The organism is Eisenbergiella tayi, assembly GCF_001881565.1.
GTDB lineage: Bacteria > Bacillota > Clostridia > Lachnospirales > Lachnospiraceae > Eisenbergiella > Eisenbergiella tayi.
The window spans coordinates 1,428,248-1,485,918 of record NZ_MPDJ01000001.1 but is presented as its reverse complement, the minus strand read 5'-3'; the positions used below and the strand labels follow the sequence as shown (position 1 = coordinate 1,485,918).

Genomic DNA, 57,671 nt, shown 5'->3' with positions numbered 1-57,671 from the left:
CTTGTGAGATATCTGCAAAGATGCAGAGAGCTTGCGCCGGGACTGGCAGGCTTTGCGGCCGGTCTTCAGGATCTTTCCCATCTTCAGGACGAAATTGAACGCTGCATCCGTGGGGGAAGGGTGGATGATTATGCCAGCAAAACCCTGCGAAGCATACGGCAGAGAAAAAACCAGGCGGAAGAGCAGATAAGGGCAAAACTGGATTCCATGCTGCGCAGCTCGAAAAGTTACTTTTCCGAAAGCTTTGTTTCCAACAGAAACGGCCATTATACCCTTCCTGTTAAAAAGGAATATAAAAATAAATTCCCTGGTACGGTAGTGGATGCTTCCTCCACCGGGACTACTTTCTTTATTGAACCGGCAGCAGTTTCCAAACTCCGTGAGGAAATAAATCATCTGGAAACAGAAGAAGAAAATGAAGTTAAGATTATTCTGTATACCCTGTCCGCGCTGGTGGAGGATAACCGGGAGGCCATTACAATAAACCTGGAATATATGGAAGAGCTGGATTATGTATTTGCCAAAGGAAAGCTGAGCGCCGGCATGGAGGCCAGGGAACCGGCACTGAATACCAGGCGTTATATAAAAATCAGAAACGGAAAGCATCCCCTTCTGAAAAGTGAAAGTACGGTACCCTTGAATATAGAATTCGGAGGGGATACAAAAGGCGTTATAATTACGGGACCTAATACAGGAGGAAAAACAGTTGCCCTGAAAACGATAGGCCTGCTGTCGGTTATGGCCTGCTGCGGTCTGCATATTCCCTGTGAAGATGCGAATTTGGCCATGAATGCGGATGTTTTCTGTGATATCGGGGACGGACAGAGTATAGCTGAAAATCTGTCCACTTTTTCCTCCCATATAAAGAATATTATCCGTATTTTGGAGAAGGCGGATGAGGAATGCCTGATATTGCTGGATGAACTTGGCTCAGGGACCGATCCGGCGGAAGGTATGGGCATTGCGGTCGCCGTGCTGGAAGAGCTGCGGAGAAAAGGCTGCCTGTTTGTGGTAACCACCCATTATCCGGAGGTAAAGGAATATGGTGAGAGGGCGGAAGGGGTTATCAATGCCAGAATGGCTTTTGATAAGGAAAGCCTGAAGCCGCTCTATCGTCTGGAGCTGGGCGAGGCAGGTGAAAGCTGTGCCTTTTATATTGCCAGACGGCTGGGAATGTCGGAGGAAACACTGCAGATGGCATGGAAAGCTGCTTATGGAAACGGCGGACAGGAAAAGAAAGCTCTGCCTGATATAACGGAAGATAAAGAAGAGACTCAGAAAGAGAGAAAGCAAAACCCGAAAAATAAAAAAATATCCCGTATCCGTTCTAAGGAAGAGGAACAGAAAGCCGGAAAACACAAGCAGGAAGATATTAAAAGCAGATTTCAAATTGGGGACAGCGTTATGGTGTATCCTCAGCGTAAGCTGGGAATAGTATTTGCCCCGGCAGATGACAGAGGTGATGTGGGCGTCCAGATTCAGAAAAGAAAGCTTCTGGTAAATTACAAACGTCTGCAGCTGAAGGTAGCCGCCAGTCAGATGTATCCTGAGGATTATGATTTTTCCATTATTTTTGATACGGTGGAGAACAGGAAAGCAAGGCATCAGATGGAACGTAAGTATGTACCGGATATGGAAATTAAATATGAGAAGGAAGCAGATGAAAAATAAAATGAAACCATTAATATTTCAATAATATTTTAAGTAAAAAACTAATAGTTATTTAAATAATTAAGTAATACAAAAGACGGCCATGAATACGGCCGTCTTTTGTATTATTAAACGAAACCATACTGTTTCGGCTTTACAGCTTTTTTACCGGAAGTGCAATACACCCTCCGGTAAGGGTATCCGCACCGAAATTAACAGACGGCGCCAGCTCCGGCGCATATGCATAGCCGAAACGTTCCGGACGGTAAGTCTGGCTTGCCTGAAATACGGATTCAATGGCAATGCAGTAATCCTCTTCCTTTTCATAAGGAGGGGACTGGAAATAAAGATAATCGCAGGGAGGCAGTGAAAGCAGAGTGCAGCCTTCCGGTACTGTAATATCTATATCCTCGGGCAGTTCCACTCCGGCAGCGGTTTCTGTGGTGCCTTCCGGATGAAGGGAAGGGGGAAGGGTCATAAGAGCTGCCGTTTCCAGCCGGTTGGGAATGCTGTTGAAAAGTCCTTCCCATTCACAGCTCATTTCTTCGCAGAATGAAAAATAATCATGGGCCTTTTGAGCATACATAACAAGAAGCTTCCGGGCCGGTTTATGGATGACTGTGACAGTGCATATGGATTGGGAGCTCTCTCTTTCCTGAGGGGTGTTTGACTGATTTTCCATTTCTTGTATCTCCTTTTGTTTTAGATAGGAGTAGTAATGCTGAATGGGATATTGAACAAAAAGCGGAATAGGGACCTGGCCATGGCGGTAACGGGACGGAGTTGTGCCGAAAAGCTTATTAAAAGCCCGCGTATAACCTTCATGGCTTTCAAAGTCCGTATCCAGAGCGATATCCAGTATGGTGGAATCCGTTTTAATCAGAGATTCCGCGCTTGCGGTCATCTGTACCGCCCGGACATATTCTTCCGGTGTTTTATCCATAAGCTCCTTAAAAATACGGCAGGCATGTCTCCGTGAATACCCGGCGGCTTCATATAATGCATCCATTGTAAAATCCGCATCCATACAGTGATCCCGGATGTAGTTCTGCATTCTGGCCGCTAGTTCAACTTTTTCCCATTGCATGTTGTGCTCCTTCGTAAATCAGATTAACAGGTAAAGAGAGAAGATTCTTGACCTGAATGGACAAGATTGTTTTTGCATTACAATTATACCAAATGTTCCGGGGAATCCATAGAGAAAATGTTTTATCTACGCACTATTTGGAAAGATACCTGAAGGCGGAGAAGAAAAATATTCCGAGGAAAAGCTGTCGTGATGGGGTAAATTATGTTATATAATAATTCTATTATATTTTTGCAACTCAGTATTGGTTGAAAAATTGTTGATAGTGCTAATATTACCGTTCATAGTTTCCCTGTGCTGTATTATCGTTTCCTCTGCCGGGAAGACCCGGCCAGAGGAAACGATAATACAGCACAGGGAAACTGTGCACCTTACGGACAGAGGGGGATAAAATGAAATGGTTTTATGATGTAAGGAAATCACTGCTGGGAAGGCTTATTCTCAGCATTCTGATTATCTGGATTCCATTCACGGCATTTGTGCTGGGCGGTCTGGTGATTGTAAGCAGACATCTTACGAAGGAAACGATAAATAACCAGACAGATAAAGTGAAGTATTATTCCGCCATTATCAATGCAGACATCGAAAGAGTCATGCAGTCCATGTATCAGCTGTGCGGAAATAAGGCAATTGTGGAGTTTACGGGAAACTGGAAGGGACAGGTGGATTATCCTTCTTTCCTTGCATATCTGGAAGCCTATAATACCATTAAGGAATACCGGAATATAAGCATGTACATAGATGATGTATTTGTTTATCTGCCGGATTCCAATGAGGTGCTCAGCGCCAACTACAGTATTATTCCGGCGGACGATATTTTTCAGACCATGAAAAAGGACTACTTAGAGAATGAAGTCTCTTTTTTCCATTTTGATGATGCGCTATATTATATATCCCAGGGCAGCAATTCGGTCATGGTGGGAATAAAGGTTTCTCTTTTGGATATCCGATACACCCTGCGCGGATATGAAAGTGAAGAGAATTATGATTATTTGTTTGTGGATTCGGAAACAAAGGAATTATTGGGAAGGCCGGAAACCGTATCAGAAACAGGAAGGCAGGTATATGAGAAGATTGACTGGGAGAAGTCGGAAACACAGGTACAGAAGGTAGATGGCAGCAAATATCTTATAGACCAGATTGGAAGCAAGGCAAACAGATTTTTGATTATTGTTTATATGAACCGGGCGGTTGCATACAGGACGATATATATTCTGTATTGGATATGGGCGGCAACTTCAGTGGTCCTTCTGCTGATGCCTGTTTTCCTGACTATAGTGATACGCCGGATCATAAACCGGCCTATGGAAAAGCTGAGCCACGCCATGAAGCTGGTGGAACAGGAAAAATATGATTATAAGCTGGAGATGGATGAATCCAAGGAATTCAACTATGTTTTCGCAAGATACAACCAAATGACGGAAAAGGTTAAAAATCTGATACAGGAGGTCCTGGAAAAACAGCTGCAGGTAGAACAGGCAAAATATAAAGAGCTCCAAATGCAGATAAACCCGCATTTTTTGTTTAACAGCCTCTATATGGGATATCATATGGCAAAGTCCGATGACTGCGAAGCCGTGGGTGATCTGTGTATGTATCTGGGAGACTATTTCAGCGTGCTGACCTTTGCATCCAACGAGTTTATTTCGATAGACAATGAGCTGAAATTTATAAATACATATTTAAAACTAAATCAAATGCGTTTTGGTCAAAAGCTGAATTATCGGATTCATGCGGAAGAAAGCCTGGGGGATTATACAATTCCTCCTCTGCTTCTTCAGCCGCTTATAGAAAATTCCATTATGCATGGGATGGAGAAGTGTACGCATCCCTGTCTGATTGAGATTACAATTCGTGAAAACGGGGACAGCATTGATTTTTCCGTGGAAGATAATTCCGGTGTGATAACACAGGAAACGATTGATAAAATCAGACAAATTATATCGCTTGATAAAATGCCGGATACCTATTTTGGATTATGGAATATACAGAACAGACTGACCAGGAACGGGGACTGTAAGGAAGGGCTGTATCTGGAAAAATCAGATAGCAAAAGCACCTCTGACAGCACCATTTCCACAGAATACTCTATTTTCCGGATATCTTTTTCCATCGCAAAGAGGAAGGAGCATTATGTATAGTTTACTGATTGTGGATGATGAAGAAATTATTTTAAACGGAATCAAAGATGCGGTGTCTTCCTCCGCTCTGCCCTTGAAGTCTGTGAGGACGGCATCTTCTGCAAAGGATGCGCTGAAAATGCTCATGAAGGATCCCTGCGATATTATTGTCTCGGATATCCGTATGCCTGATATGGACGGACTGGAAATGGCGGAACAGGCGAAGCGGATATGGCCGGAGACAAGGATCATTTTTCTCACCGGATACCAGGACTTTGAATACGTAAGAAAGGCGCTCAGGCTTAACAGTGATGATTACCTCTTAAAGCCGGTGTCCGATGAAAAATTAACAGAAGTGATCGGCAATGTGATTTCCAAGCTGGACAGCCTGTGGATGGAACGTTTTGACTTAAGATACAGAAAAGCAGCGGAAACAGAAAAGACATCCATAAATCCGGGAAAAGCAGTATATTTCCTGTTTATTGCCTATGAAGCGGATCAGGCCAGAATGAGCGGGTCAGAGCTTCATAAAAGCCTGTGCGGAATGCTGGAAAGGTTATTCGGGCACTACTGCAGCGCACTTTTGTTTGAAAAGGGAGAGAATAATACAATTGTATGGCTCCAGCCTGTCATAGAAGAGGAATATTGGGATAAAGTGTGCCTGAAAACGCTGGAAGAGCTGCAGAGCTTTTTCCTTGAACACCTGGATATAAGGATGTCGATCGGATTGTCACAGAAGGCAAGGCCGGAGGATTCGGAGCAGTTAACAAGAAAAATGAAAGAGAAGTGCCTGGGAAAGGATAATTTCGGATGTCTGTTTATTTTGGACGCGGAAGAAGAAAAAGAAAACAGCAGTGAAAATTATGCGGTTAAAGCCGTTCAGTCTTACATCCGCAATAATCCCGAAAAGGATCTGTCCTTGGGTGCGCTTTCCGACAGATTCAGAATTAATCCCTCCTATCTGTCCAGAGTGTTCCATCAGGAGACCGGAATTCCCCTTTCGGAATTTATAGTCCGGATCAGGCTGGTTCTTGCGAAGAAGCTCTTAGCGGAAACAGATATGAAAATTTATGAGATAGCCCAGAAAACAGGGTTTGAAACACCAGGGTATTTTACCAAAGTATTTAATAAAGCAGAAAGGATATCTCCAAGAAATTTCCGGCTGAATGTAAGTAAAGATAAGGCAGAAAAGTAAAATCATTACCATTTCCCCTGTAAAATTGTTGTGATACCATAATAACAACAAGTGCAGCGGCCGATGCACAGGGGCGTAAAGGCGCCCGTATGAAAGAGATACTGTCTTATGTGGTAAATCAATTTGGAGGGTGAAATAGTGAAAAAGAGAAAGATTACCTTTATTCTGCTGTTATGTATGATTATGGCATCGCTGGCCGGCTGCGGTAAATCGGCTGCACAAGAGAATGTGAAGGTGGAAGGTCCAAGCAGTGATGCGGATAAAATGAAAAAATATGACCCGGAGATAACCCTTACCTTTGCCAAGGCCGAGGTTGTGACGAATTATCCGGAAGGGCAGAATGCACAGAATAATGCCATGTACCAGATGTGGGAAGATGTCATGGGAATTAAAGTGGAAAACTCTATTCTTTGTGCTTCCAACGCCATGACGGAGAAATTCCAGCTTGCGGTAGCTTCGGATGAGATTCCGGATTTCGGCATTGTGGATGCAACCACTCTGGCATCCTTAATCAAGAATGATATGGTTACGGATATGACCGATATTTATAAGGAATGGGCTACGGATAATCTGAAGGAAGTGGCAGGCCAGCAGGACAATGCCCTTTTTGCCCCGACCGTAAAGGACGGAAGATATATGGCAATACCGGTAGCAAATACAGTGGGAGACAGCTATCCTATTCTCTGGATGCGTAAGGACTGGCTGGATGCATTAGGGCTGGAAGAACCGAAAACCATGGAACAGGTATTTGACATTGCGGAAAAATTCGCACTCTCCGATCCGGACGGAAACGGAAAGGATGATACCTATGGTTTATATCTGGATAAAGACTTAAATGGGCTGGATTTCATCATGGCTGCCTATGAGGTTTACAGCAAGGATGAATATTGGGTAAAGCAGGAGGATGGAAGCTTTATAGCGGGCTGTACCGCTCCTGATGCCAAAAAGCCGTTGGGCGCCCTGGCAAAGCTTTATGAAGAAGGAGCCATTGATCATGAATTTGCCGTGAAGGAACAGAGCAAAGAAGAAGAATTAATTGCTTCAGGGCAAATCGGAATCTATATAGGTTACTTTTACAGCCCTTTGGGAGTGATGAAGGACAGTGTGGCGAATACAGGTGCCGACTGGGTTGCTGTTCCCATGCCGGCGGCGGAAGGCTATTCGGATTATAAACCGGGTGTCAACCTGAACGTATACGGATATATTTATGCGAAGAAAGGGATCGGCAATCCCGAGGCAATTGTTGTAATGCTGAATCATCTTTGCGACGGATATGCCGCACCCTGGCTTGCTGATGGAACAAGCGAATTTTATGAGAGGTATAATGAACTGGCCTCTGATCCGGAAATCAGCCAGGCGGGCGCCAACAATCTGATGCCTTTCCAAATGGCCGGAAATATCAACTGGGGAGAAAAGTTTACGGAAGCCATTGCGGCCGGTGAAGAGCATGTGGACGGGAAGGATGCGGATTTCCAGAATGTAATCAGTACGGATCTGCCTGCGGAACTCTCCTGGGCATGGAAAAAGGTATATCTGGAAGGTTATCTGGTGATGAATCTGGATAATGTGCGGTACAGTGATTATACCGGAGCGCCTACCGAAACAATGAGCAAAACACAGTCACTTCTGAAAACACAGAAGCTTACCGATTATATATCCATTATTATGGGAGATCAGCCCGTGGATTACTTTGATACCTTTGCGGAAACGTTTAACAATATAGGCGGAGCAAAAATCGGAGAAGAAATCAAGGAAGCACTGCAGTAATTTCTTCAAAAATGGCGGTGGTGTACAGGAAACACTGCCGCCGTTTTTGTATGGTTTTCAATTAATTATCGAGGTGACGCAGATGAATAAGATGGAAAGACTCAGAGTTAACTGGAAAAAGAACTGGCAGCTTCATTTGATGCTTTTTCCGGGGATACTGCTGATTTTGTTATTTAAGTATGTACCGCTCAGCGGCATACTGATTGCATTTAAGGATTTCATTCCCAGAAAAGGAATTTTTGGTTCGCCCTGGGTCGGTCTGGAGAATTTTGAGTACATGTTTTCTCTTCCGGATACTATGCGGGTTTTATGGAATACACTGAAAATAGCCGTATTGAAAATAGCGATTAATTTTCCCATTCCCATAATAATTGCTATCCTTTTGAATGAAGTAAAAAGCAGAAAATTTAAGAAAAGCGTTCAGACAATTATCTATCTTCCCTACTTTATTTCCTGGGTTATTTTATCGGGAATGATACTGGATATTTTTTCTTTGGACGGTGTGGTAAACCAGATATTAGGAAATTTCGGAGTGAATCCCATATTTTTTATGGGGGATAAGAAACCGTTTTTAGGGCTTCTTATCGGAACGGATGTCTGGAAAAATTTTGGCTACGGTACGGTGGTATACCTGGCCGCCATTACGGGGGTGGATGAATCTCTCTATGAGTCCGCTAAAATAGACGGTGCAAGCAGGTGGAAACAGATTCTGTATATAACCCTTCCCAGTATTGCCCCCATTGTAATGCTGATGATGATTCTGAACCTGGGAAATATCCTGAATGCTGGATTTGAACAGGTATTTACATTGTACAGTCCCCGTGTTTATGAAACTGCCGATATCATTGATACCTTTGTATACCGGATTTCGCTGGTGGAGGCCAATTACAGCCTTGGTACCGCGGTCGGTCTGCTGAAATCGGTTGTCAGCTTTCTGTTAATTGTCAGCAGCTATAAGCTGGCGAATAAATACAGCGACTACACAATCTTTTAGGGAGGAAGGGGCAAGATGAATAAAGCAATAAAAAAATACACGTTCCGTGTTATTAACGGCATTTTCCTGGCGGCGCTTGCGGCTCTGTGTCTGCTTCCGATCATACATATATTAGCGGTATCCTTCAGCAACCAGGCAGCGGTATCGGCGAATCAGGTTGGTCTTATTCCCAGGGGATTTACTTTTGCATCCTATAAAATGGTGGCTAAAAGAAATGCCTTCTGGCAGGCCTTTGGAATTTCTGTGGAGCGAGTTATAATAGGAGTTATCATTAATACGGTAATCACAGTATTGATGGCCTATCCGCTCTCGAAGAAGAAGAGTGAATTCCCGGCAAGGAAGATTTATGTATGGCTGCTGATTTTTGTCATGATTTTTGACGGCGGACTCGTGCCTAATTATATATTGATAAAGGATCTTAACTTATTTGATACCATATGGGCGTTGGTATTGCCGACAGCTGTTCCTATTTATAATATTATACTGACCATGAATTTTATGAAACAGCTGCCGGGAACGATTGAAGAAGCGGCAATGGTTGACGGGGCTACTTATTTTCAGCGGTTTATTAAGCTGATCATTCCTTTGTCGAAGCCGGTCATTGCCACAGTAACCTTATTCAGTTTCCTGAACCATTGGAACTCCTGGTTTGACGGCAAGATCTATAATAATCAGACTACGAATTATCCGCTGCAGACCTATTTGCAGAATCTTATTTCAAACTCAGATATGACCAATGCCGCGGAAGCGATTGAAAACGCATTATCAAATGTAAAAACACTGCAGGCGGCCCAGCTTGTGCTCACTCTTCTGCCTATTCTTTTGATATACCCCTTCCTGCAGAAATATTTTGTAAAAGGCATTACTGTAGGGGCGGTAAAGGGGTAAGCGGCAACGCAGAGGCAGCAGGGGAATGGCAGCAGGAAAAACAGGATTAGGGAGGTTAACGGAATGGCTGATTTTTTGGTTTCAGATTTTCTGGATTTGTTATATGAGGATTTAAGAAAAGATTTTATTTCTCCATTACAGGTGGGGAAGGAACGGTGGGAAAGCTATAAGGCCGGAAGGCTTTCAGAAATCAGACAATTATTGAGAATTGATCTGCTGGAAAACAAATATGAAGAAGCTCTGGATTATACTCTTTTGGAAAGCCATAAAGAAGACGGAATCACCATAGAAAAATATCAGGTGGAGCGGATAAAAAAACTGTCTCTCTGCGTTTATGTGCTCCGTCCTGATACAGGAAACGGAAAGGCTTTATTATATCTCAACGGGCATGATCCGAGAGGGGCAAAGGGAGTATTCGGGGCAGAAGGCCGGGTGAAAGCGGATGGTAATTCAGAAAAAGCGCTTTCCATGGAAATGGCAGCCATGGGCTATCTGGTGTTGGTACCGGAGCTGTTTGGCTTTGGGGAAGCGAAGAGAAAGGATGCGCCGGAAGGGACGGATGCCTGCGCCAGCTGCTCCATGCTGGCACCGCGCCTTTTGAATTCAGGTATGAACCTGGTGGGTATCCGCGTGTTTGAAGCCATGAAAACATTGGATTTTGCGGAGAAAGCATTTGCTATCCATTCCTTTGGCGCCTATGGAATATCGGGCGGAGGGCAGGTGTGCAATTATGCGGGAGTTCTGGATGACAGGATTGAAGCCGTTATGATTGCCGGATATCCGAATCTGTATAAGTACAGTATCCTGGCAATGGATCATTGTATCTGCAACTATGTTCCCGGACAGCTGGAGGCGGGAGAGAGCCATGAGATTACCTCGCTGGCGGCTCCCAAAAAACTGCTTACCATAAACGGCAGAAAGGATCCTATTTTTCCTCTTCAGGGAAGCGTGGAAGCCTTTCAGCTTTTGGAAGCCGTATATGAAATGCTGGGTGTGCCGGAGCGTTACAGCCATGTGCTGTTCGACGGCGGACATGAAAATTCTGTCCCGGATGTATGCGGGTGGCTGAGGGATAATTACTGACAGGAGGAAAAGGGATGGAAAAGCGGCTGAAAGAGGTATTAAACAGGGAAGAAGGAAACTACATCCTTCCTTTTTTCTGGCAGCATGGGGAAGACGGCGGAAGGCTGAGAGAGATGATGGGCGCTGTTTATTCTTCCGGGATAAGGGCGGTTTGTGTGGAATCAAGGCCGCATCCGGATTTTGCCGGTCCGGGCTGGTGGAGAGATATGGATATTATTATGGACGAGGCGCGGAAAAGAAATATGCGTGTCTGGGTTCTGGATGATGCCCATTTCCCTTCCGGATACTGCAACGGACTTGTTGAGGAGCAATCGGTCTATGCAAAACGTTATCTGGACCATTATACAATTGATGCGTCAGGTCCCGGGACAGGAACCTCTTTTTTCCTGTCCATTGACGAGGGGGAAGAATTAATTGGTGTTGTCGCCGCCCGGAGAAAGGGCAGAACGGCGGGAGAAGTTCAGGAACCCGTGGATATCACGCACAAAGTAAGGGGAAAGGTATTATATTGGGACATTCCGGAGGGCTATTGGAATATTATCGTCATAAAAAGTACATTTTCCGGCAGTGGAAGAAAAAAATACATTAATACCATTGATGCGTCCTCCGTCCGTTTCTTTCTGGACGTGGTTTATGAATCCCATCTGGAACATTATGGGGAGGATTTCGGCAATACTTTTGCAGGCTTTTTCTCTGATGAACCGGAGCTGGGGAACTGCCTGGGAGAATATGGGCATAATGCGGCAATCGGCCAGCCTGATATGAAGCTGCCCTGGGGAGAGGAGCTCTTTGGGATGGTGAAAAGCTTCTGGGGAAGCGGATTTGCGGTACGGCTGGCAGCGTTATGGAACCAAATGGGGGATCTCACCCCACAGTCCAGATATGAGTATATGAACATGGTGACCGATTTGTACGGCGGGAATTTCTGCGGTCAGATCGGAGAATGGTGCCGGGAGCATGGCGTGGAGTATATCGGCCATGTGATTGAGGATAACGGAACCCATGCAAGGCTTGGCCTGGGGACAGGGCATTATTTTAAGGCGCTGTGGGGGCAGCATATGTCCGGCATCGATGTGGTTTTGCAGCAGATACGTCCGGGCTATGATAAGATGGATTTTTATCATATCGGAGGGAAGGGCACATATAACGGGACTTTTTTTCATCACGGACTGGCTAAAATGGGGGCTTCTCTCGGACACCTGGATCCGAAGAAAAAGGGAAGAACCATGTGTGAGGTCTACGGTGCTTATGGATGGAGCGAAGGGCTGAAGCTGATGAAATGGCTGACAGATCATATGCTTGTGCGGGGAGTGAACTGGTTTGTGCCGCATGCATTTACTGCCGCCCCGTTCCCGGATCCTGACTGTCCGCCCCATTTTTACGGATGGGGAAATAATCCGCAGTTTCCCTGGTTTTCCTGCCTGTGCCATTATATGAACCGGATGAGCCATCTTTTAAACGGCGGAACGCATATTGCGGAGATCGCCCTTCTTTATACGGCGGAAACGGAATGGATGGGTTCCTGCCAGCCTTTTGAGGAGATCGGCATGCTTTTGGCAGAAAACCAGATCGACTACGAGGTGGTGCCAATCGGTATTCTGGAAACCTGTGAGGCTGCGGATGGGAAAATGAGGGCAGGGAATGAGGAATTCAGCGTTCTTATTGTTCCTGATTGTGAATGGATACCGGAAGAGCTGGAACAGTGGATTGTATATGCGGTGAGAAACGGGCTTCCGGTACTGTTTGCGGGACGACGGCCCGGCGTGATGAAGAGCGGGTGGCGCCAGGCGGAAAGCTTCAGCGGCTGGAAAGAGATGCACAAAGATGTGCAGGGGATGGATACTGCTGCAGAACAGCCGGAAGAAGAGAATGGGAACCTCAATTATGGATACGGAGATAATACGGAAAATCTGATATGTATTGAAGGAGACGGGGAAAAACTGCTGGAAAATCTGGAGCGCTTTGTGGATCGAGATATACGCTGTGACAGGAAGGTTCCCGGACTCAGATATTATCATTACAAGCAGGACGGCGGCGAATTTTATATGTTCTTCAATGAAGATCCCGTGATGCAGGTACATAGCTGGGTTTCTGTACGAGGGAGCGGAGAATGTCAGGCCTGTTGGTATAATGCCTTTGATAATGTTCTGGAACCTGCAGTGAGAAATGAAAAAGGGGAAGTGGAGCTGAAGCTGGCGCCGGGTCAGGCCGCTATGCTTTATCTGGGAACGGATACGGATTTGCCGCAGCCACAGGTTTACAAGATTGGGAAGAGTCTTGTGTTGGAGAAAGACTGGCGGATTTCCTTCCGGAGATATGATGAAAAAGATTTTGGCAGCAGTAAAAAGGCCGGAAAACTCTATAATATTACAGCCGCCGAAGAAACAGAAGATTTTTCCGGTACGCTGCGATATGAAACAGATCTTGAATGGAATCCGGATACAGATGGTGAGCTGCTGGAGATTGATTTTGGAACAGTATATGAAACACTGGAAGTCTGGCTGAATGATGAGAAGGCTTCGGTCAGGATTGCGCCGCCCTATTGCTGTACCCTGCAAAATTTACGGAAAGGTACGAACAGTCTGACAGTATATGTTGCAAATACCCTCGTTCATAAATACAGAGATTCCTTTTCGGCCACCATGCCGATTGAAGGAAGCGGTCTGCTGGGGCCTGTAACGGTGCAGGGATACTGGAAGTAAAATACCCGATCTTTTTTACAGATAAGGGAATCATAGTCCGATATGATTCCCTTATCTGCGGAATTTCGACACATATTTTGCAAATATGTCCGTTCCGTTGTCAGTTACGTTTAACCAGTCCCTGCTCCGTCAATTCATAGGTAGTATCAACCACCTCTTCCAGGTACTTTCTGTCATGGGAAATGCTGATTATCGCACCCGGGTATTCTTTTAGTACCTGTCGGATGACAGGGCCGGAAAGCGGGGAAAAGTTCCGTGTTGGTTCGTCCAGAATGAGGACATTGCAGCCGTCCAGGCTCATTTTGAGAAAAAGGAGCTTGGCCTTCTGGCCGCCGGAAAGCTCCCGGATGGCATGTGACATTTCATCTGCGGTATAGCGCATGCTTCCCAGGTAGGTCCGGATAGTGGTTCTTTCCTCCTTATCGCCCCGGGAGGAAAGAAAGTCGACAGGGTTCTGCTCCAGATTCAACAGTTCTTCATAGTCCTGGGGCATATAGGCCGCCTTTAAATCAGGGCGGGCAAGAAGCTCCTCTGCGATTTGTTTCAGCAATGTTGTTTTTCCGGCGCCATTGCGTCCTACAATGCCTATTTTTTCCGGTCCGGTTATACGAAGGAAAATAGGGGAGGCCAGAAGGCGTCCTTCAATCATAAGCCGTTCCTTCTGGCAGTCGAGAACTATTTTGCCGTTTGGAATCCGGGCTTCCGGAGTTATTTTTACAAAAATCGCTTTTTCTGCATCAGGCATTTCCGTCATATCTTCTTTTTCCCGTTCAAACCGGTGTTCCTGTGCTTTTACCGCCTTCATTTTTTTCTTAAGCAGCTTGGCTGTAAAGGGATCCTGGCGTGAAATATTATTCTGCTGTGACTCTACCTTCTGTTCGATCTGCCGGAAACGTTCCATTTTTTTCCGGTATTCCCTGCGTTCATTTTGGGCCTGCTGCTCCTGGCGGAGAAAGGAGGCCTCCCGATTCGAGATATATTCCCGGTAGGGCATCCTCACGATCGTATGTCTCGGCTGCGTTTTCCGCATAATCTGTTCCAGATGGATAATCACATTGGCGGTATGCTCAATGAGGGTTTCATCATGGGAAACATAGAGGACAGGCTTGCCGCAGGTATTGATAAACTGCTCCAGCCATTCCAGGGTTTCGATATCAATGTCGTTGGAGGGTTCATCCAGCAGATAAATATCCGGCTGGCACATCTGCAGGCCGGCGATCTGCAGCTTTACTTTTTCGCCTCCCGAAAGTGTGCCGCACAGCTGGTCGGAGTAAAAAATATCCTTGGGAAGCCGAAGCCGGGCGGCGATAGCGGCCAGTTCTCCCGGGTTCCTGTCTGAAAAAGCAGGAATGGACGTGCAATAGGTATATATGGTCTGCTCTTTGTATTCCGGAGGGAATTCCTGAGGAAGATATCCCATGAGTGTACCCTGGGTAAGGATATCTCCCGTGTATTCCACGTAGCTGTCAACCAGCCGGGAATCATAAATCAGCTTCAGCAGTGTGGATTTTCCGTTGCCCTCCTCACTGATAATGACGGCCTTATCACCTGAATTGAGGGAAAAAGTAAAATGATCAAGAAGCGGTCTGAGATCCTTTTTATGTGTTATGGAAAGATTTTTTATTTGCAGCATAATGCATCATCTCCTTACTCAAACGGAGCCTTTGCCTGCAGCGGAAAATGGAATGCAAAAAATCCACTTTCCGTTTATTACCGGAAGTGGATTAACGCATAGATACCATAAAAGCACGCCGGAAAGCAAAAGCTTTCTGCAGCGCATGTATAATCAATGATAAATGCTCACAATCCGAATTTTGGCAATAAACATACAGCAGGTATTATCCCGAAACAGGAAATACCCAAAGGCTTATAAAAGTTTATTGAACAGTCAAAGCCAGGCTTTGGCCGTTAAAGTTCCAAATTCAGATTATTTCCGCATCTTTTCACCCTTTTCTTGTTAAAATTGGAATCAGCAGAGCCGATTCTCCATTACTATAGCATGGGGAATTTCGTTTGTCCAGTATATCTTTTTTCAGGAACAGTTCGTTCCGCTTAATTGCGTTTTATTATTTTTAATGTATTGTATGTTTTTGTATGATTAAGGAGGAAAGCTGTCTCTTCAGAAAATACGATATTTCCTGTAAAGCTTACATAAAAAACCAGGAGGTAGGAACCAAAAACAGGTAAGGGGCCGTAAATATGGCGAGAGAAAGCGCCAGCTTTTTACGGAGGATCCGATCCGGAACTGCTTTTCTCAGACAGAAATGATAATTGAAGAGAAAAATACAGCTGCCGCTGATGAGGATACAGAGGATTGTCCAGAGGAATGCCGCGGGGGTGGAAAGAGGATTGTAGGTAACCGCATTGGTCAGATTATTGTACCACCATTCTGTCAGGGGAGATCGGTAGTCCAGAAAGGAATCGATGATATTCACCAGGAACATGAAAAAGGTTCCGATGAAATCGGAAATAAATCCGAAAACCCATATTTTCCAGACAGAACGTTTGACGATTTCTTTTCGCCCGGAGATCTTCAGGCAGTGCATGGTGATAAGAAGTACGGCAAGATCAATCAGAAAGTTGGCAGGGAGTATTACAATCCAGGTAGAAGGAATGATCCACAGCAGCCAAAGCGGAAAAATCATATTGTACAGGATGATATTATTTGAAGATTTTTCGGAATAAACTTTATAAATATTATGTAATTTACTTAAATATCCTTTCATTATTAATCTCCTTATCGATTTCGACTAAATCAGCAATTATCAAAACAGGGCGGATACAGTATCCAGTATTCCTGTAAAAAGCAGTGCGGGCAGCATATTTCCCACCCGGAATTTCTTCCCGAAGGCAAGATTGATTCCTACGCAGAAGATAAGGACATTTCCCACAAAGGAAAGGTCGGATATGATCTGGGCGGTGAGGACGGGTTCCAGGAAACGGGCAAAGAGGGTGATGCTGCCCTGCCATAATCCTACGGGGAGAGCGGAAAAGACGGCTCCTTTTCCATAGGAGGAGGCGAATACGAGGACGATAATACCATCCAGGACAGCTTTTGCGGCAAGCATGGAATAGTCTCCCCGCATACCGTCTTCCAGGGCGCCCACGATGGCCATTGCTCCGACGCAGATGACCAGGGATGCGGATACAAAGCCTTCCACAAACTGGCTGTCATTTTTTCCGCCCGCTTTTTCCCGGAGCCACTCTCCGAAATGGTCCATCCATTTTTCTATTTGTATCCATTCCCCCAGAAGGGAACCGAGTACCAGGGAAGCGATCAGCAGCATGGTGCCTGATGTTTCCAGAACGCCGTTTTCTATGCGGTACATTCCCTTCAACGCGCCGGATATACCGATGAAGATGGTGCAGACACCTAAAGCCTGCATGAGTATTTGCTGATACCGCTCTTTAAGGCCGCCTTTCAGAAGCATGCCTGCGCCTCCCCCCAGAATGACGGCGGCAACATTGATAATCGTTCCGATTCCTCTCATAAAATTCCCCTCATGCCGGGCAGTTAATACTGCCGGCTTTTAATTCTGCCTTTGAATGATTAGTGTTTTAAACTTTAAATATTACTTTAACATAAGAGAACGTTTTGCTCCACAAAAAAATAAATGGAACACGTCTGACACAGCAGTCTTTTTACAGGTGGTGCTGCATTCAGCTCTTGCAGCGAAGCAGACACTATTTAATTATTAAGGTAAAAAATATAAAAAACACCACACACCTCAATAATCCGGGTGTGCGGTGTTTTTATCATTCTATGCTTTTATCTGCCCATCTCAAAAAGTTATTCGAAGGTGATGGCTACCTTAAAGTCCCCGTATTTTCCTGTGGCATAATCAAACGCGGTTTCCCATTCTTCAAGGGAAAAGGTTTTGGACACCACACCCTCTGTTTTCAGGTTCCCATTGCTGATGTTTTCAATGACAAAGGGATAACAGTAAGGGCTGAGATGGGAACCCAGGAGATCCAATTCCTTTCGATCTCCGATAATGGACCAGTCTACGGTAGTCGGTTCCCCGAAAACGCTGAATTCCACGAATCTTCCCAGCTTACGGATCATTTTCAGACCCTGTACCACACTGGAAGGATGTCCGGTTGCTTCTATATAAATGTCACAGCCGTAGCCGTCGGTCATGTCCAGTATTCTCTGTACCACATCCTCCCTGCCGGGATTGATGGTTATGTCGGCCCCGAATTCCTTTGCCTTTTCCAGCCGGTTGTCGGCCATGTCCAGGGAGATTAATTTAGATGGATTTTTCATCCGGGCATACGTGATCATGCCCAGTCCCAGCGTACCCGCTCCGGAAATGACCACCACGTCTTCATTTCCTATCTGCGCCCGGTCTACGGCGTGCTTGGAGCAGCCATAGGGTTCAATCAGCAGAGCCTGATCAAGAGGCATATCCTCAGGAACCCTGGATATTACAGAGGTTTTAGGATATCTCACATATTCCGCCATTCCGCCGTTGTTGGTATTCTGGAATCCGAAAATGGAATGAGGCTGGCACATCCAGTATCTGCCGCTTCTGCAGAACCGGCATTCTCCGCAGGGGACGATCTGGTCTGCCGTAATCCGGTCTCCCAGGGAGAAGCCTTTCACCTGAGAACCCATTTTAACGATGCGGCCTACAAATTCATGGCCCGGTATAAAGGGAGGCTTTACCCAGGGAGCTTCTTTTTCATCTCCCCAGAACATGGCCGCTCCGTGCTGGCATTTTAAATCCCCTGCACAGATGCCGCAGCCTTCTGTTTTGATTATGATGTCGTCCTCCCCGCATTCGGGAACAGGATAGGCGGTTTCCAGCCGATAGTCACCGTTGCCATAGGCTACCAGCGCTTTCATGGTTTTAGGTAAATCATTCATTGAGGCATTCTCCTTTTTTTGAAAACAAGTACTGTCAGTCGTTAAGGATAATATCTACGGAATCGCTGAAGGTTTTCAGTGACTGATCAATATCCTGATTATCCAGCATGATAGCCTGGATACATGTTCTGAATTCTGCAATGACGGGTGTCAGGTTGGCGATACGATAGCTGTCATCACCATACTGAAGGGCATCATAAGCGATTTTGTAGTTGTCACTTTCTTTCCAGAGATTCTGAATGGCGTCGGACTGTGCCATTGTTTTGGTGAAAGGAAGATAACCGGAGCCGATAACAAAGGCAAGGCCGCCCTTTTCGTCTTCAATAAACCATTTCATGAATTTCCAGGCTGCATCCTGTTCTTTGCTGGCAGCCAGGATACCGAAGCCGTTTCCGCCGGTAGGCATGGATTCGATTTTGCCTTTTACCAGGGGAGCTACCACATATTCAAAGGAATCACCGATGGTTTCCCTTCTGGAGGTGATGGCGCCTGAAGAATTGATGGTCATGGCTGCCATGCCGGAGGTAAACATCTGGTTATCCTGATCGTTGGCGGGATCGTTGTAATACAGGGCGCCGGAATCCTGCAAATCCTTCATGAAGCTGAAAGCTTCTTTCGCGGTTCCGTCCTCCAGGCATCCCAGCCCGGTCTGATCTTCGTTGAAGAACTTGCCGCCTGCCTGCTGGATCAGGGCGAAGAACTCCCACTGGTCAAAAGGAACAGACAGTCCGTAGCGTTTGGTTTCGCCGTTTTCCACGATGGTGCATTTGTTGGCAACCTCCTTCAGTTCTTCCCAGGTGGTGGGGATTTCACAGCCCATTTCGTCCAGGACTGTTTTATTGATGTGAAGGATCTGGGCGGAACGGCCGAAAGGAATGACAACAAGCTTTCCTTCATAATAAGCGTCATTTACAAAAGCGTCAACAAAATCTTTATCATCCATTCCGTCCTTCTGCATGTGGGGAAGCAGATCGGCAAATGCGCCGTTTACGGCAAGCCTGCCCACATTGTCCTGGGCTACCTGGAGAATGTCGGGAGCATTGCCTGCAAAAATAGCCTGTTCCGCTTTGGCGGCGGCTTCCGCGTAGCTTCCCTGGAAGGTGGCGACTACTTCCACTTCATTCTGGGAGCTGTTGAAATCCGAAACCATCTGGTTGATTAAATCCCCGTTTGTACCGGACATGCAGTGCCAGAACTGTACGGTTTTCTTTTCTCCTGAAGCTTGTGTGCCGGCGGCGCTTTCAGCCGCTTCCGGCGTTTCGGCTGCCTGGGCAGAATCCGTTGCCGCCGGAGCGGGTGCGGAGTTTTCCGTGGAAGCGGGAGCCTTGCCGCAGCCTGCGAGAGCGGCAGCCAGAATGGAAACCCCCATTAAAATACTTAAAACTTTCTTTTTCATAACCATATCCCCTTTCGTATTGTTTGGTTTATTTAATCCCTGAATAGGCAAAGGATTTCATAATTTGTTTGGAAGCGAACAGATATACCAGCAGTACAGGCAGAACCAGGATGGCGTTTCCTGCCATGACGATCTGCCAGTTGGCCATACCTTCCATTTCCTTCAGCTGTGCGATAGCCACCGGAAGCGTCCGGTACATATCCGCATTGGTCATGACGAGCGGCCAGAAATATTCATTCCACTGTCCGACGAAACTGAAAAGTATAATGGAGGCGAGTGCCGGCTTGGACATGGGCATCATTATCTGCAATATCACCCTCCATTCCGATGCGCCGTCCAGCTTTGCCGCTTCTATCAATTCATTCTCTACCTGCATAAAATACTGTCTCAGTAAGAAGATAGCGAATGCATTTGTTATAAATGGTAATATCTGAGGAAGCAGGGAGTTTATCAGCCCCCATTTGGACATCATCAGATATACGGGTAAAAATGTGATCTGTGTGGGCATCATCAGCGCGATCAGGATGCTGCCGAACATGATTTTTTTCCCCTTAAATTCATATTTCGCAAAGGCATAGGCCGCCGGAACCACCACCAGCATCTGCAGCAAAATGACGCTGAGCACCACGATGATGGAATTTTTTAGATAAATCCACATGCCTCCGGCCGGGCCGGAATGCCAGGCGTCCAGATAATTGTGAAATTGAAGTACTGCCGGAAAGAATGTGGGCGTAACCCGGTTTACTTCATCTATCGTCTGTAAGGAGGTGGAAATCATCCAGAAAAAAGGCCACCCGAAGATAAATAAAAGAAACAGTTTCATGATTACGCCGCCGGTTTTAATCAGTCTTTTTTTGAGCCGCATAATAATCCTCCCTTTTTGCTCCCTGTAACCTATTGGTAATGTACCTTCCTGGAAAAGCCCCAGAAGTAAATGACTGTCAGTATGCTTACTATGATGAGCAGAATCACCCCGATCGCCGCACTGTAGCCGATCCGCAGATTCAGAAGAGCTTCGGTATAAATGCTGTAAACCAGCGTGGTAGTGGCATTGTTGGGGCCTCCCTGGGTCAGGATACGCACCGTATCAAAAACCTTGAAGGAGCTGATCGTACGGATTATCAAAGTGAAGAACAGCTGGGGTGAAATCATGGGAAGGGTGATCTTGAAAAAAATAACCACTTTATTGGCATGATCCAGCTTTGCGGCTTCATAGAGGGATGCGGGCACGCTCTGAAGGGCCGCCATAAAAATCAGGGTGTCATATCCCACGGCCTTCCATACCGATACCAGTATGACGGAAGGCATTGCGGTGGAGGAGCCCGACAGCCAGGAGGATGTGGGCAGGCCCAGCTTTCTTAACAGGAAGTTAAACAGTCCGAAATTCGGTTCCATCATCCAGAGCCATATCAGAGCGATGGATACAATGGATACCACATGAGGACAGAAGACGGCGGCCTGTACCAACCGGTTCAGCTTTGAACTTTTTTCGCTGAGCCATACCGCAAGCAGCAGGGCGATTGCCGTAATAATCAGAACCACGGCTATAGTGTAAACCACGGTGTTGTTTAAGGATTTGTGAAAATCCGGCCTGCTCAGTACCTTTCTGTAGTTATCCAGTCCTATAAATCTGCTTTCGGAAGGATTGAGCATATTGGTGTTCATGAGGCTGAGCTGTATCAGCTTAATTATAGGATAAATGGTAAAAAGAAGGATTCCGGCCAGAGCCGGAGCGGTCATGATGTATGGCCTTATTTTGGTGGCAAATTTCTTGTACTTCATACAAACATCCCCTCCCTGGTGCTTAACACCTCGTTTCCCTGTACCACCTTGACGCCTCTGTCTCTCAGCTGATCAATGAACGGGGCGGGTGTACGCCAGTCAGTCACAATGCCGTCCAGATCAGATACGGAAGCGATGAGCCCCAGAGAATCGTCTCCGAATTTGCTGTAATCCAGCGCGATATAGTGTTCCTTGCAGGATGCCATCATGAGCCGTTTCATCCTGGCCTCCTGCAGGTCCGGTGTAGTGAAGCCGTGCTCCAGGGTAAGGTGGTTCCCGCTGATAAAGCCTTTGTCAAAAAACAGGGTCTTCATCATTTCTTCCGCATAGGCCCCCACGCAGGATAAAATCCGGTGACGGAAGTTACCGCCGATCACGATGACGGAAATATCTTCCGCTTCCGAAAGCTCCATGGCGATATTGATGGCATTGGTACCCACCAGTATTTTCCGCTTGGAGCCGCTGCGTATCACCCGGGCAAGCTGTGTTGTGGTGGTGCCGCAGTCGAGAAAAACCGCATCCCCGTCACTGATACAGTCGTAAGCCGCATAAGCGATGGAAAGCTTTTCTGCCGTATGCTTCCATTCTTTTTCCTTGTGGGAAAATTCATTCAGGGATCCGTAAGCGCTTATGGCGCCTCCCCATGTTCTTTTCACCAGGCCTTCCTGTTCCATGGCTGCCAGAAGCTTCCTGACGGACACATCGGATATTTTGAAGGCTTCGCTTAGTTGGGATACGGTAACGGAAGACTGGGTATCAAGTATCTTGATGATGAATTCTTTCTTTTCCTGCGTTGTCATTTTAAAATCTCCCAAAACGAAACAATTAATGTGAAATTTAATTACGAATTTCGTAAATATTTGTTTTGATTCTAGCATCAATGAGTTTTGATGTCAATTATTTACAAATATTATATTAATTTCGTAAATAATTCATATAATTTGACCTCCAAAACTGTTAATAATTTCAATTGACTTACTAAAAAAGACCTTATATACTACATTTATTGTTTTGAATATAAAGAAAAAAGAAAACATAAAGTTTCGAAATGAAATTAAACCTTATAAAAGGTTTCGTTTTAAATTGCTTTTGAAAAGGAGAAAGAAGATGAGTCCATATGCAACAAAGGTGCTTGCCTTTGACCTGGACGGAACCCTGACACAGCATAAGTCTCCCCTGTCACCGGAATACAGAGAACTCCTTTGCCGGCTGGGAGAAAAATATACGCTGCTGATGGTGGGAGCCGGTTCCTGTGTCCGTATATTTAAACAAATGAGGCGTTTTCCTATTGAAATCATCGGCAATTACGGGATGCAGTATGCGGTTGTAAAAGAGGAGGCTTCCCATCCCCGGATTGTGTTGGAGAGAGATAACCGGGCGGAGGTGGACAAGGCGCTTGCTGTCAGAAGGGCGGATGAACTCCGCAGGGAGCTGGGATATACCTCTTATATGGGAGATACGATAGAGATTCATGAAAGCGGCATGCTCACTTTCCCCATATTGGGGACGGCAGCGCCTATCCAGGACAAGCTTTCCTATGATCCGGACCGCAGCAAGAGAAGAGCGGTTTATGACCGGGTGGTGGACAAGTTCCCTGAATATAAGGTGTATGTGGGAGGCTCCTCATCCTTTGACATCGTTCCCCACCCTTATGCCAAGCTGTATGCGCTGGATTTGTTCTGCAGGGAGAGGGGGCTTTCTCATGAAGAAATATGGTATTTCGGGGATGATTACGGGATTGGAGGCAATGATGAGGATGTATTTTTATCGGATGTCCCTTTTCAGTGCATCGATGATTACCGCACCATTCCGGAATACTTAAAACAGTTTTTATAAAATGGGAGGACAGTATTATGATATGGAATCAGTCGGAAACAAATATCTGGGTGGCGGGACACAGGGGGAATCCCGCGGAGTGTCCGGAAAACACGATGGCTTCTTTTCGGAATGCCATGGAGGCAGGCCTGGACATGATTGAACTGGATATACAGATGTCGAAGGACGGCGAGCTGGTTATCATGCATAATCTCATCGTGGATCAGACAACGGACGGCTCCGGGCCAATCCGGGAAATGACTCTTAAGGAAATCCGTTCTCTGGATGCCGGAAGTAAATTCAGCGGTGAATATCAGGGGGAAAGGGTTCCTCTGTTTGAGGAATTCCTTGAACTTACAAGGAAGTACCCGGATATGACGTATGATTTTGAATTGAAGGAATATCCGACAGAAGGGAATGAGAGCCGGGCATACGAAACCGCAGATCGGGTGATAAGCCTGATTGAAGAATACGGTTTAGGGGATAAATGTGTACTGAATGCCTTCAGCGCCGTGCTGCTGCAGTATATTCATGATAAATATGAAGGCCGTTATAAGCTGCATGGGTATTATCCCAAATCACTTCTGGGTGCATGGAAAGACAGGGATCCCTATGATATTTTATATTGCGCCTGTGTCTGCGAGGATTTCACCAGGGAAAATTTCAATCGATTGAAAGCGAAGGGTATAGATACCTGGGCCGGAACCCGGTTCAAAAACAGGGAGATGGCAGAGCTGGCCCGCAGCTGCGGCGTTACTTTAATTACCTGCGACAATCCGCGGGAGGTCATGGGGATTCTGCGGGAGATGGGACTGCATAAATAGTGAGATAAAACAGAACAATTTATCTGGCAGCCGGATAGAAAACGCAGGAACAGGGTGAGCCTGCATAATCTTTCCGGTTGCACAGATCCTTTTTTTGATCTATAATTAAAATACTTTTAAAAAGTATTAAAAACTCTTAAAAGGGAGGGCGACTTATGGCAAGTACGATTACTGTCAGGGATATGAACCAGGAAATTGTAAGAAGCTGTATGAAAGGGCTCGGCCCGGTGAGCAAGAGCAGCCTTGCCCGTAAAACCGGACTGAGTTTTCCAACGGTGAGCAAAACCGTAGATTTGTTATGTGAATCAGGAGAAGTGGAGGTGGCGGGGACGGAAGGTTCCAGCGGCGGAAGATGTGCGGCGCTCTACCGACTCAATCCTATGTATGCGCTGTATCTTCTTCTGGCTGTGGAAAATGACAGTGTGCACTGGAAGCTGAAGGATCTGGAGGGAAACAGCCTGACTTCAGGAAGCACGGAAGGAGACGGGGAGGTGCTGACGGTTCTGGAAAAAAAGGTGGAGAGCATCCGGCAGCTGTATCCCAGCATGAAAGGGATAGTTATCGGCGCGGCAGGCATGGTTTCCGGCGGGAAAATTCTTCTGTCGGGAGGGGAATGCCAGCTGGTGGGAATCGATCTTCAGGCGTATTTTTCCAACCGGTTCGGCCTTCCGGTACGGGTAATCAATGATATGAATGCGGTAGCTGCCGGACGCTGGAGCTCGGACGGGCAGAAGGACAACTGCTGTGTCTGCGTTTACCTCGGCAAGAACGGCATGGGCGCCGGCATAGTCATTAATGGAAACGTATGGCAGGGAGCGAGTGATTTCGCAGGGGAGCTGAGCTTTCTTCCGGATATGCCGGGAAAACTCCGTCCCCAGGACAAAGACTTTGCCCCTTCCCGCATGCTGGACGCTTACCGTAAAATCATCCAGATATACGCCTCCATATTGAATCCCCAGCGTATCATCCTGTACCGCAATCCTTTCCTGGAGGGCGTTTTGGAAGAGCTTTACCAGGAATGCGAAAAAATCATCCCTGAGCACTCCATGCCTTTGCTGGTGATATCCGATGATTATGAAAAGGATTATGAAAAGGGACTTATGGTAATCGCCGGTTCCTTATAATAAGAAAGGGTAATAATTTATGAAAAAACATATCATATTCGATGTGGACGGAACTCTGCTGGATTCGGAGGAAGCGGTTCTCCTGTCTTTCCAGGAAACCCTTTACCGGAAAACAGGGAAGAAAACAGATATCAGGGATTTGAAATATGCCCTGGGGATTCCCAGCGAAGCAGCCTTAAGGCAGTATGGCTTTCCAGAGGAAGAAATACCGGAAATCGTGGATTTCTGGGGGGATCTTACCCCTGATTACCGTAAATTTATCAAGGTTTTTCCCGGAATCAGGCAGCTTCTGGAAAAGCTCAAAGAAAACGGTGCCAGACTGGGGATAGTAACCTCCAGAAATGCGGAAGAATACAGACGGGACTTTCTTCCCTTTGGCCTGGAGGGCTATTTTGATACGGTTATCTGTGCGGATGATACCCTTATTCACAAGCCTTATGGCGAGCCCGTGAAGGAATATCTGCGCAGGGAAAATGCCCGTGCGGAGGATGCGGTTTTTATCGGCGACACCGTTTATGATATGGACTGCGCGGCGGACGCGGGAGTGGACGGTGCGCTGGCTCTCTGGGGCTGTGCCTCGCCTGCCCATATCAGGGCGGACTATTACCTGTCCTGTCCTGAGGATGTATTTTCTTCCTTTATGCTGGAGCCAGATCCCCTGAAGGAGCATAAATGGCTGAAATGGGCGATGGAACTGCAGTTTATAGCCCAGGCGGGCCTTACTTATTCCCGGGATCGTTTTGACCGGGAGCGTTTCCGCAGAATACAGGAAATTGCTGCGGAAATAGTGAGCTGCAATACACCTATGGACTTTGAACAGATTGATGGACTGTTTGCCGGGGAAATGGGTTACCAGACCCCCAAGCTGGACAGCCGGGCGGCGATTATCCGGGACGGAAAAATCCTGCTGGTTCAGGAAATGGATGGCACGTGGGCCATGCCGGGAGGCTGGGTGGACATGGATCAGACAATAAAGGAGAATACCGTGAAGGAGGCGGGGGAAGAGGCCGGAATGCTTGTTGCTCCGGTGCGGCTGGTGGCAGTTCAGGATCGAAACAGGCATAATAAGCCTCCTTATGCATATAATATCTGCAAGGTATTTATTTTATGTGAACCGGTGGAAGGAGAATTTGAAAAAAATATAGAAACGCTGGGGAGGGAATGGTTTACCCTGGAAGAACTCCCTGTTCTGTCGGAAGATAAAACCACAAAGGAACAGATAGCCATGTGTTTTGAAGCAGCCGCTGACAAAGATTGGAAGGTTTTGTTCGATTGATATTTGTTGGTAATAAATGGTATAAACATATACGCTTTTAAGAATAAACACAATAAAATAAGCTCATATTTACGGGCAATTGGCTTTGACAAGACAATACACCTATGGTAAACTTATATGATAAAAAAGTGGGTAATTATGCCTAATCAGGATTACGGTAGAGGTGGCACCTTGGATAAATATGAGTACAAAATACGGGCAGAGGAAATCAAAACACTGATTTCCCAGAAGAAATATGTGGATGCGGCAAAGGTAGCGGATACAATTGACTGGACAAGGGTAAAAAGCGTGATGATGCTTTGTACCGTCAGTGATTTGTATAAGGTGAACAGAAGATTTGAGGATGCCAAGCTGCTGCTGGAAATGGCGAATGAGCGCCATCCGGCAGGGAGAATGATCATTTATTCCCTGTGTGACCTGTCAATCAAGATGGGGGAAGTCGTACAGGCAGTGGAATATTATAAGGATTTCACGCAGATAGCTCCCAATGACAGCGGCAGATATGTCCTTCAGTACAAGCTGTATGAGGCCCAGGATGTGGGGCTTGAGGAACGGATAGCTGTGCTGGAGGAACTGAAAAAAAGGGATTACAGGGAAAAATGGGCGTATGAACTGGCCTATTTATACCATCGTGTGGGACTTGCCACCAAATGTGTGGAGGAATGCGACGAGCTGATCCTCTGGTTTGGGGAAGGCAAATATGTCATGAAGGCCATGGAGCTGAAAATGCTGCATCAGCCTTTATCTCCTGCGCAGCAGCAGAAATATGAAGCATATATGATGCGCAAGCAGGGCCTTCGGGTGCCGGAGCCTGAAGATAAACAGGACAAGAATTCGGAAGGACGGAAAAAGGCTGAAGAGGATGATATCCATGTAAAGCCTATGGATGTCGGGAAGTATAATACCATAAATCTGCAGAAGGAACTGGCTAAAAGCATGGAGGAACTGATGCTTAACGGCCGTCAGCCTGCCGGGGATCCGGTATCTCTTAAGGAGTATCGGGATCAGATGGCCGGGCAGGAGAATTCCTATGCCGACCAGTCCTATGATATAGAGGCTGAGGATACCGGAGAAATGATTCCCCAGGAATATGATCCGGCCCAGTATGGGGAGGAAACCTATATTTATGAAGATTTGCCGGCCGCAGCAGGGCCGGAGTATCCGGAAGCGCAGATGCAGCCTGAAGCTGCCGCCGCGCCCCAGCCGGATTACTACGCTGTACAGGAGGAGCCTGCCGCAGCGGTACAGGAGCCCGTACAGGAAAGCTCAGAAAATCTGAATCCGGATCTCAGCAATTATCTTTCCCAGGAATATGACGGGCAGATAGGCCTGGTGGTGCCGGACGGGTACCAGGTGGAGAGACAGATCACCGGCCAGATGAACATTGAAGATATCATGAAAGAATGGGAAAAGATGAAGCTGGAAAATGAGGAGAAGCGCCGCAGGCAGCTGCAGCAGCGAGTCATGGAACAGACGGATTCTCTTTTCCGCGATTTTGATAAAACTGCCAGAAAAGGCGTTCTGGAGCGTCTTCAAAAGGAAGAAAGGATTCCTGTGGAACGCAGGCGTCCTCCTGAAAATAACGTGATTTCCGCTCATACCAAAATCTGGGCGGCTGAAGAAGTGGAAAATGCCATGAAACGGACCGAGGGAGCGGCTGCGGCGGAAGCAGCTGCAGCAGTGACGGCCGCTGCCGTGGTTTCCGCGGCGGCCGGAGCTGTTCCTGAGGCGGGAATGAAGGAATTATCAGGAACTGCCGGAAGGACAGCGGAGGAAGCAGCGCAGCCTGTACCGGCGCCCTCAGTTTCTCAGCCCGTACCGGCAGTTCCGGAAGCAGAGCCGGTATATGAGGAGCCTTCCGTGCCTGAACCGGTTCCTGCCGTGAGCCGGACGGCGGATCCGATACCTGAAGAGGAACCGGAAGACAGACAGCCTGCTTACATAGAAGAGCCGGAGGATGCCGCATATGAACCGGAACCGGAGATGGATGAAGACGCCGGGCCGGAACCGGAAGAAGACCCGGAAAACACACAGGAAATGAATGCCCGCCTGGAGGAGGAACGCCTGGAAAAGGAAATCCGTTCCATGAGCAGGGAAGAAAAGCAGCTGTTCGCTTCTTTTGTACCCACCAGGGGTGCTATGAAGAAGCTGGTCCGTGCGCTTGACCAGCTGAGCCTTGCCGCGTATACAGGCAATCTGATCATCACGGGGGATCCGGGTTCGGACACTCTGAACTTAGCCAAAAACATCGTTAAGGATGTACGCTCCAAGGATCATAATTTTTCCGGAAAGCTTGCCAAAATTGAAGGCGATGCATTCAATAAAAAAGACGCCGGCGAGCTGGTTGTTAAACTGGCGGGCGGCGCACTTGTCATTGATAATGCAGGAGAGATAGACGATGAGGGGGCGGGAAGGCTTATGGATGCCCTGAATCAGGAGCAGACAGGCATCCTGGTGATACTCATCGATACAAAGAGAAATATAAAGAAACTGATTTCCGCCAATCCGGAAATGGAGTCCTTCTTTAATGCCAGGTTTGACATCGAGGCGTTGGATAACGGTACGCTTGTAGCCTATGGCTGTCAGTACGCGAAGATGCAGGAATATGCCATCGATGAACTGGGCAGGCTTGCCCTTCATACCCGCATTGAAGATATGCAGACCAGCGATCATATCGTTACGGTCAATGATGTCAGGGATATTGTGGATGAAGCCATTGACCATGCCAATCGTAAAACGCCCAAGCATTTTATGGATGTCCTCCTTGCAAAGCGTTATGATGATGACGATATGATTATTCTGCATGAAGGGGATTTCATATAGATATAATCCAGGCCGCTTCTGGCGGCGGAAGAGAGGTAAAAATGGCAGGTGTAGCAAAAACAAAAAAGGCGGAGAAGGTCTTTATCTCCGAAGCCGACGAGTATCTGTTTGCACAGGGGACGCATTATGATATTTACAAAAAACTGGGGGCGCATCCGTCTGTGGAGAATGGAAAGAAAGGAATGTTTTTTGCAGTTTGGGCGCCTCATGCCGAACAGGTACATGTTTTCGGTACATTCAACGAATGGGAGGAAAACCAGTACCCCATGAAAAAAAAGGGGCCGGGCGGAATTTATGAGCTTTTTATCCCGGGGGTAAAAACGGGGGAAATGTACAAGTTTCTGATTACAACCCCGGACGGGCGTAAGCTTTATAAGGCGGATCCTTTTGCCAATTATGCGGAAAAAAGGCCCGGAACGGCCTCCATTACTACGGATATCTCCCATTTGAAATGGAGCGATTCCGCCTGGATGGAGGAACGGGACGGTAAAGATATGAATAAGGAGCCCATGGCAATTTATGAATGCCATATCGGTTCCTGGATGAAGCATCCCTGTAAGGACGAGGATGGTTTTTATAATTACAGGGAGTTTGCGGACAGGCTTGTTGCCTATCTGAAGGATTTAAAATTCACCCATGTGGAGCTTATGGGGATTGCGGAGCATCCTTTCGACGGTTCCTGGGGATATCAGGTGACCGGCTATTATGCGCCCACCTCCCGTTATGGGACGGCAGAGGACTTTGCCTATCTGGTAAATACCCTCCATCGCAGCAAAATAGGCGTTATTCTGGATTGGGTTCCTGCCCATTTCCCCAAAGACGCCCATGGTCTGGCTGAATTCGACGGGGAGGCATTGTTTGAGCATCCCGATCCCAGGCTGGGAGAGCATCCTGACTGGGGGACCAAGATTTTTAATTATGGAAAGAATGAAGTGAAGAATTTCCTGATTGCCAACGCTCTTTTCTGGATTAAGGAGTTCCATATCGACGGGCTGCGCGTGGATGCGGTTGCCTCCATGCTTTATCTGGATTACGGCAAAAAGGACGGGGAATGGGTTCCCAATAAATTCGGCAGCAATAAGAATCTGGAAGCCATTGAATTTTTCAAGCATTTTAATTCCGTGATCAGGGGAACCTTCCCCGGGGTAATGACAATCGCGGAGGAATCAACAGCCTGGCCGATGGTGACGGGGCCTATTGATAAAGGCGGCCTGGACTTCAGCTTTAAGTGGAATATGGGCTGGATGCATGATTTCTGTGAATATATGAAGCTGGATCCCTATTTCCGTAAAAACAATCATTATTCCATGACCTTTGCCATGAGCTACAACAGCGCTGAAAATTATATTCTTCCTCTGTCCCATGATGAGGTGGTGCATCTGAAATGCTCGATGGTCAATAAAATGCCCGGCCTGCGGGCGGATAAATACGCTAATCTGAGGGCCGGGTATGCTTATATGTTCGGTCATGAAGGCAAAAAACTGCTGTTTATGGGACAGGAATTTGCCCAGGAAAGGGAATGGAGCGAGGAAAGGGAGCTTGACTGGTACATGCTTCAGGACGAGCTCAACAGCGGTATGCTGGAATATGTAAAGTTCCTGCTGAATATGTATCGTAAATATCCCTGTCTCCATGAAATTGACAATGACTGGAACGGGTTTGAATGGGTAAATGCAGATGATGCGGAACGCAGTACCTACAGCTTTATCCGGAAAGCCTCCGATGGAAAAAATAATCTTCTCTTCGTGCTGAACATGACTCCGGTGGAGAGAAAGGATTACTGCGTCGGCGTACCCAGGCGGAAAAATTACAAGCTGGTTCTGAACAGTGACGATAAACAGTTTGGAGGAAACGGAGCGGAAATCCCGGCATCCATCCGGGCCACATCAGAACCCTGTGACTATAAGCCTTATCGGATTACCTTTGATCTTCCTGCTTCAAGCGCATTGGTATATGTATTCTGACATGAATAAAAAGCACGGCTTTCCGGGAGAGGACAGCTGTGCTTTTATGTTTAGAGGATTGTACAGGCCTGGCGGAGGGCATACTATTATCAAACCGCTGCCGGACAGTCCATTTTTATCCGGAAACCGCCTGTTCTGAGGCCTTGAGGCTGGCGGCCTTCTGCAGAAGGTATTTGTATCTTTTCATGACTGCGTTCTGCTCATATATATAACAGTCAATCAGGTCGGGATCTGTGACATAATCAAAACCTGCATAGGCGTTCTCCAATTCACATTTTGTCTTCTGTATATCCAACATCAGACTTTCCTGATAAGTAAGGGGCTTGTCCTCTTTGTTCACGCTGCCCTGGCTGAAATGGAATTTCATGAATCATCCTCCTTTGCCTGATTTTGCCAAATGAATACTTTGTAAATAAGTATATACAGGAAAAAGGAAAAATATGCATGTTATATTTTTTATTTTTTTACATATTGTGTAGAAAGGACAGACCGATTTGTCCGGCGTGTGCAGAAAAAGAACAACGCCTGTCGAAACAAGTCGGGAACGGAGGACGGATGGATAATATGAACGGAATTTTAATGATAGGCATTAGTTTCGCTCTGATTTTACTCATTGCAGCCATGCGGAGCAGGACGGATCTGCTGATTAATTTTATCATGCGGGCGGTGCTGGGAACCCTGGCTATCTACTTTATTAATATGTTCCTGGGTTCTCAGGGATTTTCCTGGCATGTGGGTATCGGGCCGCTCAGTATCGTGGTATCGGGATTCCTGGGGCTGCCGGGGATTGGGCTGCTGTATGGAATCAATATCTGCTCTATGCTGTGAAGGGCGGCGGGTCCAGTCCTGTGTCCGCGCTGGCTGGCGTTTGTCTCCCGGAAGAAACAGAAGGCGGCCCTGCCCCGGACAGATATCCTGTCGGCAGGTGCTGATATACCGGACATTCCGATGAGCCCAGGGCATCCGATGCGGCAGGTGGGGCTGCCGCGTCGGATTGGTCTCATCTTCATGGTATATAAAGCACCTGCTGACAGGATATCTGTCCGGGACAGGGCCGCCTTCTGTTTCTTCCTGTTTCTTCCGGGAGGCAAGCGCGGTCAGCGCGGACACAGGACTGGACCCTGGGGGTATGGAATAGGCTTTAAAATATGGGCTTTGCCGGAAATTCGGGCAAAGCCTGTATTTGTTTGGCGGGAAATGTTTGATTGCAGCTATCGGACGGGATATGGTATAATAATTTTGTTTATTTGAAAATTGTATGATTCAGGCCGACACTTTCGCCGGAAGAAGAGGTGACAGGTATTGAATAAGAAATATATTAAATTAGTTGCGATAGATATCGCTATTGCCATAATCGTAGTGATTCTGTATTCGCCGGGGCTTCTTGCGCTGCGGGTTACGGACGAAAGTATTTTCAGGGCCGGGATGTCCATTCTGGCAGGGCTGGGACTGCTTTGCATTTTCTTCAGCGTGAATATCCGCATGCTGCGGGATCCCAAACCCATACATATTGCGCCTGATGAGGTTTATGATTTGGATGAGGCCAGGAAAATCCTGAGAAGCCATATGGACAGCAGGATGTTCGGCAGTATTGCCAAAACCGCGTCGGGACAGCTGGATCGGGTACAGAAATGCCGGAACCGGATTAATGAAATTATCGGACGGAAATTTACGGAAGGCTCCATGAGCTGGGATAAATTTCAAAGCATTGTTGCAAATGCGGAGGAATCGGCAATAAAAAATGTGGTTGCCATGTCCGGAAGAATGAGCATTTTTGATGAAGAAGAATATGAACGTCTGAAACATTATAAAGAGGATGATATTCCGGATGATATCCAGGAGGAGCAGCTGAAGCTGTATCGTGATAATTATGAATCCACGAAGGCGGCCCTTGCATTGAATGAGAAGATTCTGCTGAAGCTGGATGCGCTGGCTGTGGGGCTTTCTTCCTTTGAAATTAATGCAAATGAAGATATGAACAACGAAATATTGGAAGAGATCGAAAAGCTCACAAATGATGCAAAATATTATCAATAGTGGAGACACGGAATGGGAGGAACTATGGGAAAGAATAAAATCGGCATAATGGCAGCAGTCATAGTTATCGTATGCGCTGTTGTGTTCGGAGGGATTTATCTTACAAGAAATCTGGGAAAATCCGATAAGGTGATTTCACAGGAAAGCGCTTTAAGCAGTCTTGAAAAAATGGTGAATAAAATCAGTCCCGATACGGCGGCGCCTGTAAAATCGCCTGTGGAATTTGATGCTGGGGAGGACGAGGCGGCTGAGCTTCCTGATATTGATACTTGTGAAATAGGTATGCCGGCTTCCACTTCCCTTTATGCAGAGATTTATTCCTCGCCGGAGAAAGCCGGTACGGGAACGGACGCATGGCTCTGTGAAATGGCGGAAGATTTTAACAGGCAGGGATTTACCGTTAATGACCAGGAGGTTTCCATACAGGTCAGAAAGGTCAACAGCGGACAGGCGCTGGATTATATCGCCACAGGGAAAGCGGTGCCGGACGGTTTTTCCCCTTCCAGCATGCTCTGGGTGGATATGCTCAATGCCAAAGGCGTGGAAACGGATGTGATAACGGAGAGAATGGTGGGAAATGTTGCCGGAATCCTGCTTTCTGATGCTACCTATAAGAAAATAACGGAAAAATACGGAAGCGTGGATTTAAAGGCGATTACAGAGGCGACGGAAGCCGGTGAGTTCACTATGGGATACACCAATCCCTTCGCCAGCAGCGCCGGCCTGAATTTCCTTGTATGTACACTTGAACGGTATGACAAGAGCAATCCGCTTTCCGAAACGGCTGTGGACGGGTTCCGGAAGTTCCAGGAGAATGTGCCCTTTGTGGCGCTGACCACCATGCAGATGAGGGAAGCGGCGGAGAGAGGGACGCTGGATGGTTTTATCCTGGAGTACCAGTCTTATCAGAATGATTCGGCACTTTCCAGAAATTATAAATTCACGCCGTTTGGCTACAGACATGATAATCCGTTGGTGAGCGTGGGGGAAACCAGTCCTGAGAAAAAGGAAATCCTTCAGATGTTTGCCGAGTTTTGTTCTTCGGAGGAAGCTGTGAAGCGGGCGGACGAGTTTGGTTTTAACGGCATGGAGGATTATGTGTGTGAATATGACACGGTTTCCGGTGATGTGCTGGTGGATGCCCAGAAGCTTTATAAGGTAAATAAGGATAACGGAAAGCCTGTCATCGGCGTCTTTGTGACGGATACCTCTGGAAGTATGGCGGGCGCCCCGCTGAATGCGCTGCAGGAGTCTCTGATCAACAGCATGAAGTACATCAATGCCGACAATTATATCGGCCTTGTAAGTTATTCGGATGATGTGACCATTGAAGTGCCGATAGGGAAATTTGATTTGAACCAGCAGTCTTTGTTTAAGGGGGCGGTTGAGAATCTCTATGCCTCCGGCGGCACGGCTACCTTTGACGGTATCTGTGTGGCTATGGATATGATTAACAAGGCGCTGGAAGAAAATCCCGGCGCAAAGCCGATGATTTTTGTCCTGAGTGATGGAGAGACGAATTCGGGCTACAGCCTGAATGATATCAGAAATGTGCTGAGCGGTCTGAAAATACCCGTTTATACCATAGGATATAATGCGGATCTTGCGGCATTGCAGAGCATCAGCGCCGTAAATGAGGCGGCCAGCATCGATGCTTCCACCGACGATGTAGTGTACCAGTTAAAGAATCTGTTTAATGCGAATATGTAAATGGGGGGATAGGAATATGGGAGATTTTTCACTGGATTTACCCAGGACTGAAGAAATAAAGAAGGAAGTGGAAAAGGAACTGGCGCTTACCAATGAGGATAAAACGCTCATTGATAATACGATGAAGGAAAAGGCTGAGATGATCATGGGCGTCGATTTGGATTCTCTTGCGGAAAGAAGAGAATTTGTACAGGTGATCGAGACCTTTGGCGCGGATATTATTAAAAAGTCTTCTGTTAAAAACAGTATCCTTCAGAAAAGAATGGGGGATTTCAGCAAGGCAGGCGGAGAAACAAGTGAGATTTCACGTGGTCTGGCTGACCTTTCCATAAAAATGAGGGATCTGGATCCCTCTGCCCTGGATTTCACGAAAACGGGGCCGCTGGGCAAAATATTTAACCCTATCCGCCGTTATTTCGAACGGTATAAAACAGCTGACGCCGAGATTGCATCCATTGTGAAAACGCTGGATAAGGGCAAGAATATGCTTAAGAATGATAATACAACGCTTGAAATCGAACAGGCCGACATGCGGGATCTTACAAAGCAGCTGGCACAGAGAATAGAGATGGGAACCCAGCTGGATATGTATTTGTCCAATGCGGTGGAGAACGCCGAGGCGGCGGGGGAAGATGAGGAGAAGATTAAATTCATCAAGGAAGAAATCCTGTTTCCGCTGCGTCAGAGGCTGATGGATTTCCAGCAGCTGCTGGTGGTGAATCAGCAGGGAATCATAGCCATGGAAGTGATCCGCAAGAACAATCTGGAGCTTATCCGCGCCGTAGACCGTGCGGAAACGGTGACCATTTCGTCGCTGCGGGTGGCAGTGACTGTTGCGGGCGCGCTGTATAATCAGAAAATCGTGCTTGAAAAGGTTCAGATGCTGAATGAAACGACTAACAATATGATTCTGTCCACCTCCAAGATGCTGAAGGAACAGGGGGTTGCCATTCAGCGGGAGGCGGTGGAGGCAAGTATTTCTCCGGATACGTTAAAGCAGGCGTTTGCGGATACCATTTCTGCGCTGGATGATATCAGTGCGTATAAAGCGAAGGCGCTGCCTCAGATTGCGCGGACGATCGAGGAGTTTAAGGAGATCGCTGTGGAGGGGGAGAAGCAGCTGCAGAAGCTGGAGAAGAGTCGTAATGTAGAATTGTAAATTGTAGGCAGTGGGGGAGGGCGGATAAACGGAACCGTCACAGGGCCGCGTTCTCTCTGGTGTGGTATCAGTCCGGGGGCGGGATTTTTCCTTCCTCCGGGGGCCGGCTGTAGATGGTGTCGTAGTCTCCGGCGTAGTTTTTTAGGGTGTCTATGGGGGTGAAGCCGCATTTTTCGTAGAAGTTTTTGAGGTCTGAGGGGATGTAGACTTTGGTAAAACCTTTTGATTGGGCGTAGGTGATGGCGGTTTGGATTAGTTTGTGGCTTACTTTTTTTCCTCGGGCGGTTTCGGTTACGAATATGCTGCTGATCCATGGGGAGTATTTGTTTTCGGGGTAGTAGTCTTCTTTCAGGAAGGAGCAGTGGGCGATGATTTTTTGGTTTTCTGTTGCTACAAAGAAGGCTTCCCAGTCTGTAAATCTGTTTTCTCTTAGCATTCCTGCTATGTGTCTGCCTGGTGTCCAGGATGAATTTTCGGCAAAGTCTATTGTTTGTTTCCAGAGTGGTGTGTTGTGTTTGAGTTGTATTATTTCCATGGGGGCCTCCGTTTTTTTTAATGGTTTTGGAATTTTGGGGGTGAGTTGTTGGGGGGTGTCTGGGGATAAGGCTGCGGTATTGGCAGTATTTTGGTATGGCGGGGGTGTTGTGTTAATTGTATCATATTTTTGGAGGAGTGGATTTGATTTTTTAAATTGGGTATTTTTGATAATTTGTAGAAGGATGTGGGGGAAATTGTTTAATTTTTTTATGGAGTATTGACAGGGGAGAGGTGTGGGGTATACTGTGCTTATAGTGCATGCACAGTATGATGGAGTGGAGGTGAGGAGAACTGAATATTATTATTGTGAATTCTGCGGAGGTGCCTATATATGAGCAGATTATGAATCAAATAAAGGCTGCTATTTTGTCGGGGGAGCTGGAGGAAGGGGATGTTTTGCCTTCTGTGCGGAATCTGGCGAGGGATTTGAATTGCAGTGTTATTACTACGCGAAAGGCGTATGAGGGGCTGGAGGCGGAGGGGTTTACAATCAATATGGCGGGGAAGGGGTCTTTTGTGGCGCCGCAGAATATGGAGCTTTTGCGGGAAAACCGGCTTGCGGAAATTGAAAGGAAGCTTACAGATATCATGGAATACGCAAGGCCCGTAGGGATTACGGGGGCGGATTTGAAAACGATTATAGACGAATTGAGTCGGGAGGATTAAGGGTTGGAAACGGTTTTGGAGATAAAAGGGCTTTGTAAAAGCTATGGGGATTTTGAACTGCGTAATTTGAATTTGTCTCTTGAAAAAGGGACTTTGACGGGCTTCATAGGGCCTAACGGGGCGGGGAAAACGACGACTATCAAGAGTATATTGAATATGATTGCTCCGGACGCGGGAACGATCCGGGTTTTGGGGATGGACAGTGTTTCGGGTGATTTGGGAATTAAGTCTAAGCTGGGGATCGTGCTTGATGATGGTCATTTTTATGAGGATTTAACTTTGAAGAAAATGAAAAATTTGATTGCACCCATGTATCCTGTTTGGAATGACGGCGCTTATCAGTCCTATATGGAGAAGTTCTCACTGCCGGAGGAGAAGAAAATTAAGGACTTGTCAAGAGGGATGAGGATGAAGTATGCGCTTGTGCTTGCGCTGTCGCATGAGGCGGAGCTTTTTATTTTGGACGAGCCTACTTCGGGGCTGGATCCTTTGGTGAGGAGTGAGTTGATAGAAATTCTTAAGGATATTGTGCTTGAGGAGAATAAGACTGTTTTGATGTCGACACATATTACTTCTGATCTTGATAAAATTGCGGATTATCTGTTTTTTCTGTTTGACGGTCAGATTATCCTTCAGTGGCAGAAGGATGAGATAAAGGAGGGGCATGCTGTCGTGAAAGGTGATGCTTCGGCGCTGCCGCCGGATTATGAGAATTATTTTGTGGGGATTAGCAAATCAGCTTATGGCTTTGAGGGGCTGACGGATAAGAAAGCGGCGCTTAAAAAGCTGCTGCCGGTTAATACGGTTTATGAGGTTCCGACAATTGAGGATATCATGCTCTACTATATAAGGAGGCATAAATAATGCGTGCAAACTTTCTTAATTTTACTAAAATGCAGGTTTCTTCATTGAGCCAGATAGTTTGGCTGCAGCTTCTTGGGATAGTTCTGTTTCCTATGTTTTTTCATCCGATTAACAGGAATAACGATATTGCCAATGTTGTTATTTTTGCTACGGGGCTTTTGATGCTTTCCTATCTGCTGCTGCGTAATTTTATGTTCAATGATGCAAAGTATAAAACGAAGCTGCTGTTCAGTATATTGCCGGTAACGCCTGGCTCGATCATAGGGGCCAGAAGTGTAATTGTTTATTTGTTTTGTCTGGCTGCATCGCCTCTTTTGCTTTTGTTTTCTAATGTGACACATTTGATAAGGCCGGGGATGTTTGCTGTTATTCAGCCGCATATCGTTCCTTACAGCCTGGTGCTGATTGCTGTTATCATGCCGATAGAGTTTCTTATATTTTATGTGTTTGAGGGGCAGAAAGCGGATATTGTCGGTGCGTTTGCCATGTTTCCGTATATGGGGCTCATGGTGCTGCTGTATCATTATATGATGAAGGGATTACTGTGGATTGTGGTGTTTCTTATTGCCGCTGTCATGAATATTGTTTGTTTCAGACTTTCTGTATGGCTGTATAAGAATAAGGTGTAGTCAATAAAATTTTTGAAAAGGGTTATTTTAAGACGGATGCGTCTCCTGGTTTTTTGCAGGGGCGCATCTTTTTGTGTCCTTTTCTTTTAATTAAGTGAGAGTTTCCGGAGTAAAGGGTCTTACCGGCCTGGAAGGGCTGTAATGGGCTGTGCGACTGCATAATTTGTTTAAAGAGGGATTTTTATGTCGAATGATATAAATGATATATTTAATATAAATAATATAAAAATGCTTGCATGTTATAAAGATTGGTGTTATTATATGTACATATTAACGAGAATGGTATATGGATTGATTAAAAGTGAACGGTTAAAATGACAATAAACAGCGTGAATAGCAAGAAAAAATGTAATTTGGCAGAAAAGCTGCTGAAAATGGTATAAAATAAATGATATAAATAACATAAATGGTATAAGTAAACGGAAAGTGCTGATTATCACCAAGAAGGAGTGAGAGCATGAGAAAGAAAGAAAAAAGGGTAGTGGAAGAGAAGGTTGTTGGGAAGCAGGACCGGATGGGGAGGCTGTTTGTAGCTCCTCCGGTAATATTATTTCTTTTGTTTACGCTTCTGCCAATGATTATGGCGATTGGGCTGAGCTTTACCAAATATGATGTCATTAACCCGCCAAGGCTTGTGGGGCTGGCAAATTTCCGGAAGATGATAAAGGATGAATTTTTCTGGATTGCGCTTAAGAATACGTGTGTGTATACATTGATGTATGTTCCGGCGGGGCTGCTGCTTTCTCTGGGAGCGGCGATGTTTCTGAATGCGGATCAGAAGATGGTGGGGCTGTTCCGGACTTTGTTTTATCTGCCGGTGCTTTCGTCAACAGTCGCTACGGCAACGCTGTGGTTCTGGATCCTGAATCCTCAGCTGGGTCTGCTGAATGGGATTCTGGAATTGTTCGGGATCAGCGGAAAGGCCTGGCTGTATGATTCCAAGCTGGCGATGTTTTCTATTGTCCTCATGAGCTTATGGGCGGGCTTCGGGGGGAATATGATGATTTTCCTGGCAGGGCTGAAGGGGATTCCGCCTATTTACTATGAGGCGGCTAAGATCGAAGGAGCCAGCAAGTGGCAGATGTTTACGAAAATTACAATGCCTTCCATAACAAAAACGACCTTCCTTGTTTCAACCATGCTGATTATCGGTACCTTCCAGGTGTTTGATCAGGCATTCGTGCTCACGAAGGGCGGGCCGGGAAATGCAACCATTACCATTGTTTATTACATATATAATAACGGCTTTAAAAACCTGGATATGGGGTATGCGTCCAGTATTTCCCTGGTGTTGTTTGCAATTATTCTGGTGATGACAGTGATAAACAGCAAGATCAACAAAGCGGATATTTAAGGGGGAGGAAGAGAATGAGCAGAAGAACGGTTAAAAATATAAAAAGTGTTTTCTGGTACATAGGCGCGTTAATCATATCCCTGATTACGGTATATCCGTTTTTGTGGATGATTGCCACATCATTTAAGCCGGAGGCGGAGATTTATTCCAGTTCCCTTTCCCTTTTTTCAGAAAACTTTTCGCTGGCTAATTACACCAAGGTGTTTGATACGATACCTTTCGGCAGGTATTTTATGAATTCCCTGTTTCTGGCTGTGGCGGGAGTGCTTACCAATATTTTTCTGGGGGCGCTGGCCGGATATTCCTTCGCGAAGCTTAAGTTCAAGGGAAGAAAGACCATGTTTTCCCTGTTGCTTTCTTCTATGATGATTCCGGGCGTCATTACCATGATTCCTCAGTTCCTGGTATTAAAAAACTTTCCGTTAGTGGGAGGAAACAATATTTTCGGGCAGGGAGGCCAGGGCTTCATCAATCATTATGCGGCAATTATTCTTCCCGGCGCTGTGGGAGCCTATGCGGTTTTCTTCATGAAGCAGTTTTTTGAAACGCTGCCGGATGATCTGGCGGAGGCCGCCAGGATGGATGGCTGCAGCGAGTTCCGTATTTTCTGGAATATTTATCTGCCGTTGATTCTGCCTGCGGCGATAACACTGGGAATCATGACGTTTCAGTCGGGGTGGAACAGTTTTATGTGGCCTATGATAGTTTTGAATTCCAAGGAAATGATGACGATTCAGGTAGGGCTTTCCACTTTCCAGTATCAGTACAATACGATGTACGGGCCGCTGATGGCTGGAACCGTTATTGCTACAATACCTACGCTGCTGGTATTTGTTTTTGCACAGAAGTACTATATCCAGGGTATTGCTTTCAGCGGAGGAAAGGAATAGGAACGGATCACTCAGGTCAGGCCAGATGCCGTAAGGCATTTGTTCAGGTATAAAAAAGTGAAATGACAGTGCGTATGCACGGAAGGGAGTTTACTATGAAAAGAAAAGCATTAGCGCTGCTGCTTGCGGCAGTAATGACGACAGCCATGCTGGCAGGATGCGGCAAAACCCAGACAGGAGGAAGCGACGGGGCTTCTCAGGGAACAACACCGGCGGGGACTGAAAAGGAAGCCGATGCTTCTTCTGCGGGCAGCGGAGAGAAAGCAGAGCTTACCATGTGGGGAAGCTGGAGCGGCGACCAGGTGGCACAGCTGGAAAAGCAGCTGGAGGGCTTTAACAATTCCCAGGATAAATATCATGTGACCTATATGGTTCAGGACGGCATGGAGCAGAAGCTGCTGACGGCTATAGCCAGCAATGAGGTGCCCGACATCGTTTTATGGGATCGTTTCAATACGGGAGTCTATGCGCCGAAGGGAGCTCTTGCGTCTCTGGATGATTATATTGCAAAAGATAATGTGGATATGACCCAGTTTTATGCGCCCGCTGTGGATGAGATGACGTCCGCAGGTGTGGTTTACGGAATTCCTCTTACCGTAGACTCCAGAGTGTTATTCTATAATAAGGATCTGCTGGATGAAGCAGGCGTGGATCCCGCTTCCATTACCGATTGGGACAGTCTGAGGGATGCGGCGATTAAGCTGACAAAATGGGACGGCGACAAGCTGGTTCAGTCCGGATTTTCTCTGAAGGATGTTGGTCTGTTCAATAACTGGATTGGCCAGGCCGGCGGAAAAATGATAGACGACAGCACCAATCCCCCTACGGCCGCTTTTAATACGGAGGCAGGTCTTACAGTGCTCAAATACTGGGATCAGTTATTGAACCAGGACAAAGTTTATCAGCTTGGTTTTGAAGACGGCTTCGGCGGCGACGGATTTAAAGCGGGTAAGGTGGCAATCACATTTAACGGCCCCTGGACTCTGGAATCCTATAAAGAAGCAGGCCTTAACTTCGGTGTTATCGGCCAGCCTCAGGGCTATAACGGTGAAAAGTCCGCAATGATGGGCGGTTTCGGTCTGGTAATCCCCAATGGGGCTAAGAACCCGGATGCATCCTGGGAGTTCATCAAATGGTGGACAATGCAGCCTGAAAACGGTGTGGAATTCTGCAAAATCAGCGGAAACCTTCCTGCCAACAAAGAAGCTGCAAAGGATCCTTATTTTATGGATGATGATATATTGAGAGTATTTTCGGAAACCATGGACTATGCGGGAATCCGTTCCAAGGTGTTCGGATACTCTGATTTGGAGGGTCTTGCCCTGATTCCCCAGCTTCAGAAATATGTTGCTGGTGAGATTACAGCAGAGGAAGCTCTGAGTAATGCGGAGAAACAGGGAAATGATATCCTTGCGGAAGCGGCACAGCAGTAATCTTTTGTCTGGGCTGCGGTGATAAGATTTGAGTACAGGGTCTGCCTGAAGCTGTGGCAGGCCCTGTTTTAAAAGGAACAGGATTCAGCCGGAAGGAGAGAAGGCAACGATGAAAAAAATAGAAGAGGTATGTGAAAGGGCGCAGTATGCGCTCTGGAACAGGTTCTGGGATAATGAGAAAGAAGTATTTGTCAATCATTATCCGGTAAAGGAAGAGGAATCGTGGATTTACTGGTGGCATGCCCATGCACTGGATGCGCTGCTGGACGGGTTTGTCAGAACAAAGGAAACTTATTATCTGGAACGTTTTGAGGCGGAATATGAAGGAGCTTTCCGGGAAAATGGAGGAACGTTCCTGCATAACTGGTATGATGATATGGAGTGGATGACGCTTGCCCTCATCCGCGCTTTTGATATTACCGGAGAAAAAAGGTACATAGAGCAGGCCGTGTATATATGGAATGATATCAAAACGGCATGGAATGACAGCTGCGGCGGAGGCATGGCCTGGAAAAAGGATCAGCTGGATTATAAAAATACGCCGGCAAACGCACCGGCTGCCATTATCGCTTTCCGGCTTTATCAGAGGATCCACAGGGAAGAGGATCGGGAATGGGGAGAGAAAATTCTCAAATGGAACCTGGATCACCTCATGGATCCGGATACCTGCTTCATATGGGACGGTATGAACAGGCTGGGAGACGGGAAGGTGGATTATGAATGGAAGTTTACCTATTGTCAGGGAGTGGTTATCGGCGCGGCCATGGAATATGCAAGAATCACCAATAATAAGGAATATCTGGATCTTGCGGGAAAAGTGGCGCGCAGGGCAGTGACGGAGCTGGCGGATGCGGACGGCATCTTTCCCTATGAAGGCCCCGATGACTGCGGGCTGTTCCGGGGAATTTATTTCCGGTATGTGTATGAGCTGACACAGGAGTCTTCCGAATACCAGGATCTCAAGGAAATCATAAAAAAGAATGCCCGGGTGATAGCGGAAAACGGTATGAACGAGGATGGCCTGATCGGCGGAGACTGGAGACAGAAATCGGAAGGAACCATTGATCTTGCACAGCACCTGAGCGCCGTTATGACGCTGGAAATGGCGGCAAAACTGGGTGACAGTTAACCTGTCTGTATTGCTGCAGAACTGGAAACGCAGAACTGATATCCTGCTTGGAACATCACAGGAAAAGGAGACTCCTATGAAAAAAATACATTTGATCTGCAACGCCCATCTGGACCCGGTATGGCTGTGGAGATGGGAGGAGGGCTGTACGGAGGCATTATCCACCTTTCGAACGGCGGAAAGGTTTACGGACGAATTTCCCGGCTTTACCTTTAATCACAACGAAGCTATTTTATATCAGTGGGTAAAGGAAAATGAACCGGATCTCTACGAACGGATAAAAGAAAAGGTAAAGGAAGGAAGCTGGAAAATCATGGGCGGATGGTACCTCCAACCCGACTGCAACATGCCTTCCGGGGAATCCATAATCCGGAATATTGCGGAGGGCAGGCGGTTTTTTATGGAGGAATTCGGAAAGCGCCCGACCACGGCGATTAATTTTGATTCCTTTGGACATTCACAGGGCCTGGTGCAGATTCTGAATCAGGCAGGCTTTGATTCCTATGTGGTCTGCCGTCCGGCAAAGGATAACTTTGACTTTACCAGCCAGAATTATCGCTGGAAGGGCTTCAACGGTTCCGAAGTGATTGTACACAGATCGGACGAAAATTACAATTCCGTTCATGGACATGCGGCGGAAGAACTGGAAAAATTCCTGAATGAGACGAGAGAAGAGGAAGTATCTTTGTTTCTCTGGGGAGTGGGAGATCACGGCGGCGGGGCATCCGCACAGGATCTGAAGGATCTGGAGAAAATGCTTCAGGAACGAAAGGAAGAATATTGCATGATCCATTCCGACGTGGAAAGCTTTTTTCAAGAGCTCAGGGAATCGGGTGAGGAGCTTCCGCTGGTGGAAAGAGGGCTGAATCCGGTGGCGGAAGGGTGCTATACCTCACAGATACGGGTGAAGCAGAAGCACAGGCTTCTGGAAAATGAAATTTACAGCGGAGAAAAGATGTTTTCCGCAGCTTCCCTTCTTTATGGAAAGGAATACCCTGCCCAGGCTGTTCACGAGGCGGTTAAGGATCTTCTTTTTGCCGAGTTCCACGATGCCCTGCCGGGCTCCGGAACGCAGCTTGTGGAGGAGGATACCCTTCGGCTTCTGGATCATGGGCTGGAGATTATGTCCAGGGAAAAAATGAAGGCGGGGATTGCGCTGACAGCCGGAGAGAAAGCCATCGAGGACGGCACCTCCTGTGTCTTTATTTATAATCCCCATCCTTATGAAATTACCGGACAGTTCGCCTTTGAGGCAGGGCTGCCGAAGCAGAACTGGGAGGACGTATTTTATTATCCGGAATGCTCCTGTAATGGGGAGCCTGTGAAAACCCAGGGTGAGATGGAAAGCAGTCATTTTTGTATAGACTGGCGGAAAAAAGTGGTGATTGAAGCTACGCTGAAGCCCGCATGTATGAACCGTATCGATATCCGTTTCCGCGCCATTCCCAAGAGGCCGGTATTCCAGCCGATTTCAGGGAAAAAGGAGTATGTATTTGACAATGGGGCCATGCGTGCGGTGATCAACACCGCTACCGGACTGATGGACTCTTACCAGGTTGACGGAACGGAGTATATAAAGCCCGGAAGCTTCCGGCTGACAGCTTATGATGATACCTATAATTCCTGGGGGCTTCGCACGCCGGAAAGCTGCGGGGAAAGAAATCTGACATTGCTCACCCCTCATGAAGGAAGCGCTTTTTCCGGACTGGCGGATAAGGTGGTGCCTTCGGTTAAGGTAATAGAGGACGGCCCTGTCCGTACCGTTGTGGAGGCGCTGTTCGGCTGGCATGAGTCGAAAGCATACCAGCGCTATATTTTCCCGAAGGAAGGAACCGCTTTTGAAATAGAAACAGGGGTTTATTGGAATGAAAAGGATACCTTCCTGAAACTGAATATCCAGGCGGCGTATGAGTGCGGCGAATATCTGGGACAGGTGATGTTCGGCAGGGAAACGCTGCGGCAGGAAAACAGGGAAGTTGTGGCGCAGAAATGGAATGCCTTCGTGAATGAGGATAAGGCGCTGACGGTCATTAACTGCGGAAGTCACGGCAGCAGTATCAATGCCGGCAAAATAGGGCTTACCCTTCTCAGAAGCGCAGGCTACAGTGCGGCGGACGGCAATTTTGAGCGCACACTCCGGGAAGAAAGACATACGGTGAGAATGGAACAGGGAGAGCGGATTTTCCGGTTCCGGATAGAGGCAGGAAAGCCCGGAGAGCTTATGGACGGTCTTGACAGAAAGGCGCAGATTTTTAATGAAGCGCCATATGCGTTTGCCTTTAACCCATCTGGTAAAGGGGAAAAAAGAGGGGAGCTTATTACGATTAATAATCCCGCGGTTATTTTGTCGGCGTTTAAAAAGGCGGCCTCAAAAGACGGCTATATTATCCGTGTCTATGAATCGGCAGGCAAAAAAGCAAAAGCGGATCTGAAGCTCTCTGCCTGGAAAACCGTATATACGCTGGAATTCAATCCTTTTGAAATCAAGACCTTATTCCTGGATGGAAAAACAGGCGTGGTTTCGGAAGCGGATTTGCTGGATTAACCGATATGCAGGTCATGCAGCAAAAAGGTCAGGAGCTGGTATGAGAAAAATAATATATTCCATTTTGCATATGACGGCGGCTGTTTTCTGTATTTTCCTGGCGGCAGCAGCCGTCTGCGGCTGTTCAGGCATGAACGGTGCGGCAGGAAACATGACAGGAAAAGAAGAAAAACGACTGAATGAGGAGATGGCAGAAAAGATGGAGAGACGATTGCCGGAAGAAGTGAAAAGGGAACAGATTGGCAAAGATACGGCCATTACGGCGATGGATCGGTTTCTTGCCAAGTTTTATGTAATGTCTGATGACGGTACCGGGGCTATCGTGGGCGAGCAGTTCTGGCCCCGGGCCGAAATCATGGAAATCGCAGTGGATGCCTGGGAAAAAACCTCCAGTCCGCAATACAGAGATTTGATGGAGCAGATGTATCTGGGATTTGTAAAGGATTTTGGAGAGGACTGGTCCGATAATGAATATAATGATGATATTATCTGGATGACGATAGCATGTGCAAGGGCGTGTCAGGCGGAAGAAAATGAAGTTTATAAGGAACAGGCAGTCAGACATTTCAATCTGGTTTACGACAGGGCATGGAGTGAGGATTTGGGCGGCGGCCTGTTCTGGAGGACGGATAATAAAACCAAAAACTCATGTATCAACGGCCCGGCCGCAATAGCGGCGTGTATCCTGTACCAGATTACAGGGGAGCAGGAATATCTGGAAAAGGCGGTCAGGATATACGATTGGCAGTGCGAAAATCTGGTTGGGGAAGACGGGGCGGTTTATGATGCCTATGATCTGGAAAACGGAATCAATAAATGGTGCTCCACCTATAATCAGGGAACCTTTATCGGCGCGGGCCTTTGCCTGTACCGGATAACAGGGGAAGAAAAGTATCTGGAAAATTCGGTGAAAGCGGCGGATTATACCATGAATGTCATGTATCAGGGCGGCGTTATCAATACGGAGGACGAGGGAAATGATCTGCCCGGCTTCAAGGGAATACTGGCAAGATGGCTCGGTAAGCTGGTCTATGAAGGCGGACAGACGCAATACCTTGACTGGATGGAGAAAAATGCGCAGACAGCATGGCGGAACAGAAACAGCAGTGATATTATGTGGACCAGGTGGGCGGATAAAACGCAGGATACCTTTTATACCGCATGGGGCTGTTCTGCCGCGGTTTCACAGCTGTGGAACTGTCTTCCGCCTTCCGGCTATGAGGAAAATGCTGTAAATCCTTAAAAAGAATCCCGAAAGCAATTGAAAATGATATGCTCAAATGTTAAAATGAATTAAATGATATATCATTTAATGCGCAGGAGGGAGCCGAATGAAACAATTGCCGCTTTATGAACAGATATACAATGATATTATTGAAGGTATTGAAAACGGAACCTACAAAAAAGGAGACAGGCTGCCGTCTGAAAAAGAATTGTCGGAGAAGTACTGTGTCAGCAGGATAACCAGCAAAAAAGCGCTGGAGCTGCTGGCGGAGGAGGGCAGGATTATCCGGATGGCAGGAAAAGGTTCCTTTGTTTCCGGAGCGGAGCTGACGGAAGAGGTTCAGGCGGCGGAGGAAGAAGAGAAAAATCCCAATCGTCTGATTGGCGTGATTATGGACGGCTTCGGGCCGAGTTTCGGCTGCCGCCTGCTGGGAAGCCTGGAAATGGAATGCAAAAACCAGGGCTTCAGCATGGTGCTCCGCTGCTCTTACGGAAATATAGAAGAAGAAACCAGGGCCATTGATGAGCTGCTTCAGATTGGCGTGGAAGGCATCATCATCATGTGTGTCCATGATGAAAATTATAATTCAAAGGTATTGCAGCTTGTGGTGGAGCGATTCCCCATAGTGACCATTGACAGGCAGCTGAAAGGAATACCTCTTTCCTTTGTAGGGACAAATAATGAAGAGGCGGCAAGGGAACTGGCCAACTATCTTCTGAATGAAGGCTATAAAAAAATATGCTTTGCCATGCCGGCTTCCAGAGAGACCTCCACTATTGTGGAACGTCAGAACGGTCTAACCATGGCTTTCCGCGAACATGGAATGATTGCTGACGAGTCCTTATGGATAACCGATTTAAAGGCTACCCTGCCCAGCAGCCGTTCTGAAGAAAACCTGGAACGGGATATGCGGCGGATTACAAAGTTTATGGAAAGCCATCGGGAGGTTGAGGCCTTTTTTGCCGTGGAATACAGTATTGCAAGAATTATTTACCGCTGCCTGTATCATATGAATCTTCATAAAAAATGCCCTGTGGTCTGTTTTGACAGCAGTGACAACATTATTCAGGAAAGCATGTTCACCCATGTGCGCCAGGACGAGGATACGATTGGCCATACCAGCGTCCGTCTGCTGGCGGATGCGCTGAACGGCATTAAGGAGCCCAAGACTGTCCTTGTGCCCTACCAGATCATTGAGGCTACGGAAAACGGATACGATTGAAATTAAAAAATATATAAGGCGCAGCAGGTGACGGAGGCAGGAAAGGCCGTACACTTTCATAAAAAACGCGCAGATAAGGAGTACTATGAAAATCCCTTCAATTCTAATAAATAAGGCAAAAGAGCTGGAAGAATACTATAATGTTCATTATAAACCGCTGGCCCCTTTGGCGGCCCGTTGTTTTCTGAACACCATGGAAACCACGGTAAAGCAGCTGGAGGACGGCAGCTATTTTGTGATCACGGGAGATATTCCCGCCATGTGGCTGAGAGACTCCGCGGCTCAGGTGAGGCCCTATGTAAAGTATGCGGCACAGGACAGGGAGCTTAGGGATATCATTGAGGGAGTCATCGCCAAACAGGCGGAATTTGTCTGCCTGGACCCTTATGCGAATGCATTCAACGAGAGGGCGGACGGTTCGGGACACAAGGATGAAACAGAAAATAATGACCATGTGTGGGAACGCAAGTATGAGGTGGATTCCGTCTGCGCGCCCCTGTATCTCGGACATGCATACTGGAAAGCGACCGGGGTAACCGGAATTTTCACACCGGTTTATAAGGAAATGATTGTGCGCATTCTGGAAACCTTTATAACAGAACAGGATCACAGCCGCTCAAAATACTTTTTTACCAGACACGACTGTGTGAAAACAGATACACTTCCCGCAGGCGGAAAGGGCAGGCCTGTAAATGTTACGGGCATGACCTGGTCGGGCTTCCGTCCGTCGGACGACTGCTGTAAATTCGGATATCTGATCCCTGCCAATATGATGGCGGTTACCGCATTGGGATATGCGGAGGAAATCAGCAGGGATGTGTATGGGGACGTGGAACTGGCAGGCCGCTGTAAGGCGCTGGCGGAAGAGATCCGAGACGGAATTATGGATTATGGCGTGGTGAATCATCATAAATACGGCCGGATATATGCCTATGAAACGGACGGCTTCGGCAACTATAACCTGATGGATGACGCCAACTCCCCCAGCCTTCTGGCAATGCCGTATCTGGGATACTGCAGCAGGGAGGATGAACTGTATCAGAATACAAGACGCTTTATTCTTTCGGAGGATAATCCCTATTATAATGCCGGAAGCAGGGCGGCAGGAATGGGAAGCCCCCATACGCCGGAGGGCTATGTATGGCATATCGGCATAATCATGCAGGCTCTTACGTCAACAGATAAAAAAGAGATCAGGAACTGTCTGGAAATGCTGGCCGATACCCATGCCGGTACCAATTACATGCATGAATCATTTAATCCGGAGGAACCGGAAGAATTTACAAGACCATGGTTTGCCTGGGCAAACAGCCTTTTTGGGGAGCTGCTCGGGACACTGATGGAACAGGGATTTTTTGACGGAGAAGAAAAATAAGCAGGGCTGATAACTGTTTGTTTGACACCTGGAAAACCAGTGTTTTCCAGGTGTTTCCTGTTTTTTTATGTACTTTATCCGGAGCAGTTTGTTACAAATTAACAAAAATATTTTATTTTGCAAAACGGTCTGGACAAATGAAAACACATGATTTATACTTCATTTTACCAATCAAAAACAGCTGCCTTCTGACGGCAGTATTGCTTTTGCATTATCACAATTCTTTTCGGCTGAGGCCTCAGCATTTCTTGTTTTTTCGCATTCCGGCCATGCGGCAGGAACGCAGTTCACTTATGAATTCCCATTACTTATTTTATCAGGCAGTTGCCGGAGTATAGCTTGAAGCAGTACGGATTTTGGTTTTCTGCCGGGAGGTATGATTGAAAAAGAATATTTTGGCAGTTTGCGACACGGAGCAGGAATTTACCTGTCACCTTACGGATTATCTGGGGCAGCTGGCAGGAAGCGACAGCTTTCCCTTTGAGGTTCAGGTATTTACAGATCCCCGGGCGTTAGAGGAATTCTGCGGTAAGAACCGGGCGGCCTTTCTTCTGCTGACCCAGGAGGTATACCGGGAGGCGCTGGACTGGGAGGATGATTCCTGGAAAATGGCCAGGCTTCTCATTCTGGAGGAAGAAGGAGAGGCGCCGCCGGGACTGGAGCGGGTAAACAAATACCAGTCCATGGATAATATTGTCCGCAAAATTATGGAAATAGCAGCGGATGCAGGAATTCTTCCTCCCGCGGCTGTGGGGGAAAGAAGCGGAAACGTTCATTTCATCGGAATCTATACGCCGGTAAGCCGGTGTCTTCAAACCACATTTTCTTTCACATTGGGCCAGCTTCTGGCCCGCAGACACAAAGTACTTTATCTGAATTTTGAGAGCTATTCCGGGCTGGCCCGCATGCTGCAGCGGGAGTTCAGCACAGACCTGTCGGATCTGATTTATTTTCTCCACAATGGAGACGACAGGTTCCCTTACCGGCTGGAGGGAATGGTACAGAAGGTGAACGGGCTTGCGTTTATTCCGCCGGTATTTTCCTGTATGGATCTGCAGCGTATTGAGGCGGAGGAATGGCTGCGGCTGTTTGAAGAACTGGACCTCTCCGGGAGCTATGAATACGTCCTTCTGGATCTGTCGGAGGCTGTACAGGGGCTGTTTGATATCCTGAGGCTTTGTACCAGAGTGTATACCATTACCAGGGACGACGGCTTTGCTGCAGCCAAGCAGGAGCAATATGAAGAGCTTCTGCGATGCCTGGACTGTGAAGATATTCTGCGCAAAACCAGGAAATTCCGCCTTCCCCTGTTCCGGCAGCTGCCCGCGGGGCTTGAGAATCTCACCCATAGTGAGCTGGCGGCACTGGTGCAGGAGATCATCCGGGAGGATTGGAAGGATGCGTAGATGGGAAGGAGGGTAAGGATGGAGCAGGAAAAGTATCTGATAACAAAGGAAGAAATCCGGAGGGAGCTTTTGGAGCATATGGATTTTTCCCGGGAACTGTCGGATGAGGATATCCGGGACGCCATAGCGGATCGGCTGCGCGCCAGGGAATTCGGCGGCAGGATGAATGTATATGAGAGGGCAAGGCTTGGTAAAGAGCTTTTTTATACGATCCGGGGACTGGATGTGCTTCAGGAGCTGATTGAGGACAGTCAGGTTACGGAGATCATGATCAACGGGCTGGAAGGGATATTTGTGGAACGGGCAGGCAGATTGTTTCCCTGGCCTTTCGGGTTTGAATCCGCAGAAAAGCTGCAGGATGTCATCCAGCAGATCGTGGCTGGCTGCAACCGGGTGGTGAATGAGACCTCTCCCATTGTGGATGCCAGGCTGGAAAACGGTTCCAGGGTAAATGTGGTGCTGGGCCCCATCGCTCTGAACGGCCCGGTGGTCACCATCCGCCGTTTTCCTGAAGAGCCTATAGGGATGGACGAACTGCTTGCCATGGGATCCGTCAGTGAAGAAGCCTGCCGATTCCTGGAAAAGTTGGTAAGGGCCAGGTATAACATCTTCATAAGCGGAGGAACCGGAAGCGGAAAAACCACTTTTCTGAATGCGCTGGCGGGATTCATCCCGAGTGATGAGAGGCTGATTACCATTGAAGACAGCGCCGAGCTTCAAATCAGGGGGATTCCCAATCTGGTGCGCATGGAAACGAGAAATGCCAACGTGGAGGGATGCCGGCCCATCACTATAAGGGATTTGATTAAGACGTCCCTTAGAATGAGGCCGGACAGAATAATCGTTGGCGAGGTGCGCGGCGGGGAAGCCGTGGATCTGATCGGAAGCGCCTTGAACTGCGGCCATGACGGCTCCATGTCCACAGGCCATGCCAACAGTGCCAGGGATATGCTCATGCGGCTGGAAACAATGATGCTGATGGGTGTGGAGCTTCCTCTGCCCGCCATACGAAGACAGATCGCATCCGGGGTGGATATAATCGTCCATCTGGGCAGGCTTCGGGACAAAACAAGGAAGGTACTGGAAATCGCTGAGGTTACCGGGTTTGAGGATGGAGAAATAACCCTATCCCCGTTATATGCCTTTGAGGAAGAAGAAGGAACCGCAGGAAATAAGGTTATGGGAAAGCTGGTAAGAAAGGAGGAGCTCGTCCATGCAGATAAGCTTAAAATGGCAGGGATTTCCCTGGCGTAGCAGGAAAGGAGAGGAACAGGAAAAGGAACACGCCCCTGATTATGGAAGGTATTCCTTCCGCAAAAAGGAGATTTTGATAAATGGGGTGAAAGGGATAGGAGCAGCAGCTCTGCTGTCCTGGTTTTTCTACCACTCCTTCTGGGCCATGCTGCCCCTGTCGCCCATCGTCTTTTTCTCCTTTCGGGAAATGGAAAAGGAACTGATCCGCAAACAGCAGCAACAGCTCGCGGATCAATTTAAGGATGCCATCCTTTCGGTGGCGGCCGGGCTTCAGGCAGGGTACTCCATTGAAAATGCGTTCCTCGAGGCGGGCAGGGATATGGAACGCCTTTACGGAGCCGACAGCCTGATGGCGAAAGAAATCCGTTATATGAAAAAGGGGCTGAGGAATCATGTGCCTCTGGAAATCCTTCTTATGGATCTGGGAAGAAGAAGCAAGGAGGCGGATATGGAGGACTTTGCCCAGGTTTTTGCCATCGCCAAGCGCTCAGGCGGGAATCTGAACGCCATCATACGGCGCAGCGCCGCCATAACCGGAGAAAAAATTGAGGTAAAAAGGGAGATACGCACGCTTCTCTCCTCCAGACGCTATGAACAGCGGATCATGAATATGGTGCCGTTTCTGATAATGGCCTATCTTCAGCTTACCTCAAAAGGTTTTTTTGACTGTCTTTATTTCAATACTGCCGGGATTCTCATCATGACCGGCTGTCTGGCATTATATCTTGCCGCATTTCTGATATCCAGAAAAATGATAGAAATCGAGGTTTGAATTATGTGGGTGATCTATGTGGGAGCACTGACGGGAATCCTTGTCTTATTTTGGGCCAGCCGCAGTACAAAAGCGGATGCCAATGCGGATGCACCCGTATTCGTGCGTATCTTTTTCCGGCCGGCAGTATGGCTTTGCACCTGTTTCCAAAAACAGATTAAGGGGAGAGAAAAGGGAAAATGGCCGCAGGGAAATCCGCGTCTTCAGGAGGATATGGAAATACTGTACCCCTGGGAAACGCAGGAACGCATGCGGATATATACGGCAGAAAAAGTGAGCACCTTTCTGTTTATTGTGACCGCCGGAGCCTTTCTGGCCGCCGTTTTCTCCCTTTCCGCACATTTGGATAAAAGCCTGTCCGAGGGAGATATCCTCTACCGGAATTCTTATGGAGGAGGCACACGGCAGGTGAACCTGGAAGCCAGGGAGGAAAAAAGAAGGGAAGAGATCCAGGTTGAACTTCAGGAAAGGGAATATACCAGAAAACAGCTGGAGGATATGCTGCCCGGACTGAGGGAAGCTCTTTATAAGGAAGCTGCCGGAGAAAACCCGAGCCTGGATGAGGTTACCAAAGACCTGTATTTTCCCTCTTACATTCCGGGATATCCTTTTGAGATAACGTGGGAATGTGAAAATTACGAGCTGGTTCAGAGCGATGGAAAGGTACGGAATGAGGAAGTTGGAGAGAACGGGGAGGTGGTGGAGCTCTGTGCGGTGCTTACCTGCTATGAACAGCGATGGGAGGAATTCTTTTCCGTACGGATATGCCCGCCCGTTTTGACAGAAGAAGAACGGTTCCGAAAGCTTTTGACGGATGCGGTTATGGAAAAGGAGAAGGCCTCCCGGACAAAGGAAGGGTTTGCGCTTCCCAAACAAATAGAGAAAAGGCCTGTTCTCTGGAAGGAAAAAATACAGGACAACAGTTTCATGCTTTTTATCCTGTTTCTTGCCGCAGGCGCCTGCCTGTACCGGTTCCAGGACAGAGATCTGAAAAAGAAGAGAAAGGAAAGGGAGGAGCAGCTGCTCCTGTCATATCCGGAATTTATCAGCAAGCTTGTCCTGCTCATGGGGGCCGGGCTTCCGGTAAGGAGCGCATTTATGCGGATGGCCTCTGACTACAGAAATAAAAGAGCAGGCGGAAACGGTGTGGTTTATGTATATGAGGAATTGATGCTGGTATGCCGGGAAATGGAAAGCGGCATTACAGAAACGCAGGCTTATGAACATTTCGGGCAGCGATGCCGGTTAACCCAGTACCGTAAATGCAGCGCGCTGCTCAGCCAAAACCTGAAAAAAGGAGCTTCCGGACTTCTGGACGCACTGCAGAAGGAGTCGGAGCATGCCTTTGAGGAACGTAAAAGAAATGCAAGAGAGGCCGGCGAAAAAGCAGGGACGAAATTGCTTCTTCCCATGATGATGATGCTCGTGGTGGTAATGGTACTGATTATGGTACCGGCCTGTTTTTCCTTTGCAGGGATGTAAGTGAAAATTAAATTTTAAAATTTATCGGCCGAAAGGCGGAACGGAGGAATATATGAAAAAAATTTATTGGCGTACGGTAAACGGAGCGGTTCACATGAAAAATCGTGTCGGAGAAATTCTTAAGGGAGAAGAAGGAATGGGGACCGTGGAGGTTATATTAATCATTCTGGTGCTTATCGGACTGGTAATTATATTTAAAAACCAGCTGACCAGCCTTGTGAATTCCATTTTCGGGAAGATAACCTCCCAGGCCGGAAGTATTTAATTAAAAGGAGATATGCCGTGAAAAGTGGATACATTACGGTTTATCTGTCTCTGGTTACCGGAATCCTACTGTCTTTGCTGCTCACGGTTATGGAAGGCGTGCGGATGCATACCATCCGCACACAGACAGAATGTGTGATGGATATGGCTATGGATTCGGCTCTGGCGGAATACCACAGGGAAATACTGGAGCAGTATGATCTGTTTTTTATAGATATGTCCTATGGCGGGAGAGCCCCTTCCTTTTCCAATACCGAAGAACATATAAGAAGCTATATGAATATGAATTTCCGCCCTTTTCAGATTTTTAACATTCCCGTGGGAAAGGATTTGACCGCGTTAACGGCACAGGATGTACAGCTGCAGCAGGCGGCGGTGGCATCGGATGAAAAGGGGGCGGTATTGAGGGCGCAGGCTGTCGCTTATATGAAGGATAAATGGGGACTGAGCATTCTGGAGCAGGCGGCCGAGAATGCCGGACTGATCCAGTCCGGAGGATTTTTGGAAAGTGATGTGGAGGAAAGGCGCCTGGAAACGGAAGAGCAGGTAAAGAATGCCATACTCAATAAAGAACAGCAGGAGGATGAGGAATGGGAGGGACGGGATCAGGAGCTGCCTTCCGACGTGGTGAACCAGGCCAGAAATGAAGGGATCCTGCGCCTGGCGATTGATAACAGCTCTTCCCTGTCCTCCGCATCCATTCCTGTCGGTACCCTTTATACCGGCCGGGACATCGTTTTGGAAGGCACCGGATTAATGCAGGGAATACAAACACCTTCCGGCATTGCGGATACCTGTATATTTTTAAGATATATTATGGAAAAATGCGGAAATTACCGAAACAGGAAGGAGACTTCAGAAATCTCTTATCAGGTGGAATATCTGCTGCAGGGCAGAGACAACGATTTGGATAATCTTCGCGGAACGGCCAATAAACTGCTTCTGATACGGGAAGCAGCCAATATGGCATATCTGTACGGCGACAGCGGTAAACAGAATGAAGCCAGAGGGACGGCCCTGCTGATCACGGCCCTGCTTGGCCTGCCGGAGCTGGAGGAGGCCGTAACACAGCTGATTCTTTTTGCCTGGGGGTACGCGGAAAGCGTGAAGGATATGAGGATGCTTTTTGACGGAGAGAAAGTGCCGGTCATAAAGGATGGGGGCAGTTGGAATACCCCATACAGTCAGCTTCTCACCTTTCGCGGCCATTTATCCGAATACCCGAAGGGACAGTCAGGTCTTGGCTATGAGGACTATCTTCAGGCTCTGCTGTTTCTGATGCCGCAGGAAAAAGTAACAGGCAGGCTTATGGATATTATGGAAGCGGATATCAGGCGGACAAAAGGAAACAGCTGTTTCCGTATAGACGGATGCATAGACGGTATGCGGGCGGAAGCGGCGGTCTCCAGCGGTTATGGCTATCAATATACGATTGCAAGAAGCTATGGATATGAATAGAAGGATGAGACAGAAAAGATGAGACAGAAAAGATGAGGTTAAAAAACCAGCTTAAGAAATAAGCTGGGAAAAAGGATTAGAAATGAAAAATCAGCTGAACAGGAGGTGAGCAGGGATGCCCCCTTTGTACGAACGCCATGTAAAAAGCAACTATCAACAACACAACAGAAAGGTCATGTACTTCCGAACGCATTTTCCTCACACAAACGAAAAACTTCACACTTTTACATATCCCCTCAGGCAGACGGCAAAGGGGGTGTCCCTGCCCGCCTCCCGACAGAAACGTTCTTTGTTCCGGGATTATCAGGGTTCCATGACGGCAGAGGCGTCCCTGGCCGTACCACTCTTTTTATTTTTTATGATAAATATCCTTTCTATGACCTTGTTTTTCCATACCTTTGCACAGAATCTTGAAACCCTGCACCAGCAGGGACGTCAGCTGTCCATGCTGGCCTATGTTACGGGAGCGGAGGATGAGATGATACAGCTGGTGCGGCCGGCACGGGTTAAGCCGGTGGTCCCTGTTCTGGCGTATCCCGGTACAAACATTGTAAGCTGCTGCTATATGAGGGCATGGACAGGCTATGATGTGGAAAGAAAATTTAGTGGTGAGGAACAGGAGGAATATGTTTATATTACGGAAAACGGCACTGTTTACCACAGGGAAAGAAATTGTACGCATCTGACCCTTTCCATTGAACTGGCTGGTAAGGATGAGGTCGGACAGCTGAGGAATGAATCGGGAGGAAAATATTATCCCTGTGAAAAATGCGGCGGCGACGGCAGCAGTTTTGTTTATGTCACCGGAGAAGGAACCCGTTATCATAATACCATCACGTGCAGCGGACTTAAAAGAACCGTCATCAGCATACCGCTGTCGGAGGTAGGAGGCAGACCGCC

The 57,671-nt window shown here is 47.3% G+C and carries 47 protein-coding genes (2 of these 47 running past the window's edge); 36 read left to right on the top strand and 11 right to left on the bottom strand.

Features of this window, described 5'->3' with window-relative positions:
• Positions 1–1,671, top strand: partial view of an endonuclease MutS2 gene (locus BLA28_RS06110; RefSeq protein ID WP_069156437.1) — the 3' portion only. Its footprint begins 300 nt before the window's first position; only the last 1,671 of its 1,971 coding nucleotides appear in the window; the start codon falls outside the window, past its left edge; the stop codon is at positions 1,669–1,671.
• A gap of 133 nt (positions 1,672–1,804) precedes the next feature.
• On the opposite strand, the gene BLA28_RS06105 is transcribed toward BLA28_RS06110, so the two are convergent.
• Positions 1,805–2,737 (bottom strand): helix-turn-helix transcriptional regulator, encoded by a 933-nt coding sequence (locus BLA28_RS06105; protein WP_044968922.1) that lies wholly within the window; start codon positions 2,735–2,737, stop codon positions 1,805–1,807.
• Between the two features lie 392 nt (positions 2,738–3,129).
• Between BLA28_RS06105 and BLA28_RS06100 the strand changes: the two genes are divergently transcribed.
• The 7 genes from BLA28_RS06100 (at position 3,130) to BLA28_RS06070 (ending at position 13,486) form a co-directional block, all read left to right on the top strand.
• Entirely contained in the window at positions 3,130–4,878 is a 1,749-nt protein-coding gene (locus BLA28_RS06100; RefSeq protein ID WP_069156436.1) for a sensor histidine kinase, read from the top strand.
• On the top strand, positions 4,871–6,052 hold the full coding sequence (locus BLA28_RS06095; RefSeq protein ID WP_069156435.1) for a response regulator transcription factor: 1,182 nt from the start codon (positions 4,871–4,873) through the stop codon (positions 6,050–6,052). Before BLA28_RS06100 ends, BLA28_RS06095 begins: the two co-directional genes overlap by 8 nt.
• Positions 6,053–6,190: 138 nt before the next feature.
• On the top strand, positions 6,191–7,819 hold the full coding sequence (locus BLA28_RS06090; RefSeq protein WP_069156434.1) for a type 2 periplasmic-binding domain-containing protein: 1,629 nt from the start codon (positions 6,191–6,193) through the stop codon (positions 7,817–7,819).
• Positions 7,820–7,901: 82 nt separating this feature from the next.
• Positions 7,902–8,813 carry an ABC transporter permease gene (locus BLA28_RS06085; RefSeq protein ID WP_069156433.1) on the top strand — a complete coding sequence of 304 codons (912 nt, stop codon included), beginning with the start codon at positions 7,902–7,904 and terminating at the stop codon, positions 8,811–8,813.
• Positions 8,814–8,828: 15 nt separating this feature from the next.
• Positions 8,829–9,701 carry a carbohydrate ABC transporter permease gene (locus tag BLA28_RS06080; protein ID WP_069156432.1) on the top strand — a complete coding sequence of 291 codons (873 nt, stop codon included), beginning with the start codon at positions 8,829–8,831 and terminating at the stop codon, positions 9,699–9,701.
• Between the two features lie 63 nt (positions 9,702–9,764).
• Positions 9,765–10,784: an alpha/beta hydrolase family protein gene (locus tag BLA28_RS06075; protein ID WP_069156431.1), complete on the top strand. Its 1,020-nt coding sequence runs from the start codon at positions 9,765–9,767 to the stop codon at positions 10,782–10,784.
• Positions 10,785–10,798: 14 nt separating this feature from the next.
• The gene (locus tag BLA28_RS06070) at positions 10,799–13,486 is read left to right on the top strand and encodes a hypothetical protein (RefSeq protein WP_069156430.1); all 2,688 of its coding nucleotides are present in this window, start codon (positions 10,799–10,801) and stop codon (positions 13,484–13,486) included.
• Positions 13,487–13,586: 100 nt separating this feature from the next.
• On the opposite strand, the gene BLA28_RS06065 is transcribed toward BLA28_RS06070, so the two are convergent.
• The 8 genes from BLA28_RS06065 to BLA28_RS06030 all read right to left on the bottom strand — a co-directional run bounded on the left by BLA28_RS06065 (position 13,587) and on the right by BLA28_RS06030 (position 22,334).
• The gene (locus BLA28_RS06065; RefSeq protein ID WP_069156429.1) at positions 13,587–15,119 is read right to left on the bottom strand and encodes an ATP-binding cassette domain-containing protein; all 1,533 of its coding nucleotides are present in this window, start codon (positions 15,117–15,119) and stop codon (positions 13,587–13,589) included.
• Positions 15,120–15,633: 514 nt separating this feature from the next.
• On the bottom strand, positions 15,634–16,212 hold the full coding sequence (locus BLA28_RS06060) for a hypothetical protein (RefSeq protein ID WP_081329885.1): 579 nt from the start codon (positions 16,210–16,212) through the stop codon (positions 15,634–15,636).
• A 39-nt stretch (positions 16,213–16,251) separates the two neighbouring features.
• Complete coding sequence (locus BLA28_RS06055) at positions 16,252–16,977, bottom strand: DUF554 domain-containing protein (RefSeq protein WP_069156428.1); 726 nt, start codon at positions 16,975–16,977, stop codon at positions 16,252–16,254.
• Positions 16,978–17,276: 299 nt separating this feature from the next.
• Positions 17,277–18,356, bottom strand: coding sequence for an alcohol dehydrogenase catalytic domain-containing protein (locus tag BLA28_RS06050; RefSeq protein ID WP_069156427.1), 1,080 nt, complete (start codon positions 18,354–18,356; stop codon positions 17,277–17,279).
• A gap of 34 nt (positions 18,357–18,390) precedes the next feature.
• Positions 18,391–19,752 (bottom strand): ABC transporter substrate-binding protein, encoded by a 1,362-nt coding sequence (locus tag BLA28_RS06045; RefSeq protein ID WP_071698895.1) that lies wholly within the window; start codon positions 19,750–19,752, stop codon positions 18,391–18,393.
• A gap of 28 nt (positions 19,753–19,780) precedes the next feature.
• On the bottom strand, positions 19,781–20,617 hold the full coding sequence (locus BLA28_RS06040; RefSeq protein ID WP_009254896.1) for a carbohydrate ABC transporter permease: 837 nt from the start codon (positions 20,615–20,617) through the stop codon (positions 19,781–19,783).
• A gap of 29 nt (positions 20,618–20,646) precedes the next feature.
• Positions 20,647–21,534: a carbohydrate ABC transporter permease gene (locus tag BLA28_RS06035; protein WP_069151509.1), complete on the bottom strand. Its 888-nt coding sequence runs from the start codon at positions 21,532–21,534 to the stop codon at positions 20,647–20,649.
• Positions 21,531–22,334 (bottom strand): DeoR/GlpR family DNA-binding transcription regulator, encoded by an 804-nt coding sequence (locus BLA28_RS06030; RefSeq protein WP_044963492.1) that lies wholly within the window; start codon positions 22,332–22,334, stop codon positions 21,531–21,533. The genes BLA28_RS06035 and BLA28_RS06030 overlap by 4 nt, the downstream gene beginning before the upstream one ends.
• A gap of 307 nt (positions 22,335–22,641) precedes the next feature.
• Between BLA28_RS06030 and BLA28_RS06025 the strand changes: the two genes are divergently transcribed.
• From BLA28_RS06025 to glgB, 6 genes are all read left to right on the top strand, one after another.
• Positions 22,642–23,370 carry an HAD-IIB family hydrolase gene (locus BLA28_RS06025; protein WP_044963494.1) on the top strand — a complete coding sequence of 243 codons (729 nt, stop codon included), beginning with the start codon at positions 22,642–22,644 and terminating at the stop codon, positions 23,368–23,370.
• 17 nt (positions 23,371–23,387) lie between these two features.
• Positions 23,388–24,173 (top strand): glycerophosphodiester phosphodiesterase, encoded by a 786-nt coding sequence (locus BLA28_RS06020; protein WP_069156425.1) that lies wholly within the window; start codon positions 23,388–23,390, stop codon positions 24,171–24,173.
• A gap of 155 nt (positions 24,174–24,328) precedes the next feature.
• A complete protein-coding gene (locus tag BLA28_RS06015) occupies positions 24,329–25,297 on the top strand; it encodes an ROK family protein (RefSeq protein ID WP_044963496.1) in 969 nt (322 codons plus the stop codon).
• A 19-nt stretch (positions 25,298–25,316) separates the two neighbouring features.
• A complete protein-coding gene (locus BLA28_RS06010) occupies positions 25,317–26,573 on the top strand; it encodes an NUDIX hydrolase N-terminal domain-containing protein (protein WP_069156424.1) in 1,257 nt (418 codons plus the stop codon).
• Between the two features lie 171 nt (positions 26,574–26,744).
• Positions 26,745–29,396: an ATP-binding protein gene (locus BLA28_RS06005; RefSeq protein WP_069156423.1), complete on the top strand. Its 2,652-nt coding sequence runs from the start codon at positions 26,745–26,747 to the stop codon at positions 29,394–29,396.
• Between the two features lie 41 nt (positions 29,397–29,437).
• Positions 29,438–31,360, top strand: a complete 1,923-nt coding sequence (gene glgB / locus BLA28_RS06000; RefSeq protein WP_069156422.1) for a 1,4-alpha-glucan branching protein GlgB — start codon at positions 29,438–29,440, stop codon at positions 31,358–31,360.
• Between the two features lie 115 nt (positions 31,361–31,475).
• On the opposite strand, the gene BLA28_RS05995 is transcribed toward glgB, so the two are convergent.
• Positions 31,476–31,727, bottom strand: a complete 252-nt coding sequence (locus tag BLA28_RS05995) for a DUF2508 family protein (protein WP_009254887.1) — start codon at positions 31,725–31,727, stop codon at positions 31,476–31,478.
• A 188-nt stretch (positions 31,728–31,915) separates the two neighbouring features.
• On the opposite strand from BLA28_RS05995, the gene BLA28_RS05990 reads away from it, so the two are divergent.
• The 4 genes from BLA28_RS05990 (at position 31,916) to BLA28_RS05970 (ending at position 36,266) form a co-directional block, all read left to right on the top strand.
• On the top strand, positions 31,916–32,188 hold the full coding sequence (locus BLA28_RS05990) for a pro-sigmaK processing inhibitor BofA family protein (RefSeq protein ID WP_242877669.1): 273 nt from the start codon (positions 31,916–31,918) through the stop codon (positions 32,186–32,188).
• A 474-nt stretch (positions 32,189–32,662) separates the two neighbouring features.
• Positions 32,663–33,397: a hypothetical protein gene (locus BLA28_RS05980; protein WP_044963509.1), complete on the top strand. Its 735-nt coding sequence runs from the start codon at positions 32,663–32,665 to the stop codon at positions 33,395–33,397.
• Positions 33,398–33,421: 24 nt separating this feature from the next.
• Complete coding sequence (locus BLA28_RS05975; protein ID WP_069156420.1) at positions 33,422–35,107, top strand: vWA domain-containing protein; 1,686 nt, start codon at positions 33,422–33,424, stop codon at positions 35,105–35,107.
• Positions 35,108–35,123: 16 nt separating this feature from the next.
• Entirely contained in the window at positions 35,124–36,266 is a 1,143-nt protein-coding gene (locus BLA28_RS05970) for a toxic anion resistance protein (RefSeq protein WP_071698894.1), read from the top strand.
• Positions 36,267–36,333: 67 nt separating this feature from the next.
• On the opposite strand, the gene BLA28_RS05965 is transcribed toward BLA28_RS05970, so the two are convergent.
• A complete protein-coding gene (locus BLA28_RS05965) occupies positions 36,334–36,801 on the bottom strand; it encodes a GNAT family N-acetyltransferase (protein WP_069156419.1) in 468 nt (155 codons plus the stop codon).
• Between the two features lie 344 nt (positions 36,802–37,145).
• Here BLA28_RS05965 and BLA28_RS05960 point away from each other — a divergent pair, with 344 nt between their 5' ends.
• The 18 genes from BLA28_RS05960 to BLA28_RS05870 form a co-directional block, all read left to right on the top strand.
• A complete protein-coding gene (locus tag BLA28_RS05960) occupies positions 37,146–37,469 on the top strand; it encodes a GntR family transcriptional regulator (RefSeq protein WP_242878357.1) in 324 nt (107 codons plus the stop codon).
• Between the two features lie 3 nt (positions 37,470–37,472).
• Positions 37,473–38,333 (top strand): ABC transporter ATP-binding protein, encoded by an 861-nt coding sequence (locus BLA28_RS05955; RefSeq protein WP_069156417.1) that lies wholly within the window; start codon positions 37,473–37,475, stop codon positions 38,331–38,333.
• Positions 38,333–38,962: an ABC-2 transporter permease gene (locus BLA28_RS05950; RefSeq protein WP_069156416.1), complete on the top strand. Its 630-nt coding sequence runs from the start codon at positions 38,333–38,335 to the stop codon at positions 38,960–38,962. The genes BLA28_RS05955 and BLA28_RS05950 overlap by 1 nt, the downstream gene beginning before the upstream one ends.
• 457 nt (positions 38,963–39,419) lie before the next feature.
• Positions 39,420–40,316 carry a carbohydrate ABC transporter permease gene (locus tag BLA28_RS05945; RefSeq protein ID WP_044965996.1) on the top strand — a complete coding sequence of 299 codons (897 nt, stop codon included), beginning with the start codon at positions 39,420–39,422 and terminating at the stop codon, positions 40,314–40,316.
• A 14-nt stretch (positions 40,317–40,330) separates the two neighbouring features.
• Positions 40,331–41,206 carry a carbohydrate ABC transporter permease gene (locus BLA28_RS05940; RefSeq protein ID WP_044965998.1) on the top strand — a complete coding sequence of 292 codons (876 nt, stop codon included), beginning with the start codon at positions 40,331–40,333 and terminating at the stop codon, positions 41,204–41,206.
• 95 nt (positions 41,207–41,301) lie between these two features.
• On the top strand, positions 41,302–42,639 hold the full coding sequence (locus tag BLA28_RS05935) for an ABC transporter substrate-binding protein (protein WP_025486188.1): 1,338 nt from the start codon (positions 41,302–41,304) through the stop codon (positions 42,637–42,639).
• A 109-nt stretch (positions 42,640–42,748) separates the two neighbouring features.
• Positions 42,749–43,768: a glycoside hydrolase family 76 protein gene (locus BLA28_RS05930; RefSeq protein ID WP_069156415.1), complete on the top strand. Its 1,020-nt coding sequence runs from the start codon at positions 42,749–42,751 to the stop codon at positions 43,766–43,768.
• Between the two features lie 76 nt (positions 43,769–43,844).
• A complete protein-coding gene (locus BLA28_RS05925) occupies positions 43,845–46,313 on the top strand; it encodes a glycoside hydrolase family 38 N-terminal domain-containing protein (protein ID WP_069156649.1) in 2,469 nt (822 codons plus the stop codon).
• 40 nt (positions 46,314–46,353) lie between these two features.
• Positions 46,354–47,556 carry a glycoside hydrolase family 76 protein gene (locus tag BLA28_RS05920; protein ID WP_069156414.1) on the top strand — a complete coding sequence of 401 codons (1,203 nt, stop codon included), beginning with the start codon at positions 46,354–46,356 and terminating at the stop codon, positions 47,554–47,556.
• 88 nt (positions 47,557–47,644) lie between these two features.
• On the top strand, positions 47,645–48,760 hold the full coding sequence (locus tag BLA28_RS05915) for a GntR family transcriptional regulator (RefSeq protein WP_044966008.1): 1,116 nt from the start codon (positions 47,645–47,647) through the stop codon (positions 48,758–48,760).
• Positions 48,761–48,845: 85 nt separating this feature from the next.
• On the top strand, positions 48,846–50,135 hold the full coding sequence (locus BLA28_RS05910) for a glycoside hydrolase family 125 protein (protein ID WP_069156413.1): 1,290 nt from the start codon (positions 48,846–48,848) through the stop codon (positions 50,133–50,135).
• Positions 50,136–50,515: 380 nt separating this feature from the next.
• Positions 50,516–51,541 carry a P-loop NTPase family protein gene (locus BLA28_RS05900; protein ID WP_069156411.1) on the top strand — a complete coding sequence of 342 codons (1,026 nt, stop codon included), beginning with the start codon at positions 50,516–50,518 and terminating at the stop codon, positions 51,539–51,541.
• Between the two features lie 18 nt (positions 51,542–51,559).
• Positions 51,560–52,795 (top strand): CpaF family protein, encoded by a 1,236-nt coding sequence (locus BLA28_RS05895; RefSeq protein ID WP_044966018.1) that lies wholly within the window; start codon positions 51,560–51,562, stop codon positions 52,793–52,795.
• Positions 52,755–53,567 (top strand): type II secretion system F family protein, encoded by an 813-nt coding sequence (locus tag BLA28_RS05890; RefSeq protein ID WP_081329881.1) that lies wholly within the window; start codon positions 52,755–52,757, stop codon positions 53,565–53,567. Before BLA28_RS05895 ends, BLA28_RS05890 begins: the two co-directional genes overlap by 41 nt.
• Positions 53,568–53,570: 3 nt before the next feature.
• Positions 53,571–55,049, top strand: coding sequence for a type II secretion system F family protein (locus tag BLA28_RS05885; protein WP_069156410.1), 1,479 nt, complete (start codon positions 53,571–53,573; stop codon positions 55,047–55,049).
• A gap of 94 nt (positions 55,050–55,143) precedes the next feature.
• Positions 55,144–55,314 carry a Flp1 family type IVb pilin gene (locus tag BLA28_RS05880; RefSeq protein ID WP_071698993.1) on the top strand — a complete coding sequence of 57 codons (171 nt, stop codon included), beginning with the start codon at positions 55,144–55,146 and terminating at the stop codon, positions 55,312–55,314.
• A 17-nt stretch (positions 55,315–55,331) separates the two neighbouring features.
• Complete coding sequence (locus BLA28_RS05875; RefSeq protein WP_069156409.1) at positions 55,332–56,771, top strand: DUF5702 domain-containing protein; 1,440 nt, start codon at positions 55,332–55,334, stop codon at positions 56,769–56,771.
• A gap of 115 nt (positions 56,772–56,886) precedes the next feature.
• Positions 56,887–57,671 carry the 5' portion of a hypothetical protein gene (locus BLA28_RS05870; protein ID WP_050018580.1) on the top strand. 19 nt of this gene lie beyond the right edge of the window, so the window shows 785 of its 804 coding nt (coding positions 1–785); the start codon lies at positions 56,887–56,889; its stop codon lies beyond the right edge, outside the window.

Bases quoted from the DNA above. Each gene is read 5' to 3' on its own strand.
- BLA28_RS06080 (WP_069156432.1), top strand. From the start codon at position 8,829: ATGAATAAAGCAATAAAAAAATACACGTTCCGTGTTATTAACGGCATT.
- BLA28_RS05880 (WP_071698993.1), top strand. From the start codon at position 55,144: ATGAAAAATCGTGTCGGAGAAATTCTTAAGGGAGAAGAAGGAATGGGG.
- BLA28_RS05910 (WP_069156413.1), top strand. From the start codon at position 48,846: ATGAAAATCCCTTCAATTCTAATAAATAAGGCAAAAGAGCTGGAAGAA.
- BLA28_RS05925 (WP_069156649.1), top strand. From the start codon at position 43,845: ATGAAAAAAATACATTTGATCTGCAACGCCCATCTGGACCCGGTATGG.
- BLA28_RS05950 (WP_069156416.1), top strand. From the start codon at position 38,333: ATGCGTGCAAACTTTCTTAATTTTACTAAAATGCAGGTTTCTTCATTG.
- BLA28_RS06025 (WP_044963494.1), top strand. From the start codon at position 22,642: ATGAGTCCATATGCAACAAAGGTGCTTGCCTTTGACCTGGACGGAACC.
- BLA28_RS05960 (WP_242878357.1), top strand. From the start codon at position 37,146: ATGAATCAAATAAAGGCTGCTATTTTGTCGGGGGAGCTGGAGGAAGGG.
- BLA28_RS06050 (WP_069156427.1), bottom strand. From the start codon at position 18,356: ATGAATGATTTACCTAAAACCATGAAAGCGCTGGTAGCCTATGGCAAC.
- BLA28_RS05930 (WP_069156415.1), top strand. From the start codon at position 42,749: ATGAAAAAAATAGAAGAGGTATGTGAAAGGGCGCAGTATGCGCTCTGG.
- BLA28_RS06085 (WP_069156433.1), top strand. From the start codon at position 7,902: ATGAATAAGATGGAAAGACTCAGAGTTAACTGGAAAAAGAACTGGCAG.
- BLA28_RS05945 (WP_044965996.1), top strand. From the start codon at position 39,420: ATGAGAAAGAAAGAAAAAAGGGTAGTGGAAGAGAAGGTTGTTGGGAAG.
- BLA28_RS05890 (WP_081329881.1), top strand. From the start codon at position 52,755: ATGCAGATAAGCTTAAAATGGCAGGGATTTCCCTGGCGTAGCAGGAAA.
- BLA28_RS05990 (WP_242877669.1), top strand. From the start codon at position 31,916: ATGGATAATATGAACGGAATTTTAATGATAGGCATTAGTTTCGCTCTG.
- BLA28_RS06100 (WP_069156436.1), top strand. From the start codon at position 3,130: ATGAAATGGTTTTATGATGTAAGGAAATCACTGCTGGGAAGGCTTATT.
- BLA28_RS06010 (WP_069156424.1), top strand. From the start codon at position 25,317: ATGAAAAAACATATCATATTCGATGTGGACGGAACTCTGCTGGATTCG.
- BLA28_RS06055 (WP_069156428.1), bottom strand. From the start codon at position 16,977: ATGAGAGGAATCGGAACGATTATCAATGTTGCCGCCGTCATTCTGGGG.
- BLA28_RS06020 (WP_069156425.1), top strand. From the start codon at position 23,388: ATGATATGGAATCAGTCGGAAACAAATATCTGGGTGGCGGGACACAGG.
- BLA28_RS05975 (WP_069156420.1), top strand. From the start codon at position 33,422: ATGGGAAAGAATAAAATCGGCATAATGGCAGCAGTCATAGTTATCGTA.
- glgB (WP_069156422.1), top strand. From the start codon at position 29,438: ATGGCAGGTGTAGCAAAAACAAAAAAGGCGGAGAAGGTCTTTATCTCC.
- BLA28_RS06015 (WP_044963496.1), top strand. From the start codon at position 24,329: ATGGCAAGTACGATTACTGTCAGGGATATGAACCAGGAAATTGTAAGA.
- BLA28_RS05965 (WP_069156419.1), bottom strand. From the start codon at position 36,801: ATGGAAATAATACAACTCAAACACAACACACCACTCTGGAAACAAACA.
- BLA28_RS06075 (WP_069156431.1), top strand. From the start codon at position 9,765: ATGGCTGATTTTTTGGTTTCAGATTTTCTGGATTTGTTATATGAGGAT.
- BLA28_RS06060 (WP_081329885.1), bottom strand. From the start codon at position 16,212: ATGAAAGGATATTTAAGTAAATTACATAATATTTATAAAGTTTATTCC.
- BLA28_RS06030 (WP_044963492.1), bottom strand. From the start codon at position 22,334: ATGACAACGCAGGAAAAGAAAGAATTCATCATCAAGATACTTGATACC.
- BLA28_RS06045 (WP_071698895.1), bottom strand. From the start codon at position 19,752: ATGAAAAAGAAAGTTTTAAGTATTTTAATGGGGGTTTCCATTCTGGCT.
- BLA28_RS05920 (WP_069156414.1), top strand. From the start codon at position 46,354: ATGAGAAAAATAATATATTCCATTTTGCATATGACGGCGGCTGTTTTC.
- BLA28_RS06095 (WP_069156435.1), top strand. From the start codon at position 4,871: ATGTATAGTTTACTGATTGTGGATGATGAAGAAATTATTTTAAACGGA.
- BLA28_RS06040 (WP_009254896.1), bottom strand. From the start codon at position 20,617: ATGCGGCTCAAAAAAAGACTGATTAAAACCGGCGGCGTAATCATGAAA.
- BLA28_RS06065 (WP_069156429.1), bottom strand. From the start codon at position 15,119: ATGCTGCAAATAAAAAATCTTTCCATAACACATAAAAAGGATCTCAGA.
- BLA28_RS05885 (WP_069156410.1), top strand. From the start codon at position 53,571: ATGTGGGTGATCTATGTGGGAGCACTGACGGGAATCCTTGTCTTATTT.
- BLA28_RS05895 (WP_044966018.1), top strand. From the start codon at position 51,560: ATGGAGCAGGAAAAGTATCTGATAACAAAGGAAGAAATCCGGAGGGAG.
- BLA28_RS06105 (WP_044968922.1), bottom strand. From the start codon at position 2,737: ATGCAATGGGAAAAAGTTGAACTAGCGGCCAGAATGCAGAACTACATC.
- BLA28_RS05940 (WP_044965998.1), top strand. From the start codon at position 40,331: ATGAGCAGAAGAACGGTTAAAAATATAAAAAGTGTTTTCTGGTACATA.
- BLA28_RS05970 (WP_071698894.1), top strand. From the start codon at position 35,124: ATGGGAGATTTTTCACTGGATTTACCCAGGACTGAAGAAATAAAGAAG.
- BLA28_RS05995 (WP_009254887.1), bottom strand. From the start codon at position 31,727: ATGAAATTCCATTTCAGCCAGGGCAGCGTGAACAAAGAGGACAAGCCC.
- BLA28_RS05915 (WP_044966008.1), top strand. From the start codon at position 47,645: ATGAAACAATTGCCGCTTTATGAACAGATATACAATGATATTATTGAA.
- BLA28_RS06070 (WP_069156430.1), top strand. From the start codon at position 10,799: ATGGAAAAGCGGCTGAAAGAGGTATTAAACAGGGAAGAAGGAAACTAC.
- BLA28_RS05935 (WP_025486188.1), top strand. From the start codon at position 41,302: ATGAAAAGAAAAGCATTAGCGCTGCTGCTTGCGGCAGTAATGACGACA.
- BLA28_RS06035 (WP_069151509.1), bottom strand. From the start codon at position 21,534: ATGAAGTACAAGAAATTTGCCACCAAAATAAGGCCATACATCATGACC.